A 49,332-nucleotide genomic window follows, 5' to 3' on the forward strand; every position below is an offset into this window, starting at 1 on the left:
CATTAGGTAAGGCTACACAAACAGTTACGAAACGGACGAGCCCTCCCTCGGGCTCGCCGGTGCGAGCCCGAGGGAGGCCGGGTGAGTCAGTGCGGGGCGGGCGCGTCCTCCAGCACCAGCACGGGAATCGTGCGGTCGGTCTTGCGCTGGTACTCGGCGTACTGGGGGAAGGCCTCGACCGCGAGGTCCCACCACCGCTGCCGCTCCTCGCCGGTGACCTCCCTGGCGACCATGTCGCGCACCTCGGTGCCGTCGCGCAGCTCGACCCGGGGGTCGGCCAGCGCGTTGTGGTACCAGAGCGGGTTCTTCGGCGCGCCGCCGAGCGACGCCACCGCGGCGTAGACGCCGTCGCGCTCCACCTTCATCAGCGGCGATTTGCGCAGCTTGCCCGACTTCTTGCCCACGGTGGTCAGGACGATGACCGGTAACCCGTTCTGAGTGACGCCCTTCGTCCCGCCGGAGTTCTCGTAGACGGCCACCTGGTCGGCGGCGAACGCCAGCGAGCCCGGTTCGTAGACACCCTCGAGCGGCATGGAACGGTTCCTTTCGTCACGGCCGGTGTTGCTGTGGAGTACCAACCCGCGACGGCCTCCGGTGATTCCCGCCCGGCTCAGTCCCCGGTGAACGGGCGCGTCGGCTCGCCGGTGTAGCCGGCCAGCAGCGGCGGCGGCAACGGGCCCTTCACTCTGCGGCCCGAGCGGCTCTCCTCCCAGGCGTGGGCGAGGATGCCCACCGAGCGGGCCAGCACGAAGAAGCCGCGTGCCAGCTCCGGCTCCACGCCCAGCTCGCCGTAGACGATGGCGGTGACGCCGTCGATGTTCATCGGCACCGCCCGCCTGCCCTTCGCGAGCGCGCTCTCGACGGCGAGTCCCGCGCGCAGGTAGTCGCCGGAGACCTCACCGGCTTCGACGGCCTCCTCCACGAGCCCCAGCAGCACGTCGCGCCGCGGGTCGCGCGGGTGGAAGCGGTGTCCGAACCCGGGAACGAAGGCCTTGCGGGCGCGGTAGCCGGCCACGGCCTCGTCGGCCACCTCACCGAGGTCGCGCCCCTGCGCGGCCGTCGCGACGAGCTCGGAGAGCAGGGTGACGCACTGCTGTCCCGCTCCGCCGTGGGTGTCGCCGAGGACGTTGACCCCGTTGGCGACGGCCGAGTTGAGCCCCACCCCGCAGGTGGCGGCCATCCGCGCGCTGGCGATGGACGGTGCCTGCGGGCCGTGGTCGACGCTGGCGACCAGCGCGGCCTCCAGCAGCCGCGACTGCGTGGCCGTGGGCAGCCCGCCCGTGGTCAGCAGCCACACGGTGCTCACGAAGTCGAGCTTGCCGATGAGCTGCTCGATCGGGTAGCCGCGCAGCTCGATCTCGCCCGGCGCGATACGGGTGATCGCGGTGGACCACCACGCGGTGGTGTCGTCGACGGTGGGACCCTCGCTCATACGGCCTTCTCCTCGTGCAGTCGGGCGATCTCGTCGGCGCCGTAGCCGAGCTCGGCGAGCACGTCGTCGGTGTGCTGGCCCAGGATCGGTGGTGACAGCCGCGGCCTGCTCGGCTCGCCGTCGAGGCGGATGCCGTTGCCGAGCACCCGCAGCGGCTCCGCGTCCTCGTGTCCGGGGAAGGGCAGCTCGTGCACCAGCTCGCGGGCGCGGATCTGAGCGCTCGCCAGCATCTCCGGCACGCTGAGCACCGCCGCGGCTGGTACGCCCGCGCTGCTCAGCTCCTCTTCCCAGTGCGCCGCGTCGCGCGTGGTGAGCGCGACCTCGAGCTCCGCGGTGAGCTGCGCGCGATGCGTCTTGCGTGCCTCGCGCTCGGCGAAGCGCGGGTCGCTCACCAGCTCGGGACGGCCGATGATCCGGCACAGCAGCTCGAACTGCTCCTGTTTGTTGGCGGCGATGTTGAGCTCGCCGTCAGCGGTGCGGAAGGTACCCGACGGTGCCGCGGTGCCGTTGTCGTTGCCGAGCGCGCGTGGCTGCTGGCCCGCGATGAGGTGGTTGGAGACCACCCAGCCCATCGCGGTCACCGCCGTCTCCAGCATGGAGACGTCGATCATGCTGCCCTCGCCCGAACGTTCCCTGCCGAGCAACGCCGACGAGATCGCGAACGCCGCCGCGAGCCCGCCGAGCGTGTCCGCGATGGGGTAGCCGGCCCGCAACGGCGCCGTCTCCGCCGTGCCGGTCACGCTCATCATCCCCGAGCTGCCCTGGATGATCTGGTCGTAGGCGGGTTTCGCGCGCAGTGGGCCGGTCTGCCCGAAGCCCGAGATCGCGCAGTAGACCAGGCGCGGGTTGAGGCGCTTGAGCTCGTCCCAGCCGAAACCGAGCCGCTCGAGCACCCCGGGCCGGAAGTTCTCGCACAGGACGTCCGCGCTCGCGACCAGCCTGCGCAGCACCTCCTTGCCCTGATCGGACTTGAGGTTGAGCGTGAGCGAGCGCTTCTGCGCGTTCTGCGCCAGGAACGACGCGCCCAGCTCCCGCCGGTTCAGCTCGGCCGAGGAGCCCAGCTTGCGGGCGAGGTCGCCGCCGTGCGGGACCTCGACCTTGATGACGTCCGCGCCGAGCAGCGCCAGCTGGTAGCCGGCGTAGGGCCCGGCGAGGACGTTGGTCAGGTCGAGCACCCGGACCCCCGCGAGGGGGCCCGGGGTGGCCGAGTTCGCTGTCATACCAACGCTTTCTGTCGACGACGGGTGCGCACGCGCTGGAAGAGCAGTCCGGCGACGGTGAGCAGGAGCACGCTGTAGAGCGTGATCGAGATCGGGCTGGACACGAGTGCGGAGGGGTCGCCCTCGCTGACGGCCATGGCGCGGCGGTACTCGGTCTCGGCGAGCGGGCCGAGGATGACGGCGATGAGCACGGGCGCGACGGGGATGCCGTAGCGGCGCATGCCGAAGCCGAGCAGGCCGATGGCCAGCACCAGCACGAGGTCGAGGATCTTGGAGCTGGTGGCGTAGACGCCGAGCATCGCGAAGACGGTGATGCCGGCGTAGAGGTAGTGCCGGGGGACCTTGAGCAGCTTGGCCCACAGGGGCGCGAAAGGCAGGTTCAGGATCAGTAGCACGACCATGCCGATGAAGAAGCTGGCCAGCAGCGCCCACACGAGCTCGCTGGCGCGTTCGAACAGCAGCGGTCCGGGTTGCAGGCCGTACTGGCGGAAGGCCGCCAGCAGGATCGCGGCGGTGGCCGAGGTGGGCAGGCCCAGTGCCAGCAGGGCGCCCATGGCGGTGCCGGCGGTGGCGTTGCCGGAGGCCTCGGGACCCGCGACACCCTGGATGGCGCCCTTGCCGAACATCGGCTTGCGCCTGCGGGCGTCGAGCCTGCGCTCGGTGCCGTAGGCCAGGAACGTGGGGACCTCGGAGCCGCCGACGGGGATGATGCCGAACGGGACACCGATGGCGGTGCCGCGCAGCCAGGCGGGCAGCGCGAGACGGAACTCCGTGCGCGACAACCACAAGCGGCCGGTGGAGGGGAGAATGCCGGTGTCCTCGGGGGTGCCGCGGCGGGCGGCGATGGCCAGTACCTCGCCCAGCGCCAGCAGGCCGACGGTGATCACGACGATGTCGACGCCGTCGAACAGTTCGGGCAGCCCGCCGGTGAAGCGTGCCGCGCCGGAGGCGCCGTCGATGCCGACGAGCGAGATCGCGAGACCGATCACCAGCGCGGCGAGCCCGCGGATGACGGAGTCGCTGACCACCGCCGAGATCGCGACGAACGCGAAGATGGCCAGCGCCAGGTACTCGGCGGGGCCGAATAGGGTGGCCAGCTCCGCCAGTGACGGCGCGAAGAACACCACGAGGGTGGCGGCGATGATGCCACCGATGAACGCGCCGATGGCCGAGGTCGCCAGTGCTTGGGCGGCGCGTCCGCTCTTGGCCATGCGATGGCCCTCGATGGATCCGGCGATGGCGGTGCTGTTGCCGGGGGTGTTCATCAGGATGCCGGCGATCGAGTCACCGAAGAGGCCACCGAAGAGCACCCCGGCGAACATGATGAACGCGCCGATGGGGTCGAGCGAGAAGGTGACGGGCAGCAGCAGTGCCACCGCCATCGCCGAGCCGAGGCCGGGCAGCACGCCCACGGCGGTGCCGAGCAGGGCGCCGATGAACACCCAGAGCATGTTCATCGGGGTGAGGACGGTCGCGAAACCGTCCATGAGGTTGGACAGTGACTCCATCAGAACACTCCCGCCAGGATGCCGGGGGGCAGGTTGAGGCCCAGTCCCGCCGAGAAGGCCAGCTGCACGATCGAGGAGATCGCCACGGCCAGGAACAGGTCGAACACCACGCGACGGCTGCCGAGCGCGCGGGCGATGCCCCAGAACAGCCAGGCGCCGGAGATCAGCCAGCCCAGCGGGTTGAGCACCGCGATGAACACCACGATCGTGCCCACCACCCCGAACAACGCGCGGTAGTTGCTCCGCGGGCGCGTCGCAGGCGGTTCCTCGACGGGGGTGTCGTCGCTGTCCTCAGCGGTGGGGGTGTCGGTGTCGGTGGCGGTCGGCGTGGTGTCCGTTGTGGACCCCGGCGTCGCGACGAGCGCGGGTTCGGGGCGCCGCAGGACGTCCACGGCCAGCAGCACGGCGAACACCACGCACGCGATGGCGATGATCGTCGGGAACAGCTGCGGTCCCGGGGAGGCGGTGTTGTCGGGCACCTCCATGGTGAGGGTGCCGATGCCCAGCGCGATCCCGGTGATCAGCAGCAGCAGCGGGAACACGAGTCCCGTGCGGCGGCGCAGGAAACCGTCGGCGGTCGCGGTCCGCTCGGGCCTGGTGTCGGTGACGGTCACAGTCCCAGCTCCTCGATGATCGCGTCGACCCTGGCCTGGTCTTCCTTGATGAACCGGGTGAAGTCGTCTCCGGCGAGGAAGCTGTCGACCCACTTGTTGCGGTTCAGCGCGTCGGCCCACTCCGGGGTGCGCACCATCTCGCCGACGATGTCGATCAGCTCCTGGCGCTGTCCGTCGCTGATGCCCGGCGGGGCGACCACGCCACGCCAGTTCGGCAGCGCGACGTCGACGCCCTGCTCGATCAGCGTCGGGGTGTCGATGCCCGGCACCGGCTCCTCGGCCGACACCGCCAGCGCGCGGAGATTGCCGGCCTCGATCTGGTCGCGGAAGTCGTTGTAGCCGCTGACGCCCACCTCGACCGTCCTCGACAGCAGCGACGTGAGCACCTCACCGCCGCCGGCGAAGGAGACGTAGTTGAGCTGGCCGAGGTCGATCCCGGCCTCACGGGCGACCAGCCCGGTCAGCAGGTGGTCGGTGCCACCGAGCGCACCGCCGCCGATGGCGTGGCCGTGCGGGTTCTCCCGCCACACCTCGAGGAAGTCCTCGAGCGTCTTGTACGGCGAGTCGGCGGGGACGATCAGCACCTCGTAGTCGTCGGCCAGGCGCGCGATCGGCGTGGTGTCGAGCAGATCCACCGGCGAGCGGTTCGCCGTGATCGCACCCTCCATCACGGTGCCGGTCGTCATCAGCTGCGTCGGGTCGGCGCCGATCTCGGTGAACTGCCCGAGACCGATCGTGCCTCCCGCGCCAGGCACGTTGACCACCTGGACGTTGTTGACGATCGACGCACTGCGCAGCGCCTGCTGGGACTCGCGTGACGCGAGGTCCCAGCCGCCGCCGGGCGCGGCGGGCGCCATGATCGTGAGTTTCGATCTCGGCGTAGCACCCGAGGTCGACTCGCTCGCGTCGACGGCGGCGAACCCCGCGAGCACCAGTGTGCTCACGGCCCCGAGGACCCCGAGAGCGACACGTTTTCTCTGCACGATCACTCCCTTGTGACCAGGTTGAACAATCGGTGACTGTCCATCTAGCGGACATGAATGACCGCCTGATGGTATAGTTACCGTAGGCGGGACGCAAACATCGCGCTTCGACGAGGAGGGCCGGGGATGAAGTCCACCGCCGCGGACGGTGACAGCGGGGGAATCCGCGCCGTCAGTCGCGCTTTCCGGGTGCTGCAGGCGTTCTCGCCCGAACGCATGTCGCTCGGTGTGGCCGAGCTCGTGCGCGAGACGGGCCTGCCGAGGACGACCGTACTTCGGCTGGTCGAGACACTCGCCGCCGAGGGCGTCCTGGAGTCCGGCCCCGACGGGCAGGTCCGGGTCGGCACCCGGCTCATCGGCCTGGCGGCCTTCTCGGCGGCGGCGTGGACGGTTCCCGAGCCGTCGCTGGCCCGGATGCGGGCGCTCGCCGCCGAGACCGGCGAGACCGTGAGCCTGTACGTGCGCAAGGGACTCTGCCGTGTCGTGGTGGGTCAGGCGCCCAGCCCCAACACGCTGCGCCACGTGGTGCGCCCCGGCGACGAACTGCCCCTGTCGGTCGGTTCCGCGGCCTACGTGCTGCTCGGCCTCGAGGCCCCCGACGAGCGCGACGTCCTGATCGACCGGGTCGCCGCCCACTCGGGTACGCCCGGCGCCGCCGCGCCGCTGCGCCGCGGGGTCGCCGCCGCCATCGCCGACGGCTGGGCCATCTCCCACGGGCAGCGCGAACCCGGCAACACCGGCCTGGCGGTGCCCATCCGGCCGGACGACAGCGACGGCACCCGCGTGCCCGCCCGCCCCGTGGTGCTCGCGATCGGCGGGCCCACCGTGCGCTTCACCGACGACAAGATCCCCGGATTCGTCACCGCCGTGCGCCGCTGTGCCGAGGACATCGCGCGCACCGGCCTGCCGCCCGCTCTCTACTGACGCACCATCCACCGCACGACAACCGAGGAGAATCGTGGATTCGCTCACCGGCTATCCGCCCCCGGCGGCGCTGCCCGTCGCGACCGTGTCCGACGCCATGGACCGGTTCGGCGTCGCCGACGGCATCCGTCCACTGTGGCCTGGCGCCGTCCTGTCGGGACCCGCGTTCACCGTGTGGACGAGGCCCGGCGACAACAAGGGCCTGCACGCGGCGTTCGAGACCATCCGGCGCGGTGAGGTGCTCGTCGTCAACGGTGGCGGGGACGAGACCCGCGCGCTGATCGGCGAGCTGGTGGTGCAGAAGGCCCGTGCGCTGGAGATCGGCGGCATCGTGCTCGACGGCGCGGCGAGGGACGTGACCGAGCTGGCCGGGCTCGGCGTGCCGGTGTTCGCCCGCGCGGTCACCCCCGCGGGACCGTGGAAGACGGGGCCCTACCGTATCGGCGGCACCATCGCCGTCGGTGGCGTCCCCGTGAACCAGGGCGACTGGGTGCTCGGTGACGACGACGGCGTCGCGATCGTGCCCGCAGACCAGGTCGACCACGTGGTGCAGACCGCGAACGAGCTCATCGAGGGTGAGGCGCAGCGCCGCGCCGCCAACCAGAAGCTCGTGCCCCGTGGCTGAGCCGCCCGTCGTCTGGATCCCCAGGCCCGTCCACGACGACGCGCTGGTGCTGCTGCGCGAGCACGCCGACGTCCGGCTCGGCTACGGCGACGAGGCCGTCGACTTCGACGCCGTGGCACCCGAGGTCGCCGCGATCCTGCTGCGCACCGCGAGGGTCGACGGCGACATGATGCGCCGCGCGACCGCACTGCGCATCGTCGCCCGGCACGGCGTCGGCCTCGACACCGTCGATCTGGACACCGCGCGCGAGCGCGGGATCGCCGTCACCACCACGCCCACGGCCAACACCCAGTCCGTCGCCGAGCACACGATCGCGCTGCTGCTCGCCGTGCGCCGAGGGCTCGGCATCGCCGCGCGCGACGGCGGCGAGGACGGTGCCGCCACCCGGGCGGCGATCCGCGGCCGCGAGCTGTCGGGTTCGACGCTCGGGCTCATCGGGTTCGGCCGCATCGCCTCGCGGGTCGCGCACATCGCGACGCACGGCTTCGGCATGCGCGTGCTCGCCCACGACCCGCTGCTCTCCGGCGCGGAGATCACCGAGCGCGGTGCCGAGGCGGCGCCATTGGACCGGCTGCTGGCGAGCTCCGACGCGGTGAGCCTGCACGTGCCCCTCGTGCCGCAGACGCGCGACCTGCTCGGCCTGGCCGAGTTGCTGTCGATGCCGGAGGGCGGCGTGGTGCTCAACACCGCGCGCGGCGGGACGCTCGACGAGGACGCACTGCTGACCGCGCTGCGGCGCGGCCACCTGGCGGGCGCGGGTCTCGACGTGACGGTGGTGGAGCCACTGCCCGCCGACCATCCACTGCGGAACGAGCCGTCGGTGCTCATCACCCCGCACATCGGGGCACAGACCGCCGAGGCGATGCGCCGCATGGCCACCGACGCCGCGACGAGCATCCTGGAACACCTGCGCTGACCGCGTGACCGGCCGGTCACCCCGTGCTGAGAACCGGGGGCCGGAAAGCCCCGTCACCGCACGGTGATTGGGGACTTCCGGCCCGCGTCCCGGCGCGACCCGATGGGCTAGCTTCGGGTTGCGGACGGGGGTGGAGCCATGGACGCGGTCCCCAGCGGAGCGGGCAGGGCGGCGCGCCTTCCCGGCGGCAGGCGGTTCAAGTGGGTCGTGCTCGTGCTCTGGCTCGGCGCACTCGTGGTGCTCGGCCCGCTGGCGGGCAAGCTCTCCAGCGTCCAGGACAACCAGGCCTCCTCGTGGCTGCCCGCGAGCGCCGAGTCCACCGAGGTCCTGCGCATCACCCAGGGTTTCCGCTCCAGCAACGAGTTGCCCGCCATCGTGGTCTACGACCGGCCCGGCGGGCTGCGGCCCGCCGACCTCGCGCGGATCACCGAGGACGCGAGGCGCTTCAACACGCTGGACACCGTCGACCGCCGCGTCGTCGGCCCGATCCCGTCGGCGGAGCGGCCCCCGCAGGCGGCGCAGGTGGTGGTGCCGCTCAACATCGGCGAGGACGGCTGGAACCAGCTGCCCGGGCTCACCGACCAGATCCGCGGCATCGCCGAGAACGGCGCGAACGGCGTGTCGGTGCACGTCACCGGACCCGCGGGGGTGGGAGCCGACAGCGCGGAGGCGTTCTCCGGCATCGACTCCACGTTGCTCTACGCCGCGGTGTCGGTGGTGGTCGTGATCCTGCTGCTGACCTACCGCAGCCCGTCGCTGTGGGTGCTGCCCGTGCTGGCCTCGGGCTCGGCGCTGGCCGCCGCGCAGGGCGTGGTGTACCTGCTCGCCCGCTACGCGAACCTCACCGTCAACGGCCAGAGCGCCGGGATCCTGCTCGTGCTCGTGTTCGGCGCGGGCACCGACTACGCGCTGCTGCTCGTCGCGCGCTACCGGGAGGAGCTGCGCAGGCATTCCGACCGGCACGAGGCGATGGCGTTCGCGCTGCACCGCGCCGGACCCGCGATCTGGGCCAGCGGCGGCACCGTCGCGATCGGGATGCTGTGCCTGCTCTTCGCCGACCTCAACTCCACGGCGGGGCTCGGCCCGGTGGCCGCCATCGGCATCGGCATCGCGCTGCTGGCGATGATCACGCTGCTGCCCGCGTTGCTGACGATCACAGGCCGCTGGGTGTTCTGGCCGGTGAGGCCGGTGTTCGGCTCCGCCGACCCGGTCGAGCGCGGTCTGTGGGCCCGGGTCGGCACGAAGGTCGGGCGGGCGCCGAGGCTGGCGTGGGCCGTCACGGCCGTCGTGCTGGGTGTGCTCGCGCTCAACACCCTGACGCTCAAGGCCGACGGGCTCACCAACGCACAGTCGTTCACGCACACCCCGGACTCGGTCGTGGGGGAGCGGGTGCTGGCCGAGCACTTCCCCGCCGGCGCGGGCCAGCCCATCCAGGTCGTGGCCAACGCCGGGCAGGCGCAGCAGGTGCGCACCGTGTTCGAAGGCGTGCCGGGGGTGAGCGCGGTCAGCAGGCCCGTGGTGCGCGGCGACATCGCGTACCTGGAGGGCACCGAGGACGCCGCGCCCGACAGCGAGCAGGGGCAGGCGACGCTGGTGCGGGTGCGCGACGCCATCCACGCCGTGCCCGACGCCGACGCGCTCGCCGGGGGCCAGGCCGCGATCCTGCACGACACGGCGGTGGCCAACACTCACGACCGCGACCTGGTCATCCCGCTCGTGCTGGTGGTGGTGTTCTGCATCCTGGCCGTGCTGTTGCGCTCGCTGCTGGCGCCGCTGATGCTCATCGCGACGGTGGTGCTCTCGTTCCTCGCGACACTGGGCATCAGCGCGTTCTTCTTCAACCACGTCTTCGGCTACGACGCGGCGGACGCGTCGTTCCCGCTGTTCGTGTTCGTGTTCCTGGTGGCGCTCGGGATCGACTACAACATCTTCCTGATGACGCGCGTGCGGGAGGAGGCGCAGCGGTGGGGGACCCGGCGCGGCATGCTCACGGGCCTGGCCACCACCGGCGGGGTGATCACCTCGGCCGGCCTGGTGCTCGCCGGGACGTTCGCCGTGCTGGGCACGCTTCCGCTCACGTTCCTCGCCGAACTCGGCTTCGCGGTGGCGGTGGGCGTGCTGATCGACACCATCATCGTGCGCGGTGTGCTGGTGACCGCGCTGACCCTCGACATCGGCCGGTGGATCTGGTGGCCGGACAAGCTCATGGACAAGCGCGACACCGGAACCCGGCCCGAGAGCCGGGCCCCGGCACCGAGTGCTCAGTCACCCCAGGGCGAGCCGTAGCGCTCGGCGAGGCGCAGGGCGTCGCTTTCGCCCAGTGTCCTGATCGGACGGTCACCGAGCAGTAGCAGCAGCTTGCACGCCTCTTCGAGCTCGATCGCGGCGTCCAGCGCCTCCGCCACCGTGCGGCCCGCGACCACGAGACCGTGATTGGCCAGTAGCGCGGCGCGAAACGGCAACGCGAGCGCTTCGAGCTGGCCGGCCTGTGCCGGGTCGCCCGGGTCGGCGTAGGGCACGAGCGGCGTCTGGCCCACGCGCATCACGAAGTACGGCGTGATCGGTGGCAGTGCGCTGCGCGGCGACCACGCCTCGAGGCACGACACGGCAGAGGCGTGCGCCGAGTGCAGGTGGACGATCGCGGCGAACTCCGGGTCGCGCCGGTAGAACGCCCGGTGCAGCGGGAACTCCTTCGACGCACGGGGTCCGTCGAGCAGCGTGCCGTCGTCGTCGAGCACGGACAGCCGCGCGGGATCGAGCGCGGCGAGATCGGCTCCGGTGGGGGACATGGCGATCGTGTCGCCCTCGCGCAGGCTCACGTTGCCGGACGAGCCGGGACTCAGGCCCAGCGCGGCCAGCCGGGCGGCGGCCTCGACGAGCTCGGTGCGGGTCGCGGTCATCGGGCGGTCTCCTCGAGGGCGGCGAGCGTGTCCCAGGCGCGGGTGAACATGTCGGTGCCGCCGAAGTTCCCTGACTTCAGCGCGAGGTTGAGCGGCGTTCCGGCGGCGGTCTCGCCGTCGCTCCACGCGACCCCGGGCGCGACCTCGGGACCGATGCGCAGTGCCCGGATGCCGAGCTCGGCCAGGACCCGGCCCGAGCTCTCGCCGCCCGCCACCACGAGCTGACGCGCGCCGAGGCCGACGAGACCGCCCGCGATCGCGGCGAGCGCGCGTTCCACCAGCTCGCTCGCCGACTCGGCGCCGTCGGCGCTGTCGGCGCTGTCTGCGCCGTCGCTACTGTCGGAACCCAGGTCGGCCAGCGAGTCCACGGAGTACACCAGCGGCCGTGCACCGGCGTCGGCGGCGTACACCTGCCGGGCCCACGTGACGATGCCGTCGACGTGGCCGTCGAAGTCCGAGCGCAGCGCGGCGAGGTCCAGCTTGCGCCAGGGCACGTGGTTCTTGGCGTGCGCGACCTGTGCCCGGGTGGTCTCCGAGGCGCTACCGCACAGCGACGCGCGCAGTCCCTCACGCACGGGAATTCCGCGCGCCACCGCGGTCTCGCCCGCGCGGGGCAGCCCGAGCGCGAGGCCCGAGCCGCCGGTCACCACGGCGAGGTCCAGGGTGGCCTCGGCGATCACGGCCAGGTCCTCGACGGTGAGCGCGTCCACGACGGTCTGCACGCGCCGTCCCGGGATCCGGGCCCGCTCGAGCGCGGCACGCAGGGCGGCCGCGCCCTCGCGCACGACCGGCAGGGAGACCTGCGCGACGGCGCTCGTCGTCTGCGGCGCGAGCAGCCTCGGCACGCTGGAGTCCAGCATCGGCGTGAGCGGGTGGTGGCGCATCGAGCTCTCGCTCAGCAGCTGGTCGCCGACGAACAGGTGCCCGCGGTAGACGGTGCGCCCGGTGGCCGGGAACGAGGGCACCACCACCGTGAGCTCGCTGTCCCGCGCGTCGAGCACGGCGTCGACCACGGGCCCGATGTTGCCCCGCGCCGTCGAGTCGAAGGTGGAGCAGTACTTGACGTAGGTCCGTTCGGTGCCCGCGGCCACCAGCAGGCGCAGCGCGGCGAGACTCTCGGCCACGGCCTCGCCGACGGGCGCGGTGCGGGTCTTGAGCGCCACGACCACGGCGTCGACGTCGGCGAAGACCTCGGCGGCACCGGCGATCGCGGACTCGTCCGGTGCGCCGAGGACGACCGTCGTGCGCAGGCCGCGCGAGACCAGGTTGGTCGCCAGGTCGGTCGCGCCGGTCACGTCGTCGGCGATACAGCCCCACTGCGGCATGGGCCGTCCTCTCCTCGTCCTCACAGTCCTGTGATTATCTGTGAAAGGATGTTATCAGAGTGGACGCCGCGCCGGGCTGGGCTAGTCGCGCCGAGCGTGCACCAGCGACCTGGTGATCTCGGCGAGCCGATCGGCGTCGCCGGGGTCGAGTGTGGCCAGGGTGAGCGGGAGTTGCTTGCCGCGGTCGATCGCGGTGAGCGGCGCGCCGGGCGGCTGGTCGATGAAATCGTGGATGGGCGCGACGGCCTGCTCGATGGGCCGGGCGGCCAGTCGAGCGGCCGCCCGCAGCAGCACGCGGGTCGGCGCGGACAACGGGCTCAGATCGCCACTCCTGGTGAAGCCGGGGTGGTAGAGCACGTAGCGGATCGGGTTGTCGGGCTGCGCCGCGAACGCGACGCCGAGCAGATCGTTGGCGCGGCCTGCCTGGAGCTGGGCCGCGATCGTGCTGTACCGGCGCCGCAGGGTCGGGTCGTCCCAGCGGATGCCGCCCTTGGTGGTGCCCGTGCCCGCGACATTGATGATCACCGGCGTGGCGCTGCGGCGCAGCAGCGGCGCGAGGCCGTGCCCGAGCAGGTAGCGGCTGACGTAGTACAGCGCGAAGGTCTTCTCGAGCCCGTCCTCGGTCACGACGCGCTGGGGCGACTGCCGGTTGGCGAACAGGCCCAGCGCGTCGACGACCTCGTGGCGCTCGGTGATCTCCTCGATCGCGGCGCGGGTCTCGCGGATGCTGGACAGGTCGGCGCGGATGAAGCCGACCCGGCCCTCGGTCTCGGTAACGAGCCGTCGTCCCTTGGTCTCGTTGCTGCCGAGCACGACGACGGTGTCGCCGCGGTCGGCGCGGGCCAGGGCCACGGCTCGGCCCATGCCGTCGGTGCCGCCGCTGAGGACGACGACTCGTGGGTGTGCGGGGTGTGGGGGCATGTCCGTCCTTGGTGGTTACTGTCAGTACGCATTAGCATCATCGGTAACCACCCGGCCTCGCGGAAGAAGGCAGTTCCATGTCCGGTACGCACACGGATGTGCCCTCCATGATCAGCGCGCCGCTGCCGAGCCCGGTGCCCGCGGACGAGCACGAGCGCTGCCCGGTCACCGACGTGCTGCGCAGGGTCGGGGACAAGTGGTCGATCCTGGTGATCGTGCTGCTCGGCAGGCGTCCGTACCGGTTCAACGAGCTGCACCGCGGGATCGAGGCCATCAGTCAGCGGATGCTGACCAGGACCCTGCGCGCGCTGGAGACCGACGGGCTGGTGCACCGCGAGGTCTTTCCCACCGTGCCACCGAGTGTCGAGTACAGCCTCACGCCGCTGGGCCGCTCACTGCTGGTGCCGCTCTCGGCGCTGGCCGACTGGGCGGTGGAGCACCGGGGTGACATCGCTGCGGCGCGGCAGGCGTCCACATCGGACACATGAGTCGCTAGCCCCACGTCAGCGGATCCAGGTGGAGGTAGAACCGGAGCCGCCCGGGATCGGGGACTCCGTCGTAGTGGGCGGCGAAACGGTGCTGTTCGACGTCGGCGCGGTCCTCGGGCCACGTCTCGCGCGCCGTCGCGAACAGCAGGGCGAGGTCGGCGTGCCGGTCTGCGCGGCCCAGCCTGCCGAGGTCGATCACCCCCGTGACGTCGAGGGTGTCCGGGTCGAGCAGGATGTTGGGCAGGCACAGATCGCCGTGGCACACCACGGTGTCCGCGCGTTCGTCGGCGAGCCGGCGGTCCCGCTGTGGCTCCAGCCGTGCGAGCAGCTCGGCCGGCGGCGTGCCCTGCTGGTCCACGGGCAGGAAGGCGGGTTCCACCGCGTCGCGCGCCACGACGTCGGCCGCCATGGCCAGCATGCGGGTCAGGTCGCGGTCGAACGGGCAATCCGGGGCGGGCAGCGCGTGCAGCGCTCGCACGATGTCCGCGATGGACGGCCACGCCCGCGCGAGGTCGGCCGCGGGCACGGTGTCGGCGGGCACGCCGGGCACCGCCGTGGTGATCAGGTAGGCGCCGTCAGGTCCGGTATCCCAGTCCAGCACCCGCGGTCCCGCGATCCCGGTGCCGGACAGCCACGCCACGCGGTCGCGTTCCTGGGACAGCTGCCCGTGCTGCCGCGAGCTGACACATTTCGCGTACGTGGTGCCGTCGGCACTGCGCAGGACGGTGGCGCCGGACTCGCCGCCCCGCACCGGCTCCCACGAACCGGGGGGCTCGAGCATCCGGTGATCGTACTTGCCGGGTCGGTGAAACGGCCCCACGGCACGGATGTCGCTGGTGACTGTCGCGCACCAGGCATCAGCGGTCCCCGCCACGTCGACGGGGCTCACGGCCGGTCCGGCTTGCCGCCGAGCAGGTCCAGGAACCGGTTGTGCCGGCGCTGGTACGCGGCGTCGAACCGGCGGCCCGCGCGTGCGAGCTTCGCGGCACGGTACCGGCGGCGCGCCCAGATCGACGTCGGCTTGGCCAGCCGGATCGCGCCCACGGTGGCCACGATGGGCACCACCACGCCGATGATGCCCGTGGCGAGTTTGCCCTTGAGCACACAGATCCCCGCGGTGACGAAGTGCAGCACCACCGTCCCGGCGTAGGCCAGTGCGGTGCTGCTGTCGGCGGGATCGTCGCCGATGGGGGAGGCCTGCAACAGCAGGGCCACCCCGACGGCGCCGCCGACGAGGATCGCGTCGAGCGACGTGCGGCCCTCCGCCGACCAGTAGACGTCGTTGAGGTAGAACCACAACGCGAACTCGTCGAGCGTAAGGGCCGCTCCCGCGCCGAACACCGCCGCGAGCAGTTCGGCCCACGGTGGCTGCGGGTCGTAGCGGAACGCGAGCATTCCGCTGGCGAGGATCAACAGGATTCCCCACACCTGGTGGTGGATGTGCACGCCGCCGATGTGGACGTCGCGCAAGACGCCCTGCTGCTGCTCGGGCTCCTGCTCCTTCGCGTGGATGCGCCGCGTGATCGTGCGGACGATCACGAAGGTGATCAGAAACCCCAGCAGCGCGCACAGCGCGGCGGAGCGGCCCGTGTCGATGAAGGTGCGCTGGTACCAGTCCACGTCACCCTCCCGGTCAGAGGCAGCGTGCGGACGGACTGCGAACGGCCCTCCATCATACGGCGCCGACCAGGGGCCCCGGGCGCGTCTGACAATTCCGCTCCCGGCCGCGCGGGGCCGGCGCGCCTCGGTGTCGGACAGTCCGAGTACGCCGCTCGCTCGGCAGGGAATCGGCGGACACGCCTAGCTCTCGGCGAGCCGGATTCCCTTCCAGCGGTCCTCGGTGGCCAGCCGCGTGGTGACCTCGACGATGCCCTGACGCACGGCGACCACCGCGTCTCGCGGCTCGTAGAACTCGGTGGCGGTACGGATGGCGACGTGGCGCGTCAGAACGGGATCGACGATCCGGCGGGTGCCGAGCCCGCGCGGGTCGCGGTGCGCGGCGAACACCGACAGCGGCAGGATCGTGCACGCCTCGCCACTCTCGGCGATCCGGATCATCGTGCCGAGCGACTCGACGTCGGCCACCACCGTCGGCACGAGGCCGTGCCCGGCGAACGCGCGGTCGACGAGTGTGCGCAGGTTGCTGCGCCCGCCGGGGATCACCAGCGGCACCTCACGCAGCTCCAGCAGGCCCACCTCGTGCTCCGAGGACGGCGCGGGCTCCGGCCTGCCGATGAGGTACAGGTCCTCCGAGTACAGCGGCACCTCGGCGGGCCGGGGCGCGTCGTCCTCGCGGTAGACGGCGGCGAGGTCGAGCCTGCCGCCCAGCAGGAGCTCGTGGATGTAGCCGCTCATCGACTCGAACAGCCGCAGATGCACGCCGGGGTAGTGCGTGTTGGTCCACGAGAACAACGCGGGGGCCAGATGCGCGGCGACCGTGGTGGGCAGGCCGATCGCCACCGGGCCGTGCACGCGGCCGCGGTCGTGGGTGATGTCGTCCGCGAGCCGGTCGAACCGACGCACCAGCTGCTGCGCGTCCCGGTACAGCGCCCGGCCCGCGGACGTGGGACGGACGCCGCGCGGCCCCCGCTCCAGCAGGCGCACCCCGAGCTGGTGTTCGAGCTGCGCCATGCGCTGGCTCAGCGCGGGCTGCGAGACGTGCAGTTCGGCCGCGGCCCTCGTGAGGCTGCCGGAGTCCAGCACGGCGATGAAGTCCCGCAGGTGTGCGATGTCCACCGGTGCGCCTTCCTCCCGTGCCTGCCGGAAGGCCGATTCTCCCATCCCGGCGCGGGATTCAGGCCACGCCCTCCGCGAGCAGCGCCTCCACGTCGCCCTGCGCCAGCCCGAGCTCGCCGAGGATCGCGCGGGTGTGCTCCCCGAGTGCCGGCACCGGGTCCATGCGCGGCTCGCCGGTGACCAGGCCGGGAAGCGCGGGCGAGGGCACCGGGCCCGCCGGGGTGGCCACCTCGTGCCAGCGCCCGCGTGCCGCGAGCTGCGGGTGCCGCCACACCTCGGCCAGCGTGTTGACTCTCGCGTGCGCGACGGGAACCGAGGCCAGTAGCTCCATCGCCGCGTCGCTGGTCAGCTCCGCGAAGCGAGCTCGCAGGATGGCGCCGAGCGCCTCCCGGTTGCGGTTGCGGTCGGCGTTGGCCGCGTAGTCGGGATCGGTGGCGAGCTCGGGCCGGGCCAGGAACCGCTCGCAGAACGCGCGCCACTCGCGCTCGTTCTGGATGGCCATCATCACCACCTTGCCGTCGCCCGCGGTGTACGGGCCGTACGGGTAGATCGTGGCGTGCGCGGCGCCCGCCCTCGGCGGTGGCTCCGCGCCGTCGTAGGCGTAGTAGAGCGGGAAGCCCATCCACTCCACCGTCGCCTCGAGCATCGAGACGTCCACATGCGACCCCTCGCCGGTGCGGCCGCGCTCCAGCAGCGCGGCCAGGATCGAGCTGTAGGCGTACATCCCGGCCGCGATGTCGGAGACGGAGATGCCGACCTTCGCCAGCTCCTCGTCCGAGCCGGTGACCGACAGCAGCCCCGCCTCGCTCTGCACCATCAGGTCGTAGGCCTTCATCGACTCGTACGGCCCCGGCGAGCCGTACCCCGAGATGTCGCAGACGATCAGCCGCGGGTTGGCCGCGCGCAGTTCGTCGGCGCCCAGCCCGGCTCGGGATGCCGCGCCGGGCGCCAGGTTCTGGATGAACACGTCGGCCTCGGCCAGCAGCGTCCGCAGCACCTCGCGGCCACGCGGGTCCTTGAAGTCGAGCGTCAGCGACTCCTTGTTGCGGTTGACCCACACGAAGTGCGAGCTCAGCCCCCGCACGCGCGTGTCGTAGGCGCGGGCGAAGTCGCCGGTGCCGGGACGCTCGACCTTGATGACGCGCGCGCCGAGGTCGGCGAGGTGCCTGCTCGCGTACGGCGCCGCGATGGCCTGCTCGAGCGACACGACGGTCACTCCACGAAGGGGCTGCATGGTCTTCTTTCTCTCCCGGTGGGCTACAACACGACACTGACCGCCGCGACGATCACCAGCGAGACCACCGAGGCGAGGGCGGTCACGAACGTGAGCGCCTTGAGCGCGCCCCGGGTGGTGACGCCGAGCAGCGTCTGGAACATCCAGAAGAAGTTGCTGTTGACGTGCAGGGCGAACAGGGCGCCGGAGCCGATCGCGAGCCCGAGCACCTCGGCGGGGATGTCGAGCCCGCCCATGATCGGTGCCAGGATGCCCGCCGCGGTGATGGCGGCGACCGAGATCGACCCGATGGCCAGGTGCAGCACGGCCGCCACGAGCCACGCCAGCAGCACCGTCACCACCGCGGGCACGCCCGCCTCGGCCGAGAAGAACCCGCCGAGCACGTTCTCCAGGTCGGTCTCGCCGATGACGGCGCCCAGCGACCCGCCGATACCGGTGATCAGCAGGATCTGACCGGTGGCGTTGAAGCCCTTGGTCATCGCCTCGCCCAGTTGCTCGCCGCCCAGCGTCCGCTTGGCCAGCGCATAGGCGCCCAGCAGGCCGACGAACAACGCGAACACCGGGTCTCCGAGGAACGCGAGCACGCTCGACTCGACACCGGCGGCCTCGGTGATGGCGCCGGTCGCGATGAGCAGCAGCGGCACGATGATCGGCAGCAGCGAGATCGCCAGCGGGGGAGTGCGCACGGCCGTCCGCTCGGACACCGCGACTCCGCCGTCCGGATCGTGCGGTGCGGGGCCGGTGGCCGCGGGGTCGGCGCCGCCGGAGGTGTTCTCGGTGTCTCCCGCGTCCTCGGCGATCTCGTCCTTGTCCTTGTTCCAGAACCCCCGCTTCACGAGCGCGCTGTAGAGCAGGACCGTGAGCGCCGCGGTGGCCGGGCCGATGAGGAAGCCGTAGATCAGCATCGTCCCGAGTGGAACGTCGAGCAGGCCGGCGATCGCGATGGTGCCGAGTCCCGGCACGACGAACACGTAACCCACGAGGATGCCCGCGGTGAGCGCGCCGCCCATCGTCGCGAGGCCGTAGCGGCCCATCCGCGGTGCCGCGGACTTGGCCAGTGGTGCGGCGAGGACGAGCTGAACGTCCACATAGATCGACGGGAACACCGTGCTGAGCGCGACCGCGAGCGCGTAGGGGAGCCGGCGCGGCCCGAGGGCGCGCAGCAGCTTCTCGACGAGCTTTTGCAGTGCTCCCATGGAGAACAGCAGTGAACCCAGTAGTACGCCGAAGCCGATCAGCAACCCGACCTCGGCCATGATCGAACCGAAGCCCTCGGCGATCGCCGTGATGGTGCCGTCGAAACCGAGTCCCGCCGTCAGCCCCAGGTAGATCGAGCCGATGACCAACGCGATCACGGGGTCCACGCGGATCACCAGGATGAGCAGGACGACCGCGAGAATCGCGATCGTCGTGTGCAGCACAACCATTGTGCCAAGTCCTTCCAGCCGAACCCGAAGCTCCGCCCGTTACGGGCCGTGCGATCGAAACACACGGGTGGCGGGCTCGGTAGGCGGCAATCCCGAAGATCACCATAAGGAAGGCTTATAGCGGCCGAGGCTCACACGAACGCGGCGGGCGCGGTGCCGGACGTGGGTGTGCCCGGCCGCCGCACCGTGAGGCGCTGAGCGCTCAGACGGGCGCGTTCAGCTGCCACGACACCCCGAAGCGGTCGTTGACCCAGGCGAAGGGCCCGAAGCCGTAGTCGTCGAGCGGCATGAGGGCCTGGCCGCCCTCGCCGAGCGCGGCGTAGACCCGCTTGAGGTCGTCGGTCGAGTCGCACGTGACGAAGGTGGACATCGACGGCGTGAAGTCGAACTCGTGGCGGACGTGGCTGTCGCTGCACCGGAACTTCTGGCCCGCCAGCGTGAACTCGGCCATCACGATGGTGCCGTCCTTGCCGGGGCCGTCGGGTCCGTACCGCTGCTCGGAGAGCACGGCGCTGTCGGGGAAGAGTGAGAGGTAGAAGCTCATCGCCTCGGCGGCGTCGTCGTTCTGGAACATCAGGAAGGGAACGAGCTCGGGCATGGTCGGGTGCCTTTCCGGTCGAGTCGCACGGCGCTGTGCCGTGCCTGTGCGCCCACCGTCTCACCGAAAATAGTAGTTGTCAAGAAAGCTAAGTTTGTCGGTGCGGCGTGTCCGTGGCGCGGCCCCGGTACCCATGCCCTACCGTCGAGGAGTCAGACGAGTGGGGGATTCATGAACGACACCAAGGAAACCGCAATCGACGTCGGCTGGCTCGACGAGTACGCGGGGGAGGCGCTGGCGGTCATCGCGGCGCTGCACGAGGATGCGACCAAGGCGTTGCAGGACGACGAACGGGCCGATGGAGAACCGCCGGCCCGCTCAGTGTCCGAATAGGAGTGGTGTCCCGCTGCCGCCGTCAGCCGGCGGCGGCAGCGGCAGGGCGCGCGGTCCGCGCGAGCCGGACGAGCAGCGCGCCCACCAGCACCGCGGCGGCGAGACCGCCGACCACCGACACCGCCGCGGCCGGTGTCGCGACGGCGATCCACGCGATCGCCCAGGCCACGGCGAGCGTGAACCCGGCCACGGCCCGCGCCTGACCGCGCAGGATCACCCAGAGCGTGGCGGCCGTCGTCGCGGCCACGGCCAGCGCCGCGAGCACCGTCGCGACCTGGCCGGAGGGGGCCAGTCCCTCGGCGGCGGCGGTGGTGGCCGCGCCCGCCACCGCGGCGGCGAGCACCCAGCCCGTGTAGATCGTCACCGGGGTGTACACGAACAGCCGGTCGGCCCAGCCCTGCGCCGGAATCCGGCTCAGCCTGGTCCAGGTAAGGGCGAGCACCGCGAGCAGCGCCACGATCACGACCTCGGCCGCGAGGTACTGCCGTTGGGTGAACAGTGCGATCCAGCCCGCGTTCAGCAGACCCGCGACCGCCAGCGGCCAGCCGCTGGCGCGATGCAGGTCGCGGCCCCGCTGCGCGGGCAGCACCTGCCGCACGGCGAGCGCGAACGTGGCGACGTAGATCAACGACCAGATGAGAAACGCCGTGCCCGCGGGCAGCAGCAGAGTCGGGTAGGCGCGGGCGACCTCGCCGACGGGCTCGCCGAGCGCACCGCTGCCGCCGAGGGCTCCCGCCACGATCTGGAGCAGCATCGCGAGCAGGACGGCGCCGGACCTGACGAGGTCCGACCTCGTGCCGACGGGGCGCGAGAGCCCACGGGGGTGGTCGTGCACTGCGGTCTTTTCCGGGACGCGGGCACCCGCCAGCGGGCGCCCGCGAGGATCGTGCTGACGAACGGGATCGCTCACGATGGGGAAGGCGGGGCCGCCGCCCTCGGCCGGGGCGGGGCGGCCTCGCGGGGGTGTGCCCCCTGGACCACGGTGACGTCGGCCCACAGGGTCACGCACTCCCGACGTTCGATGCCCCAGGCCCGGGCGACCTTGTCGAGCAACTCTCCGGCTCGGCCGAGGTCAGTGGTGGGGAACGAGGCGGTTTCCACCTCGGTGCGCAACGTGTGGCCGTCGGGACTGATCAGGCGAACCATGAACGGCTGACCCGCCTGCAGCCAGGCGATCGTGGCGAGTTCGTTGGACACCAGCAGCGCATCGATCACCTGCGCTTCCGGGGTGTCGGTCAGCATCGCGCGGACCCGTCGCCGCAGTGTGGCGAGGTCTTTGGGGCCGTCGATGACTCTGATCGGTGCCTGGTCGGGAATTCCGGCTCCGGGCATGGTCACGCTCCCTCCGCTGGTGGCTCAACGTCGGACACGCGGTCAAATACCCGGAACGACCGGTTGTGAAACGTGTTTCCGGTTTTTGTTGACGGCGCGTCAGGAAGACGCGGGCGCGGCGCCGACCGACGCGAGGGCGGCCGCACGGCTGGTGAAGGTCGGGAAGTGGCCGGCGAGGCCGAGGATGGCCAGCGGGCGCAGCACCGGCGCCGAGTCGGCGACCAGTGCCAGTGGCGCGCCGCGGCTGTTGGTGAGCTCGAGCAGGTCGAGCAGGGTCGAGACACCCGCGGCCGCGCAGAACCCCACGCGGGTCAGGTCGAGGACGAGGGCGGAGGTGGTCTCGTCCGGCAGCGCGCGGATCTCGGCGTCGAGCGCGGGCGCCGTCGCGGCGTCGAGTTCGCCCACGACGGTGGCGAGCAGACAGCCGTTGCCGCTGCTGGTGATCGTCACGGAGAGCAGACCGGGATCGCGCGGCGGTCCCAGCGACGATCTACGGGGTATCTGTTTCACGTGCGCTCCCGTCCGGTACCGCTCATCCGGGTCGCCATGCACAAAGCGCGCCGCCGAATGAGCGGCAGTGAGTCGAGGTCGACCGGCGAAAACGGTCGGTGCACCGCAGAGAACAGCCGGTGCTCGTCCGACGGTACGCGCCACCCCCCGCCCAAGGTCAACCCCGGCCGCTGCCGCACGATCACGCCCGTCGGCGTTAGAGTCGGCAGGTCACCCGCATCGTCACGAGGAGTGCGCCATGGACGCGGCGCTCGATCGCCAGCCAGGGGACTCGTCGGCGCAGGCCAGGGCGTCCGCGGACGTCGCGTGGCGGCATGTCGCGTTCCTGTTGGAGGCCTCGCGTCAGCTGGCCGGGTCACTCAACGTGCGCAGGACGGTTCTGCGCTCGCTGCGCCTGGCCGTGCCGTATCTCGGCGAATGGGTGATGCTCGCGATCTTCGAGGGCAGAGGGGCCACGTTCTACGCCTGCGGTGGAGACGGCGTGATGTCCGAGCCGGTGACCGTCGACCGCGTCCCCGAGGACTCCGCGCTCTGGCGCATCGGCAGGGTGGGCAGGACCGAACTGCTGCACGTCGCGCTCGAGCGCGACCCCGAGGACGGGCTCGGCAGCCTCATCCCGGACGAGGGCCTGCGTGCCGCCGCGGCGACGCTGCGCCCCGCCGACGTACTGGGTGTCGGACTCAACGCGCGGGGCTCCACGGCGGGCGCGCTGGTCGCGGTCCGCGCCGCCGGAGCGGGCTACGACGAGCCCGACGTGGAGATCGCGGAGGAGTTCGCCCGCCACGCGGCGATGGCGCTCGACAGCGCCCGGCTCTACGAGGAGCGCGTGCACACGTCGGCGACCCTGCAGGCGAGCCTGCGCCCGCCCGAGCTGCCCGTGGTGCCGGGTGCACGGATCGCGGCCCGGTATCGCGCCGCGCACGCACAGCTGGACATCGGTGGCGACTTCTACGACGTCCACGGCGAGCCCGGGGACACCTCGGTGGTGGTCGGCGACGTCTGCGGCAAGGGCGTCGAGGCCGCCGTGCTCACCGGCAAGGCCCGCCAGACCATCAAGACCGCCGCGCGGTTCGACCGCTCGCCCGCCTCGATCCTGGCCGCGCTCAACGATGTGCTTTACGCCGATCACTCCGACCGCTTCGTCACGGTCGCGTGCGTGCGCGTGCGACCCGGCTCCGGGGGCGCGGGAGCGGTCGCGACGGTCGCCGTGGCCGGGCACCCGCCGCCGCTCGTGCTGCGGCGCGACGGAACGGTCGAGGAACCCGACGTCAGCGGCACGCTCTCGGGCGTGCTGCCCGACCTGAGCTATCGCGAGACCGAGGTGTGGCTCGCGCCCGGCGACGCGATGCTGCTCTACACCGACGGTGTGTACGAGGCGCGCGGCCGCGACGACTTCTTCGGACAGGAACGGTTGCGCGAGCTGCTGCCCGGCTATGCGGGCGCGAACCCCGAGACGCTGTGCGAGGTGGTCGAGCAGCGCGTGGTCGAGCACCTCGACGGCGCCGAGCACGACGACATCGCCCTGCTGGCACTGAGGATCGGAGACTGACACCCATGCCGACCACGACGGAGCCGGTCGTCCGGCAGCTGCCCCAGTTCGAGCGTGCGCTCGCCGAGGGCGATGCCGGGACGGCCGTCGGCATCGTGGACGAGCTGCTCGACAGCGGCGTCGAGCCGGCGATGGTCATGATCGAGTTGATCAGCGAGGCGCAGCGGCGCATCGGCGACCGCTGGCAGCGTGGCGAGTGGTCGGTGGCGCAGGAGCACACGGCGACCGGCGTCTCGGTGGCGGCGACCGAGGCGATCGCCCGCCGGGTGCGCGCGACGCCGGTGAGCCGCGGCCGGATCGTGATCGGCTGCGCCGAGCGCGAGTGGCACGCGCTGCCCGCGCTCGTGATCGCCACCGGGCTGCGCGAACGGGGCTGGAACGTCACCTTCCTCGGCGCGTCCACACCCGCGGACCGGCTCTCGGCCTACCTGCACGACCTCGGTCCCGATGCCGCCGCGGTCAGCTGCTCCATCGTGGGCGCGCTGCCGAGCACGCGACAGTTCATCGAGGCGAGCACCGGCGCGGGGATCCCCGTCGTCGCGGGCGGCGCGGCGTTCGGGCCCGACGACCGCAGGGCACGGGCACTCGGCGCCACGGCGTGGGCGCCGGGGCTGCGGGAGGCCGTCGAGATCGTCGACACCCTGCCCGCCGTGGTGGCGCCCGCCGAACCGCTGCCCGCCGCGGCGCTGGCCGAGCAGCAGGGCCTGGAGCTGGCCCACCGCACGGTGGGAGAGACCTTGCGCGAGCGCTGGCGCCCGCAGGACGCGTTCGCGCCGGGCACGGCGAAGCACGCGGACCTGGTGACGGTGGCGCGCGACTGCGTCGACCAGTCGCTCTACACCCTGCAGGGGGCGTTGCTGACCGGTGACGGCCGGATCGTGCGCGACACTGCCGGCTGGGTGGCGGCGCTGCTCGCGGCCAGGGCCGTGCCCGGTGACTCGGCGCCGGAGCTGGCCGGTGAGCTCGCGCGTGTGCTGCGCGACTACCCGCGCGCGGTCGAGCTGCTGCGCGCGCACTGGCCGGAGCGGTCATGACCCTGCGGGTCACGGTCAGCGAGACGGTGGAGGGCCCCGAGGTCGCGCTCGCGGGCGACCTTGCGCTGGACACCGTCGGCCGGCTGCGCGGCGAGCTGATCAAACTGGTGGGCTCCGCGGAGCCCGGCACCAGGGTGCGGGTGGATCTCTCGGGGCTCACGCTGCTGGACTCCAGCGGACTGAGCGTGCTGATCACCGCCCACAAGATCGCGGTGGAGCGCGGCGCTTCAGTGGTGCTGGCCAGCCCTCCGGATCACGTCGAGCGCACCCTGCGGATCACCGGCCTGCACGAGGTCCTCGACATCGCCGTGTCGTGATCCACGCCACTTTCAGGTGTAGTCCTCGATGTGCGGGGTAGTTGATCTCCGGCCCGTGTCGGGGCGGGCCCTTCGACCGCTCGCACAGAGAGGCGCCGGTGATCTCAGAGGTCACCGGCGCTTCGGTCGTTCAGGGGCAGGACGTCCAGCGCCGAGTCCAGGTCGTTGACCACCGTGAGCTCCGTGGTGGCGGGGTTCCAGCCGGGCCCGGCGAGATACACGGTCCGCCCGCGCGCGGCGAGTGTCCCGGCGAGGCCGGTGTCGGCGGTCGCGGTCGTCATCGCCCACAGCAGCACCGCGGCAGGGTCCAGCCGGTCCGCCAGGTCCAGCGTCATCACCCGGCCGGCGGGCGCACCGGTGAAGACGGCGGCCACGCCCCGTTCGGCCAGCGCCGCCCTGAGCACCTCCAGCGGTAGCACGTGGTGCTCGCCGGGGCACGGGGCGAGCAGCACGGACCCGACCGTGCGCGCGGGTCCGCGGGCATACGTGTGGCGGTTGAGCGCGGCCGAAATCTCGGCGGCGAGGCCCCATTCGATGGCGAAGCACTCCTCGCCGCGCTCCCAGCGCGTGCCGAGGCTGCGCAGTACCGGCGCCGCCACGTTCTGCCAGGTGCTCGCGGCGCCTTCGGCGGCCAGCGACTCGTCGAGGGCGGTCGCCATCGTGGCCAGCCGCAGTTCCTCCGTGGCCTCCTCGAGTTCGAGCCCAGAGCCGGGGGCGAGCGCGCCGCCGGCGCTGCCGCGCACGGCCAGCGCCGCCTCCCGGGTGCGCACGCCCTCGTCGATGAGCTGGCGCATGCGCCGCAGCCGGGCGACGTCGGAGTCGGAGTAGCGCCGCTGCCTGCCCTGCACCCGCACCGACGGCCCGATGCCGTAGCGCGCGTCCCAGCTGCGAAGGGTGATCGGCGAGACACCGAGAAGTCGTGCGACCCGGCCCGGCGTCCACAACGCCGGCTGCCGCGTCTCCGTGCCGCCTGCCCCGGAGTTCATCGCCCACCACCATCTCACAGCGAGGATGCGACGGCTGTGCTCGTACTGCAACGGTTTCGTCCGTCTACTACGGTTGAAAGTGCATCGTTTGAGTATCGATTCACCGACCTTCACGGGAGCTGGCATGCGTGTTCTGGTCGCCGGTGCGTCCGGATTCGTCGGCAGCCGGGTGTGCCCGGCGCTGGTGCGGGCGGGACACGATGTCGCCGCCATGACCCGCAAGCCGGGTGACTACGCGGGCGCGGGAGACGCCGTCTATGGCGACGTGGCCGACGAGGCCTCGCTCGACGACGCGCTCGAGGGCGCCGAGGCCGCCTACTACCTGGTGCATTCGCTGCAGGACAACGACTTCGAGCAGCGCGACGCCGACGCGGCCCGCGCGTTCGGTGCGGCGGCCGCACGCGCCGGGGTGGGCCGCATCGTCTACCTCGGCGGGCTCGGTGACGACAACGACGAGCTCTCGGCCCACCTGCGCAGCAGGCGCGAGGTGGAGAGCCTGCTCGGTGAGGCGGGCGTGCCGGTCACGGCGTTGCGCGCCGGGATCGTCGTCGGCCACGGCGGCATCTCGTGGGAGATCACCCGGCAGCTCGTGGAACATCTGCCCGCGATGGTGACGCCCCGGTGGGCGCAGACCAGGACCCAGCCCATCGCCGTCTCCGACGTGGTGCGGTACCTCGTCGGGGTGCTGGAGTCGCCGGAGACGACGGGGCGCGCGTTCGAACTGGGCGGCGCCGACGTGCTCACCTACGTCGAGATGATGCGCGGGCTCGCGCGGATCGAGGGCCGCAGCCCGGTGATCGTGCCGGTGCCGCTGCTCACGGCCCGGCTGTCGTCGCTGTGGCTCTCACTGGTCACCGACGTGGACGTGGCGACGGGGCGCACGCTCATCGACTCGATGGCCAACGAGGTGGTGGTGCGCGACGACGCCATCACCACGCTCGTCCCGTTCGAGCCGCTGGGCTACGACGACGCCGTGCTGGAGGCGCTGGGGGACCGGGCCAGGGCGGGCCGCCGGTCCGGGGCGGTCGCGTGAGGGCGCTGCGCCGCGGGCTCGCGACAGCGGGCGCCGCTGGAGCCGGGCTGCTCGGCCGCTCGTTCGCGGAGAAGCCCGGTTCGCGCCGGTTCTACGGACTCACCGGTGGCTCCGCCGTCGTGCTGCTGACGGCGGGAGTGCTCGGCCGGGACCGGACCGTGACCGCCTCGCGAGCGTCGTCTCCCGTGGCCGCCGTCGCGCTCGGCGCCGCCGCCTTCGGCGTCTTCCGCGTCGCGTTGCCGCTCGCGGAGCGGGTGCCCGGTTTTTCAGGCCCGCTGGCGAGGATCCGGTCCTACGCCACCGAGGGCCCGGCGAGCGCCACCGTGGTGACGACGCTGGCCAACGGGGTGGCCGAGGAGGTGTTCTTCCGGGGCGCGGTGTTCGCCGCAGCCGGGCGGACACCGGTGGTCACCAGCACGCTGCTCTACATGCTGTCCACGTCGGCGACGCGCAATCCCGCGCTCGTCGGCGCCTCCGCCGTGATGGGTGTCCTTTTCGGACTGCAGCGGCAGAGTACCGGGGGAGTGCGGGAACCGGTGCTGACGCACCTGGTGTGGTCCGCGCTGATGTTGCGTCATCTGACTCGCGTGAAGGAGTGATCACCATGGTCGACGTCCGGCGCACGTTCACCGTGCGCGCCCCGCTCGACACCGTCGTGGACTACCTGTCCGACTTCGCCAACGCCGAGAGCTGGGACCCCGGCACGGTGTCGTGCGCCCGCCTCGGCACCGGCCCGGTCGAGGTCGGGTCCCGCTGGCGCAACGTCTCCGAGTTCCGGGGCAAGGAGACCGAACTGGTGTACCGCCTCACCCGCAGGGAACGGGAGCGGCTGACGTTCGTGGGCGAGAACAAGACCGCGACGTCCACCGACGACGTGGCCTTCGCCGAGGTGGACGGGGGAACGCGCATCGACTACCGGGCGAGCATCCGGTTTCACGGTCTGGCGAAGCTCGCGGACCCCTTCCTGCGCCGCGAGTTCGAACGGCTCGGTGACGAACTGGTCCCCACGATGACGGCCGCGGTCGAGCGGCTCGGTAGCTGAGCGCGCCCGGCCGACGGGGTCACGGACATGCCACACGAACATCGTCTTGGCGTCGGGCAGAATGCACCTATGGTCAGTGAGCAGGAATGGGTGAAGGAGCGGCAGCTCTTCGCCGGTGTCGCGCCGTCGGCCGACCAGGCCGCGGCGGAACCGTGGACGGGCCCGCTGGCCCACGAGTTCGCGAAGGTGGCGCATCTGCTCCTCGACAGTCCCACCGTGGCGGGTGTGCTCGACCGGGTCGTGGGGGCGGTGAAGGCGCTGGTCCCGGAGGCCGACTTCGTCAGCATCACCTTGCGCACCAAGGAGGGCCGCTACACCACGCCGGTGCGCACCGACGAGCTGGCCGACCGGCTCGACGAGCTGCAGTACACCTTCGACGAGGGTCCGTGCGTGCACGCCACCCGAACGTCGGGTGAGGGCATCGTCGACGTGCCCGACGTGTCGGCGGGCCCGTGGCCGCGCTGGGCGAGTGAGGCGGCCGCGCTCGGGGTCGGCAGCGTGTTCGCGGTGGGCCTCGTGCCCGCCGACGACCCGCCGCGCCTCGGTGCACTGAACCTGTACTCCCGCCAGTCCCACGCGCTGGACAAGGTCGACCGCGATCTGTCGATCGTGCTCGCCAGCCACGCGACGGTGGCACTGGCGGCGACCACGGCGATGACGTCGGCCGAGTTCGAGCACGCCCAGCTGCGTGCCGCGCTGGAGAGCAGGGACGTGATCGGTCAGGCGAAGGGCATCCTGATGCAGCGGCGCGGGCTCTCCGCCGAGGGGGCGTTCGACCTGCTGCGCCGCACGTCGCAAGACCTCAACATCAAGCTCGCGAAGGTCGCGGAGCTGTTCGTGAACAGCAGGCACGACATCTGAGCCCTCGGCGCCCGCCGGCCCCGCTCAGGCGCGTAGCGACAGCGACATGAGCGGGTCGGTGGTCGGCTGCGGCGAGCCGCCGTCGGGTTCCACGGTGACGCCGAGCACGTCGGTGCCGTCGGGCAGGGCGGCGACCAGCGGCTGGCGGTCACCTCCGCCGGCGTCGGGCATCAGCGCCATGGACCTGGCGCCGCCGGGCCCGATCGCCCACAGCTGGTGCACGTGACCCGACGGTGCCTCGGGCATCCGCTCGGGCATGAGCACCGCCCTGCCCTCGCTGCGCGACACCACGGCGGTCATCGCCGCGCCGTCCGCGGAGCCGTGCACGACGTGCGCGTCGGGGGCGTAGAGCACGCTCGCCATGGCGGCGCCGCGCTCACTCGCCTGCTCGAGCCGCTGTTCGGCCTGGTCCAGCTGCTGGTTCGTCCGTACCGTCACCACACCGAGGCCGGTCGCGAGAGCGAGCGCCGCCACCGCGGCCGCCACGGCGATCCGGGTGACGAGGCGGCTCCGGTCCCGGCGCGCGGGGAACGGCACGACGGTCGTCTCGGGCGGATCCTGCCGGGTGCGCGCGATCTCGTCGAGCACCCGCTGCCGCAACGCCGGAGGCGGTTCCGCCGCGGCGGCCTCGCCGAGCCGGGCCGCGGTCGCGGTGAGCTCGCGCACCTCCTGAGCGCACGCCTCGCAGCCGGCGAGGTGCTCCTCGAAGGCGGTGCGTTCGGCCTCGCCGAGCGCGTGCACCGCGTACGCGCCGGTCAGCGTCGCCATCTCGCCGTCGGCACCGTCCATGCCTTCCACGCCGTCCACGTCACTCATCAGCTCGTCCCCAGGCAGTCGCGGAGCCGGATCAGCCCGTCCCGCAGCCGCGTCTTCACCGTCGAGGCGGGAGAGCTCAGCAGCTCGGCCGCCTCCTGGTACGTGTGGCCCCGGTAGTAGGTCAGCAGGACCGACTCCCGTTGCAACTCGGTCAGCGTGCTCAGGCAGCGGCGGACCGCCCGCTGCTCGAGCCTGCCCAGCACCGACTCGGACACCTCGTCGAACGCACGGCCCGGCGCGCGAGCGCCCACCTTGGCCTCACGATCGGCGGCGGCCTGCTCGGCGCGCACCCGGTCCACCGCGCGCCGGTGCGCGAACGTCAGCACCCACGTGAGCACGCTGCCCTTGTCGGCGCGGTACCGGCCGGCGTTACGCCACACCTCGACCAGCACCTCTTGCGTGACCTCCTCGGACTGCGCCGGGTCGCGCAGCACGCGCTGCACGAGCCCGAACACGGGCCGCACCACCAGCTCGTACAGCCGGGCGAACGCGGCCTCGTCGCCCTTGACGACCTCCGCCAGCAGCGCCCGCGGATCCGGCTCCACGCCGTGCGCGGGGTCCGGCGATGGTTCCGCCGGACTCGTGTGCTCCTCCAACCCCGACCTTCCCCTCGCTCGCGGGACGCGGGAGCGTCCGGGGCACAGTGTTCATCGCGCGCCGCCCTTGCGCATCGCGAACTGCACCACGTCGAGATAGCCGGAGCGGAACCCGGCCTCACAGTAGGCGAGGTAGTACTCCCACGTGCGGTGGGGCAGGCCCGCGAAGCCGAGCGCGGTGAGGCTCTCGGCGCGCTCGTCGAGCCGGTGCCGCCAGCTGCGCAGCGTCTCCGCGTAGCCGACGCCGAACGTCCGCCGCTCGTCTACGGTCATCGCCGTGTCCCGCGCGACGTTGCCCTCGATCGCCTCGACCGAGAGGACCCGGCCGCCGGGGAAGACGTACTTGTGGATCCACGTGTAGGAGTCGAGGGTGGCCAGCAGCCGGTCGTGCGGCATGGTGATGGCCTGCAGGCCGGCCCTGCCGCCGTCGACGAGCAGCCGGTCGAGCGTGCGGAAGTAGGTCGACCAGTACTCGGGGCCGACGGCCTCGATCATCTCGATGCTCACCACGGCGTCGTAGCGGCCCTCGGCGTCGCGGTAGTCGCACAGCCGCACGTCGACGCGGTCGGCGAGGCCCGCCGCCGTGATGCGGTCGCACGCGAGCCGCTGCTGCTCCGCCGACAGCGTCAGGCTGGTCACGTGGGCGCCGCGCTGGGCGGCCCTGATCGCGAGCGAGCCCCAGCCCGTGCCGATCTCGAGCAGCCGCGTGCCCTCGCGCACGTCCGCCATGTCCAGCATCGAGTCGAGCTTGGCGAGCTGTGCCGCCGCCAGGTCGCCGCCGGGGCGCAGCGGAGCGCCCGAGTAGGTCATCGTCTCGTCGAGGAACGTCGCGAAGAAGTCGTTGGACAGGTCGTAGTGCCGGTGGATGTTGCTGCGCGCGCCCGTCGCGGTGTTGCGCTCGGCGGTGGGCTGACGCGGCTCCACCGCGCGGCGCAGCGTCTGCAGCGGGGCGGGGATCAGCGTGGCCATCCTGGCCGCGAACGGCATGAGCAGGTCGGCGGGCTCGGGGCTGGTCCAGTCGCCCACCACGTAGGCCTCGCCGAAGCCGATGTTGCCGTCGGCGCCGAGCCGGTGGAAGAACTCCCTCGGCCGCTCGATGCGCATCAGCGGCGATCCCGGGCCTCCGCCGCCGAGCCGTTCGCCCCCGGCGAGCGCGATCCGCACCGGCAGGTCGCGCACCGCGTGCCGGAAGAGGCGCTCGGCGATCCGGGCCCGAAAGGGCGAGTACGGCGCTGGCGGCAGCTGCTCCCACGGCCCCGGCACGGTGACGGGGCGGGCCGGGCGGCCGGACTGGGGGTGGACCTCGGTGATACTGATGGCGCTAACGTCCTTTCGCACGGGGGGTTCCGGAAGTGGCGGGCCTGCGGGGCACGATCGGCACCCGGCGCAGCCAGAGCGCGATGCCGTGCTTGCGGATGAGCAGCGACACCCGCTGGGGCACCAGCGGTCTGCGCAGCAGCAGCCGCACGAGCTCGCGACGGGTCGCGGGGCGGCGCCTGCCGCTCATGGTGGCGGTCAGCAGCCTGCCGTTCTCGCCCCGCAGTTCGATGTGCACGGTCAGCCGTTCGCCGGGCCGGGGCAGGCGCATCCGGTAGCGCCCGTGGTCGGGCAGGAACGGCGAGACGTAGAACCGCTTGTCCGTGCTGTCGCTGTCGTCGTCACCGGGCCGCAGCAGGTAGCGGTGTGCCTCGCCGTAGGTGTTGTGCACCTCGGCGACCACGCACGCCTGCTCGCCGTCGGGCCCCTCGCACCAGTACACGGTGAGCGGGTTGAACACGTAGCCCAGTACGCGCGCGTGGGCGAGCATGAGCACGCGCCCGCCCTCGAGGTTCACGCCCTGGCTCGCGAGCCAGCGATCGAGCTCGGCGCGCAGCGGCTCGCCGTCGTGGCCCAGGTGGTCGCGGGCGTCGAAGCGGGCGAACGGGCGGAGCCAGCGCGGCAGTGCCGGCAGGTGATCGGCGTCGACGAGCCACGTGTAGAGCCGGTGCTGGAACGTCCGCGGCTCGTCGTCGTGGCGCGTGTGCGTCACGACGGTGTCGTAGAGCGCGGGAACGCTCACCAGCCGCCCCCGAGTGCCTGCGCGGCGCGGACACCGGACGCGCAGCCGTCCTCGTGGAAGCCCCAGCCGTGGTAGGAGCCCGCGAAGCGCACCCGCGCGTCGCCGAGGCCGGGCAGCTCGCGCTGCGCCGCCACGGACTCCGGGGTGTAGACGGGGTGGCGGTAGGTCATGCGCGCCAGCACGCGCTCGGGCGCGAGGTGGCCCGCGCCGAGGCTCACGACGTAGTCCTGGGGTTCGGCCAACCGCATCAGCCGGTTCATGTCGTAGCTGACCCGCACGGCGCCGGGGCCGGGCGAGCAGGCGGGCTTGTGGTAGTTCCACGACGCCCGCGCGCCCCGTGCCGCCGGCAGCACCGACGGGTCGGTGTGCAGCAGTGTTTCGTTGTGGGAGTAGCGGAACGCCCCGAGCACCTTGCGTTCGTCGGCGGTCGGTTCGGCGAGCAGCGCCAGCGCGTCGTCGGCGTGGGTGGCGATCACCGCGTGCCCGGCCCGGTGCACCGTGTCGGCGTCGTCGCGGATCTCCACACCGTCGGCGGTGCGGTGCACCGAGCGCACCGGGGTGGCCTCGTGGATCACGGGCAGCTGCTTGGCCACGCGCCGCACGTACTCCCGCGAACCCCCGGTGACCGTGCGCCACGTGGGCGAACCGGTGACGGAGAGCAGGCCGTGGTGGTGCAGGAACTCGAACAGATAGCGCGCCGGGTAGCGCGCGCTGTCACCCGCTCCCGACGACCACACGGCCGCCACGAGCGGGATCGCGAAGTGCTCGACGAAGTAGCGCGAGTAGCGGCCCGTCGCCAGGAAGTCCCCGAAGGTCGTCAGGTCCTCGAGCCCGCGCGTGCCCGCGTCGAGCAGGGCGCGCGCCTGCCGGTGGAAGCGCGGCACCTCGGCGAGCATCCGCAGGTACGACGGCCGGAGCACGTTGCCGCGCTGCGCGAACAGGCCATTGAGCCTGCGCGCGCCCGCGTACTCGAGGCCGCAGCCGCCGCAGCTGACGCTCATCGACATCTCGGTGTCCTGCGTCTCGACGCCGAGCTCGGCGAACAGGCGCAGTAGCTGTGGGTAGGTGCGGTCGTTGTGCACGATGAAGCCGCTGTCGACGCCGATCGTCCTGCCGTCCTCGGTCACCACGTCGTGGGTGTGCGCGTGCCCGCCGAGCCGGTCGTCGGCGTCGAACAGCAGCACGCGGTAGCGGCTGCGCAGCAGGTAGGCGGCGGTCAGCCCCGAGACGCCTCCGCCGATCACGGCGACGGTCGGCTCGGTGCCCGGCGGGGACTGGAGGCTCGGCATGCCCGGCATTCGGAGCCGGGGGCCCCTGCGATTGGTGCGTGTGACAACGGGCACGATTCGCGCGCGCGGGCAAGCGCCCGCGCGCGCGGCGCCGAACAACCGGCATGCGCATGGCGACCAGGATCGAGCAACTCGTAGACCGGCTGCTGGGGGTGCCGCTGCCCGTCGGGGTACGCGCCTGGGACGGCAGCCGAGCGGGACCCGGCGGTCCCCAGGTGGTGCTGGCGCGGCGCAGAGCGCTGCGGCACCTCGTGTGGAGCCCGGGCGAGCTCGGACTGGCGCGGGCTTACGTGACCGGCGACCTCGACGTCGAGGGAGACCTCACCGACGCGTTGCGGCGGTGCTGGGTGCTCGCCAGTGACCACGACCTCGGCTCGCTGCGGTTCGGCCCCCGCGAGGTGGGCGCGCTGCTGTCGCTGGCAGTGCGCGCGGGCGCCGTCGGGCCGCGGCCCGCGCGGCCCGCGGGGGAGGCCCGGCTGCGCGGCAGGCTGCACTCCCGGCGTCGCGACCGTGGCGCGATCGCCCACCACTACGACGCGGGCAACGAGTTCTACCGGCTGCTGCTCGACCCGAACATGGCCTACTCGTGCGCCTATCCGGCCGACGAGGACGCGACGCTCGAGCAGGCGCAGACCGACAAACTGGAGCTGATCTGCCGCAAGCTCGGCCTCGAACCCGGCATGCGGCTGCTCGACGTCGGCTGTGGCTGGGGTTCGCTGCTCGTGCACGCCGCCCGCGAGCACGGGGTGCACGCCACCGGCATCACGCTCTCGGCGGCGCAGCACGACCACGTGCGCCGCCGCATCGCCGAGGAGGGTCTCGACGGCAGGGCCGAGGTGCTGCTGCGCGACTACCGGGAGCTGGGCAGCGGCGGCTACGACGCCATCGCGACGGTGGAGATGGGCGAGCACGTGGGCGACGACCAGTACGCGGGCTACGCGGCGACGCTGTACCGCAACCTCAGGCCGGGCGGCAGGCTGCTGCTGCAGCAGATGTCGCGGGGCGGCAACGCGCCGGGTGGCGGCCCGTTCATCGAGTCCTACATCGCGCCGGACATGAGCATGGTGCCGCTGAGCCGCACGCTGCGCTACCTGGAAGACGCCGGGTTCGAAACCCGTGGCGTGGAGGCGATGCGCGAACACTACGCGTGGACGGTGCGCGCGTGGACCCGCACGCTGGAGCAGCGCGCGGACGAGGCCACCGCGCTGCTGGGCGCCGAGGGCCTGCGCGTGTGGCGGCTCTACCTCGCGGGGGCGGCGCTCGCGTTCGAGCAGAACCGGATGGGCGTGCAGCAGATCCTGGCCGTGCGGCCGGGTGCACGCGGTGAGGGGCTGCTGCCCGGGCTGGCGGAGGCGGCGTGAGCGAGTACCTCGTGGCGGCGGCGGTCGCGCTGGCCGTCGCCATCCTGGTCGTCACCGTCACGTTCGGCATCGCCCGGCTGCGGGGCCGCTACGACACGATCGACAGTGCGTGGGGCGCCGGGTTCGCGGTGATCGCGCTCGCTGGCTTCGCGGTGGAGCCGCGCGGGTTCGGTGGTGCGCTCGTCGCGACCGTGCTCACCGTCGTGTGGGGCGTGCGCCTGTCGGTGCACATCCACCGGCGCAACCACGGCGGCGGCGAGGACCGCCGCTACACCGAGATGATGGCGCGCGCCAGGTCCCGGCCGCTGGCGCGGATGTACTTCCGCGTCTACCTCACGCAGGCGGCGGTGATGTGGTTCGTGTCGCTGCCGGTGGTGCTCGCCCAGCGCCAGGCCGACGACCTCGGCGTGCTCGCGGTGCTGGGCATCGTGGTGTGGTGCGTCGGCTTCGCGTTCGAGGTCGTCGGCGACGAGCAGTTGCGGCGGTTCAAAGCCGACCCGGGCAACCGGGGCCGGGTGCTCCAGCACGGGCTGTGGCGCTACACGCGGCATCCGAACTACTTCGGTGACGCGTGCGTGTGGTGGGGCCTCTACCTCGTCGCGGCGCAGCACCTGCCGGGCGCGGCGACGGTGCTCTCGGCCGTGCTCATGACGTGGCTGCTCGCCAGGGGCTCGGGCAAGCCGATCCTCGAGCGGCACCTGAGCGAGTCGCGGCCCGGCTACCGGGACTACGTCGCGCGTACCAGCGGGTTCGTACCGCTGCCGCCGAAGAAGTCCGTGGCCTGACCGCGACTTCGCGAGGCTCACCAGGCGCTGGAGCGAGCCCAGAGGTTGATGCCGGACTCGGTGGCATGCGTGTCGATCTCGGCCAGTTCCTCGTCGGTGAAGCTCAGGTTGTCCAGTGCGGCGACGTTGTCCTCGAGCTGCGCGACGCTGCTGGCGCCGAGCACGGTCGAGGTCATCCGCTCGTCGCGCAGGGTCCACGCGATCGCGAGCTGCGCGAGGGTCTGCCCGCGCCGCTGCGCGATCTCGTTCAGCGCGCGGACCTTGCCGAGGTTCTCCTCGGTGAGGAGATCGGTGGACAGCGAGCCCTCGCGGCTGGCCCGCGAGCCGTCCGGGACACCGCCGAGGTAGCGGCCGGTCAGCATGCCCTGCGCGAGGGGTGAGAAGCCGATGCAGCCCGCACCCTCTCGTTCCAGCGTGTCGAGCAGCCCGCCCTCGATCCAGCGGTTGAGCATCGAGTACGACGGCTGGTGGATGAGCAGCGGCGTGCCGAGGTCGCGCAGGATCGCGGCCGCCTCGGCGGTCTTCTCCGCGGAGTAGGACGAGATGCCGGCGTAGAGCGCCTTGCCCTGCCGCACGGCGGTGTCCAGCGCGCCCATCGTCTCCTCCAGCGGAGTGTCCGGGTCGACGCGGTGGGAATAGTAGATGTCGACGTAGTCCACGCCCATCCGGCGCAGGCTCTGGTCGAGGCTCGCGAGCAGGTACTTGCGGGAGCCCCGGTCGCCGTACGGGCCGGGCCACATGTCGTAGCCCGCCTTGGTGGAGATCACCAGCTCGTCGCGGTAGGGCCGGAAGTCCGTGGCCAGCACGCGGCCGAAGTTCTCCTCCGCCGAGCCGTACGGCGGGCCGTAGTTGTTCGCCAGGTCGAAGTGCGTGATGCCCAGGTCGAACGCGCGGCGCAGGATCGCGCGCTGAGTCTCGAGTGGACGGTCGTCACCGAAGTTCTGCCAGAGCCCGAGTGACACCGCGGGCAGCTGCAGTCCGGAGCGGCCGGTGCGCCGGTAGGGCATGCCGTCGTAGCGCGTGGATGCGGGGACGTAGGTCATGGTCCCGATCTTCGCACGGTGCCCGGCGCCGTGGGGGCCGAGCGAGCGGAAGCGGCCCGTCAGCCCACCCGCTCTCGCAGGCGGCGGGCGACCACCGCGGCGTCGGCGGCGACGCCGCGGATGGAGGCCGACAGCACCGTCCGCTGGCCCTCCAGCCCCACGAAGCCGATGCCGGGGTGCAGCGACGCGATTCCCCGGTGCTGCAGGGGCCTGCCGGTCAGGCTCAGCGCCCCGAGCGGGCGGAGATAGTCCAGCGAGGGCCGGTAGCCGGTGGCGAGGATGACGGTGTCGACGTGCTCGCGGGTGCCGTCGCGCCAGGTCAGCTCGTGGCCCTCGGCACCGGTGAACAGGTCCCGGCGGTCGGGGTCGCCGCTCGTGAGCGCGCGGCGGTAGCCGCCCGTGTCGAGCACGGGGACGCCGCCTGACCCGTCGCCGAACAACGGGGCCACCGGCAGGGTGCCGAACGCCGCCAGCACGCGCCAGAACACGGCGTTGCCCCGGCCCTCGGCGGTGAGGAACTCGACCGGCTTGCGTGTGGCGAGGCTGACCCTGGCGTGCGCGGCCAGCTCCACCGCGATCTGCACGGCGGAGTTTCCTCCACCGACGACGACCACCCGCTTGCCCGCGAACGGGCCGGGGTGGCGGTAGTCTGCCGAGTGCAGCACCGTGCCCGCGAAGCGCTCGAGGCCGGGCAGCTCCGGCCGGTGTGGACGGTCGAAGGTACCGGTCGCGGCCACCACGGCCCGGGCGGTGAACGTGGAGCCGTCCTCGGTCTCGGCCACGTAGCCGTCGCCGCCGGTGCGCACAGCGCGCACTCGCCGTCCCGTGTGGACCTCGCAGTCCAGGCGCCCGGCGTAGGCGCGCAGGTAGTCGGCCACCTCGTCCCGGTGCGGGTAGCGCTGCGGATCCCCGGGCAGGGCCATGCCGGGCAGCTGGTTGAACCAGGCCGGGGTGAACAGCGTGAGGCTGTCGTAGTAGCGCGGCCACGAGCCGGCGGGGTCGGGTCCGGCCTCCAGGACGACGGGACGGAACCCCTGCTCGCGCAGTGCGCCCGCGGCGGCGAGTCCCGACTGGCCGCCGCCGATGATCAGTGCCGTGCTCACCGGGGGCATTCTGTGCCGACTCCGGTGCCGCGCGCAACGGAAATATCGGGCACCTCACCGGGAGTCCGGCGGGGGCCGGCAGGCGCGGCCGTAGCCGGATGTGTTGACGCGCCGGGAAAATAGCGGGATGCGGGTAGACGAGGCACTCGCCGCCGCCGCGCAACGGCAACAGGTGTTCGCCGACGCGGTCATCGCCATCGCCGTCACGCTGCTCGCCCTGGGCCTGCCGGTGCCGCGGGGCGACACCAACGCCGAGCTGCTGGCCTCGGCGGGTGAGCACCTGGACGACTACTCGATGTTCTGCATCAGTTTCGTCGTGATCTTCCTGCGGTGGTCGAGCCATCACCGTGTGTTCCGCTACGTGGTGGGCACCGACCGCACGGTCGGCCTGCTGTCGGGCGTCTGGCTCTTCCTGCTGGTGCTGACGCCGTTCACGACCGAGGTGCTCAGCGGCGACGGTGCGTTCCAGGTGCGGTTCGGCCTCTACGCGACCGTGCAGGGTCTGGTGAGCGTCACGTTCCTGTTCATGACTCGTCACGTGGTGCGTACCGGGCTGGCGCGTGACGTGGCTCCCTCCGCGGTGTTCAGCCACGCCATCGGCGGGTCGGCGACCTCGGCCGCGGGCTTCTTCGTCTCCATCCCGGTGTCGTTCGTGACGCCGTGGGCCTACGCGTTGTGGGCCGCGGTTCCCGTCCTCGCCGGCGTGCTCGCCCGTGCCCGCAGGCGCGCGGCGGGGCTGGCGTGAGTGCTATCGTCGAGACCGGTTGTTCACGAGACGCGAGTCTGTCAGGGAGTTTTTCGCCGTGGTGGCTGAGGACGACATCTCCGGGTGATACCCCGAGCACGACCAGCGGTGGCCGGTGGTTCCGGTGTCACCGCGATGGGTCGTGTCGTCGTTTCCTGACCCTGTTCCTTTTCCGGGTGCCTTTGTGCTGCCCGGCTTCGCGCGTGAGGACTGTCCGTGTCCAAGACCTTCATCGGGTGTGCCAACCTGTCGTTCTCCTGGCCCGACGGCACTGCCGTTTTCGAGAACCTGAGCTTCACCGTCGGTGCCGGGCGCACCGGCCTCGTCGCCCCCAACGGTGCGGGCAAGACCACACTGCTGCGCCTGATCGCGGGCGTCCACGAGCCCGCGAGCGGTTCGGTGACGGTCGACGGCGTACTCGGCTACCTGCCCCAGAACCTCCCGCTGGACGGCGATCGCACCGTCGCCGAGGTGCTGGAGATCGCGCCCGTCGTGCGCGCGCTCGCCGCCATCGAGGCGGGGGACGCGAGCGAGGAGCACTTCACCGCGGTGGGCTCCGACTGGGACATCGAGGAGCGGGCCCGCGGTGAACTGGACCGGCTGGGGCTCGGCGACGTCGCCCTCGACCGGCGCCTCGCCACGCTCAGTGGCGGGCAGATCGTCTCGCTCGGGCTGGCGGCGCAGCTGGTGAAGCAGCCCGACGTCCTGGTGCTCGACGAGCCCACCAACAACCTCGACCGGCAGTCGCGGGAACGGCTCTACGGCCTGCTCGGCGACTGGAAGGGCTGCCTGCTGCTGGTCAGTCACGACCGCGAGCTGCTGGACCGGATGGACCGGATCGCCGAGCTGGAACCGGACACCTGGCGGCTGTTCGGTGGCGGCTTCACCGAGTACGAGGCCGCGAAGGAGGCCGCCAGGGACGTGGCGGAGAAGAACCTCCGCAACGCCGAGCAGGAGCTCAAACGCGAGAAGCGCGAGCTGCAGCAGGCCAGGGAGCGGGCGGCGCGCCGCGCGAGTGCGGGCGCGCGCTCCAACACCGACATCCCGAGGATCGTGCAGGGCGGGCTCAAACGGCGTGCGCAGGAGTCGGCGGGCAAGGCCAACGAACTGCACTCCCAGCGCGTCGAGGGCGCCAAGGCCAAAGTGGACGAAGCCGATCGCGCGCTGCGCGAGGACGAGACCATCGCGTTGTCGCTGCCGGACACCACGGTGCCCGCGGGGCGCACCGTGTTCCACGGCGAGCACCTGCGGGTGCACCACGACGGGCACGGGCTGTTCGCGGGCGACGGCGTCGACCTCGTCATCCGGGGGCCGGAGCGGATCGCGCTCACCGGAGCCAACGGCTCGGGCAAGTCCACCCTGCTGCGGCTCGTCGCGGGCCTGCGCGAACCGGACGCCGGGCTGTTGACCCGGGCAGACGGCCGCGTCGCCTACCTGTCGCAGCGGCTGGACCTGCTCGACCTCGAGCGCAGCACCGCCGAGAACCTGCGCGCGTTCGCGCCTGCCAGGTCCACCACGGACCGGATGCACCTGCTGGCGCGCTTCCTGTTCCGCGCCGAGCGGGCGGAGCTGCCGGTGGGCTGGCTCTCGGGTGGGGAACGGCTGCGCGCCACGTTGCTGTGCGTGCTGTCGGCCGAGCCCGCGCCGCACCTGCTGCTGCTCGACGAGCCGACCAACAACCTGGACCTGCGCAGCGCCGAGCAGTTGACGAGCGCGGTGAACTCCTACCGGGGCGCCTTCGTGGTCGTCAGCCACGACCACCGGTTCCTCGCCGACATCGGGGTGCGGCGCTGGCTGCGGCTGGCCGGGGGAGAGCTGACCGAGACGGGACCGCCGACGGACTAGGGAGCGTCACCGCCCGCCGCTTCGCGGGCCGCTCGCTCGACGCGGTCGCGGTGCTCGCGCCACTGGTCGCCGGGGGCGATGCTGCCGTCGCCGGGGTGCCTGCCGACGGCGCCGTCGAGGAGCTCGCGGACGATGTCGGCGTGCCCCGCGTGGCGGTGGGTCTCGGCGGTCATGTGGACGAGGATGTGGTGCAGGGTCGTGTTCGCGCGGTCGCTTGGCCAGTGCGGCACGAGGCCGGCGGAGTCCAGTGCGAGCTCGCGGATCGTGGTGTCCGCGTGCTCGCACACCTGCTGGTACCGGCCGACGATCTCGGCGCGCGACTCGTCGGCTCTGGCCCACATGTCGACGTTGGGGTCGGCGTCGGCGTTGTCAAGGTCGCGCAGCCAGGGCAGCGTGTCCAGCAACGGGCGCCCGAAGGTGTCGCCGAAGTAGCCCGCCTCGCACCCGGTGAGGTGCTTGACCAGCCCGAGCAGGTTGGTGCCTGTCGGCGTGAGCGGGCGGCGCGCGGCGTACTCCGAGAGCCCGTCGAGCTTCCACAGCATCGCCTCGCGGCCTGCCTGCAGGTAACGGTGGAGGGTGTCCTTGGGATCGGGTGCGGTCATGCGCCCACACTGTCACGGCGCGCGGGCCCTCGCGGTCCACAGTGGAACGGGTGTCCCGGAACGCGGCGAAGATCCGGTATTGACACTATCGGGTGATCTGCGCCACTCTTGCTGGGCGCTGCGCGACTGGTAGAGATTCACCACCCGCGTGAGATGAGGCAGCCGTATGACGCAGACCGGTGGCCCGAAGCGAGAACAGCCCACGCTCCCGAGCAAGCACCTGCCCCCGGTCGGCTTCCGTGACCTGCCGGAACCGGTGCGGCTACGCAAGATCACCGGTGCCAGCGTGATCATCCTGGCCACCGCCATCGGCTCGGGCGAGATGATCCTCTGGCCCTACATCACCACCCAGGTCGGCTTCACGTTCATGTGGGCCGCGCTGATCGGCTTCGGCATCCAGTTCTTCCTGAACATGGAGATCGAGCGCTACACGCTGGCCACGGGGGAGTCGGCGATCACCGGCTTCGCGCGGTTCTGGAAACCGTGGTGGTGGCTGTTCATCCTGTTCGCGCTGTTCCAGAACTTCTGGCCAGGCTGGGCGACGGGCGCCTCGACCGCGGTGTCGTTCATCTTCGACCTCGGGGACGGCGCGCCGATCGTGCCGATGACGATCGCGGCGCTCGTGGCCATCGGCATCACGCTCACGCTCTCGCCCGTTGTGTACCAGTGGGTCGAGAGGATCCAGGGCGTGCTGGTGGGGCTGATCCTGCTGTTCGTCGTCATCGCCGTTCCCGCCGCCACGACGAGCGAGGCCTGGGGTGCGCTGGTCACCGAGGGCATCGGCGACATCGGCTTCCCGATCGGGGAGAGCGGCCTGAGCATCGCGCTGCTGCTGGGCGCATTGGCCTTCGCCGGCGCGGGCGGCGCCAACAACCTGGTGCAGAGCAACTACATCCGCGACAAGGGCATGGGCATGGGCAAGCACATGCCGCGCATCGTGTCGCCGGTGACGGGGCACGAGGAGGCCCGCCCCTCGCTCGGCTACGTGTTCCCGACCGACGAGGAGAACATGCGCCGGTGGCGGGGCTGGTGGAAGGTCGCCAACTGGGAACAGTTCATCACGTTCTTCCTCATCGGCGTCCTCACGCTGGTGGTCCTGACCGTGCTGGCCTACTCCACGCTGCCCGCGGGCACGGTGCGCGAGGAGGATCTCGCGTTCCTGTTCATGGAGGGCGAGGTGCTCAAGGAGGTCGTGGCGCCGTGGTTCGGCACCGCCTTCTGGTGGGCCGCGGTCTTCGCCCTGTTCTCCACCAACCTCGGGATCATCGACTACACGTGCAGGCTCATCGCCGACCAGCTCAAGATCAACGCGCTGAAGGACAGCACGTACTGGAGCGAGAGCAAGCTCTACGCGGCGTTCGTGTGGCTGATGATCGTGCTCGGCTCGGTGATCCTGATGTCGGGCGTGAACCAGCCGTTCCTGCTCGTGGTGATCTCGTCGTCGATCGCGGGCGTGCAGATGTTCATCTACTCGGGACTGCTGATGATGCTCAACCGCAGGGCGCTGCCGGAGGGCGTGCGGATCACGTGGCCGCGCATGGCGGTGCTGGGCGTGTCGTTCGTGTTCTTCGGGTTCCTGTCGGTGCTGCTCGTCCTCGATGCGCTGGGGCTGTGACCGGTGCTGAAGCGACTGTGGCTGCGCGTGCTCGTGGCGATGACGATCTGGATGGCGCTGCTCGGCGTGATGTGGGTGGCGGGCATTCTCGGCTGAGCCCGCTCAGGGCAGCGACGGGGGCAGGCCGAACGCGGCGAGGTGCTCGGCGCCGATGAAGGTGGTGAGCTCGGCGATCCGGTCGCCGCGCAGGGTCAGCGCCGTGATCGACCAGCCCGCGTGCACGCCCTGGGCCTCGTTCCACAGGTAGGCCCCGACGGCGGGCTGGCCGTTGGCGGTGGTGGGCAGGTGCCGCCAGCTGCCGCAGCTGCCCAGCGGCACCGCCACCGCGAAGTCGGTGACGGCGTCGAGGCCCTGGTACCAGTGCGGCAGCGGTGGCATGGACCAGGTGACGTCCTCGGTGAGCAGTGCGAGCAACGCGTCGGCGTCGGCGCGCTCGAGCGCGGAGGTGTAGCCGGCGACGATGTCGCGCACGCGCGCGTCGTCCAGCGCGCGCAGTGTCTGCTGCTGCGTGGCGTCGGGGATGCGCTCGGCGACGATGCGGCGCGCCCGTTGCAGCGCGCTGTTCACCGACGCGGTCGTGGTGTCCATCGCCTCGGCGATCTCGGCCGCCGAGAACCCGAGCACCTCGAACAGCAGCAACGCGGCGCGCTGGTTTCCCGGCAGGTGCTGGCAGGCCGCGACGAAGGCGATCTCGACGGCCTCGCGCTGTTCGTAGCGCGCGTGCGGGGCCAGCGGCCCGTCGCCGAGCGCGGTGTCCGGGTACGGGCCCAGCCACGGCACGTCGTCGCGGGCGGTGTCTCCCACCACGGCGCGCTCGCTGGCCGGACCGAGGTCGACGGGCAGCGCGCGCCTGCCCCTGCTGGTCACCGTGTCGAGGCAGGTGCGGGTGGCGACCGTGTAGAGCCACGACCGCAGCGAGCTGCGGCCCTCGAACTTCGCGAGCCCCCGCCACGCCCGCAGCAGTGCGTCCTGCAACGCGTCCTCGGCGTCGTGGACCGAGCCCAGCATGCGATAGCAGTGCGCGTGCAGCTCCGTCCGCATTGGGCTCACGAGGCGCGTGAACGCGGCGTCGTCGCCGGCGCGGGCGCGGGCGAGATCGGCGTCTCGCGAGGCCGTCGCGGAAATCTCGGTCATGGCGATGATTCTGCCCCACCCGGGCAGTCACCTTCCCGGAATCGACAGTTCCCACCGCATCCGGCAGCACTGCCAGGAGGAATCCCATGAACCAGCCCACCGCATCCGTCACCGCCGGTGTCCTGCGCGTCCGGGACGCGCGCCTGTACTACGAGGTCCGTGGGCAGGGGCCCGTGGTCCTGCTCGTCGGCGCCCCGATGGACGCCCGGTCGTTCGAGCCGCTGGCCGAGCTGCTCGCCACCGACCACACCGTGCTCACCACCGACCCGCGCGGCATCAACCGCAGCGAGGTCGACGACCGCGACCAGGACTCGACGGCGGAGCTGCGCGCGAGCGACCTCTCCGCGCTGCTGGCCCACCTCGACGCGGGGCCGGCGGCGGTGCTGGGCTCCAGCGGCGGCGCGGTGAGCGTGCTGGCGCTGGCCCAGGCGCATCCGGACCAGGTGCACACCGTGATCGCGCACGAGCCGCCGCTGGACGAGCTGCTCGATGACCGAGACGAGCTGCGCGAGCGCACCGAGGACATCATCGCCACACACCTGTCGGGCGACGTGCTGGGTGCGGCGCGCAAGTTCCTCGCCGTGGCCAACATTGAGCTGCCCGACGAGGTCGTCGAGCAGATCTGGGGTGGGCAGCACAGTGAGCAGGACATCGCCGACGCCGACTACCAGCACGCCCGCATGATGCGGCCCACCACCCGGTGGATCCCCGACGTCGAGCGGCTGCGCTCGGTGTCCTCGCGCATCGTCGTGGGGATCGGCGAGGCGTCGGGAGGCCAGCTGTGCGAACGGACCTCGCTCGCGCTCGCGGCCTCGCTCGGCATCGAGGCCACCCGGTTCCCCGGCGACCACGTCGGCTTCGCGGAGGACCCCGTCGCGTTCGCCGGGCGGTTGCGCGCGGTGCTCGGCGAGCGCTGAGCGAGGGCCCGCGCCGGAGGCAGGGGCGAAGGCCCCGCGGGCAGGGGACCTTCGCTTCTGCCGGTACCGGCGGTCGCGGGGCATCGTTGGTGGTGGCTGCGAGGTTCGGAGGCACGCGATGAAGGCGCTCGTGGTGTTCGAGTCCATGTTCGGCAACACCGAGGCGGTCGCGAGGGAGGTGGCAACCGGTCTCGCTCCGTACTGCACGGTGGAGGTCCGCAACGTCGACGACGCGGATCCCGTGGTCGCCGACGACGTGGGGCTCGTGGTCGCGGGCGGTCCGACGCACGCGTTCGGGCTCAGCAGGCCCCGCACCCGGAAGGCCGCGGCCGATCAGGCCGTCGGACCGCTGGTGTCGCGGCGCACCGGGCTGCGCGAATGGCTCACCGGGCTGGCTCCCGCGCCGCACGCCCTGTCCGCGACCTTCGGCACGCGCACGGCCACCCCACGGTGGTTGCCGGGCTCGGCGGCCAGGGGTGCGGCCAAGCGGCTGCGCGCGCGGGGCTACCGGATGCTCGCCGAGCCGGAGAACTTCACCGTGCACGGCACGCCCGGGCCATTGACCGCGGGCGAGCTGGAGCGCGCACGTCGCTGGGGTGAGCGACTCGGGGTGGTGTGGGCCGCGCAGGTGGGTACCCGGAGGTGACCTGGAGACGAGCGCGGAGGGGGAGACGTGGCCATCGGCGGTAGTGGCGGTATCGACGACGTGTCGCGCGGTCCGATCGTGGTCGGCACCGACGGCTCCGAGTCGGCGACGGCAGCGGTGCGCTGGGCGGCTCGGGTGGCCGAGCGGCGCGACCGCACGCTGCGGATCGTGCACGGCTTCGCCTACGTCCACGCGTTCTACGGCGGCGATCTGCCGGCGAGCGACGAGTTCGCCGAGGTGCTCACCGCCGAGGCGCGGCGCATCCTCGCCGACGCCAGGGACGTGGTGAAGTCCGTCGCGCCGGAAGTGGTGGTGGAGTCCCAGGCCATCGACAACGAACCGATCCCGACACTGGTCGGGGAGTCGCGCACGGCGGACATGGTGGTGCTCGGGTCGTCGGGCAAGGGCGGCTTCACCGGCATGCTCGCGGGCTCCACGGCCGTGGCGCTCGCGAGCCACGCCGAGAGCCCGGTCGTGGTGGTGCGCGGCCGTGCCGACGCGACCGGGCCCGTGGTGGTGGGCGTCGACGGCAGCCGGATCAGCGAGCGCGCGGTCCCGGCCGCGTTCCGGGAGGCGTCGTTGCGCGGCGTGCCGCTGGTCGCGGTCAACACGTGGCTGGACGTGGACTACGCGGGTGTCTTCTCCCGCGCCGTGCTGGACGACGAGCGCGACGCGCGGGAGCAGGAGCAGCTCCTGCTGCTCGCCGAGCGGCTCGCGGGCTGGCAGGAGCGCTACCCCGACGTGGCCGTGGAGCGCGTGGTCGCCGTGGACCGGCCACGGGACCAGTTGCTCGACCGCGCGCGTTCGGCCTCGCTGGTCGTGGTGGGCAGCCGGGGCCGGGGAGGGTTTCGCGGTCTGCTGCTGGGATCGACCAGCCAGGCGCTGATCCACTACGCGGAGTGCCCGGTGATGGTGGTGCGTCCTCGGCTCGGCGACGAGTGAGTTCTGGAGCACGCGTTCTGTTACTGTGGGCCGATGCCCCGCCCGCGCGTGCACGACCTCGACCGCCTGCTCGACACGGCGGAGCGGCTCGTCGCGCAGTCCGGTGCGGGCACCCTGACGGTGCGCGGGCTCGCGACGGCCGCCGGCGTGCCGAACGGCACGATCTATCACGCCTTCGGCTCCGTCGGTGCGCTGCTCGGCCAGGTCTGGCTGCGGGCGGCCCGCGACGTCCTCGACCTGCAGACCGAACTGGCCGACGCGGCCGCGCGGGAGGGCACTCCGGCGGACGCCGTGGTCGCCGCCGCCGACGCGCCCGCCGTGTTCGCGTGCCGGCGGCCCTCGGCCGCGCGGATGCTGCTCACGGTCAAGCGCGACGCGCTGCTGGGCCCGCAGCTGCCCACCGAGCTCGCCGACGACCTGCTGGCGCTGGACACGCGCGTGGTGGCGCTGCTCGTGCGGCTCGCTGAGCAGCTGTGGGGCCGCCGCGACGCCGCCGCTGTCGAGGTGCTCACCACGTGTGTCGTGGACCTGCCGACGGCGCTGCTGCGCAGGCCGCTCACCGCCGACCCGCCGCAGGCCGATCCCGACGTCCGCGCGCGCCTGGCCGTGGCCGTGCGCGCGGTGCTCTCGCTCGCTCCACCCTCCGCCCGGACCCGACCCTCGACCCCCAAGGACTGACCGTGCCCGTACTGCACCGCGAGGATCCCGTTTTCGTGCTCGACCTCGGCGACGACGAGAACCGCTTCTCCCCGGACTGGCTCCAGACCGTCCATTCGGCACTCGACACCGTCGCCGGTGGCACCGATCCGGCCGCGTTGGTCACCGTCGGGCACGGCAAGTTCTACTCGAACGGGCTCGACCTGGAGTGGCTGTCGCGCCACGGCGACCAGGCCCAGGGCTACGTCGGTGACGTGCACGAGCTGCTGGCGCGCGTGCTCACCTTCCCGGTGCCGACGGTCGCCGCCGTCAACGGGCACGCGTTCGGCGCGGGCGCCATGCTCGCCATGGCCCACGACTTCCGCGTGATGCGCACCGACCGCGGCTATTTCTGCTTCCCCGAGGCCGACATCAACATCCCGTTCACGCCGGGCATGGCGGCGCTCATCCAGAGCAAGCTGACGCCGTCGGCCGCCATCGCGACCATGACCACCGGGCGCCGGTTCGGCGGCCCGCAGGCGCGGGAGGTCGGTCTGGTCGACGACGTCGCCGACGAGTCGGCGTTGCTCGAGCAGGCCAGGAGTGTCGTGGTGTCGCTGGCTGGCAAGGATCGCGGCACGCTCGGCGCGATCAAGGCCACCATGTTCGCGGGTGCGGTGAGTGCCCTGCGCTCGACGTGACCGTCAGCGGCCGAGTGCCGCTGGAGCTGCTTGTTCGTCATGGTGGAGCGCCCCGTGATGTTGCGCTGTCTCGCCTCGGTGTAGAGCTGCTCGCGCGTCGGGCCGCCGGGCCCTCCCGGTGGCCCGGCCGCATTCCGCCGCGGCGTTGCGGCGAGGAGTCCTGTGTGGACGTCCTGCTCGCGCGCCGCGACTCGCCCGCCCGCGCCCGGTTCTTGGTGACCGCGAGGGCGGTGATCTCCTCGGCCCGCTCCTCACTCGCGCCGCGCTGCTCCTGCGAGGACGTGATGTGCTCGTACTGGCGCTCGCGCTTGTCGTTGCAGGCTTGCCGTTGCACGGATCCGCACCTTCCTGAGCTGCGATGTCTCCGTCCCAGGTTTCCCGGGGCCGCTGCCAGGCGCACAGCGGCTCCGGGCGCACCCAAAAGATGTATAACGACCTATACGGCTCGGCCCTGGCGCGTCACGTCAGCAGCGTCGCGGCGTGATCGGGAACGTAGTTCTGCAGCTCCCGGTCGGACCGTTCGTACCCGCCGTCGGCCGGGCGATCCGGCAACGTGAGCACCGGCCGGTGCACGTCCTGGTAGTCGATGGTCGACAGCAGATGCGCGATCATGTTGATGCGCCCGCTCCGCTTCTCCTCGCTCTCCACCACGTACCAGGGCGCCTCGGCGGTGTCGGTGTGCACGAACATCTCGTCCTTGGCACGCGAGTAGTCGTCCCAGCGCGACATCGACTCCAGGTCGATGGGGGAGAGCTTCCAGCGCCGCAGTGGGTCGTCCAGCCGGGACCGGAACCGCCGCTCCTGCTCGTCCGCGCTCACCGAGAACCAGTACTTGCGCAGGATGATCCCGTCGTCCACGAGCAGCCGCTCGAAGATCGGGCACTGCTGCAGGAACCGGCGGTGCTGCTCCGGCGTGCAGAAACCCATCACCCGCTCGACCCCGGCGCGGTTGTACCAGCTGCGGTCCATCAGCACGATCTCGCCCGCCGCGGGCAGGTGCTCGATGTAGCGCTGGAAGTACCACTGCGTCTGCTCGCGCTCGGTCGGCGCGGGCAGTGCCACGATCCGGGCCACGCGGGGGTTGAGCCGTTCGGTGAACCGCCGGATCGTGCCACCCTTGCCCGCCGCGTCGCGGCCCTCGAAGACGATCACCACCCGCTTGCCCTCACTGCGCACCCACTCCTGGAGCTTGTTCAGCTCCTGCTGCAGGCGGGTGAGCTCGCGCTGGTACACCTTGCCCGGCAGTTTCACCGGTGTCGCCCGCCGGTCCTCGGCCTCGCTCGCCATCCCGTTCGTCACCCCTCGTCTCGCGTTCGCTGTTGCCAGCATCCTGCCGGGTGGCGCGCCCGGCAATCCAGAGCCCTACGGCCTCCCGTCGAGGTGGCTGAGCTGCGCTGACAACGCGTGGTTGTCGGCGGTCCGGTGTGTCGGTTGTTGGACGCCGCGCCCGCCCCCGGGATCGAATGCCGCCGTCACCCGTCCCGCGCTTCCCGAGGAGCACGCCGTGTCCGCTTTCGTCCATCTGCATGTGCACACCGAGTATTCGATGCTCGATGGTGCGGCGAAGATCGCTCCGTTGTTCGCGGAGGCGTCGCGGTTGGGGATGCCGGCGGTGGGGATGACCGACCACGGCAACATGTACGGGGCGG

At 72.1% G+C, this 49,332-nt stretch carries 54 protein-coding genes (1 of these 54 cut by a window edge); 24 read left to right on the forward strand and 30 right to left on the reverse strand.

What is annotated here, in order from left to right:
- The 7 genes from JHE00_RS25625 to JHE00_RS25655 all read right to left on the reverse strand — a co-directional run.
- Nucleotides 1-3, reverse strand: partial view of a (2Fe-2S)-binding protein gene (locus tag JHE00_RS25625; protein WP_200322647.1) — the 5' portion only. Its footprint begins 831 nt before the window's first position; only the first 3 of its 834 coding nucleotides appear in the window; it begins with the start codon at nucleotides 1-3; its stop codon lies beyond the left edge, outside the window.
- Between the two features lie 83 nt (nucleotides 4-86).
- A complete protein-coding gene (locus tag JHE00_RS25630; protein WP_200322649.1) occupies nucleotides 87-533 on the reverse strand; it encodes a nitroreductase family deazaflavin-dependent oxidoreductase in 447 nt (148 codons plus the stop codon).
- 77 nt (nucleotides 534-610) lie between these two features.
- Nucleotides 611-1,432 (reverse strand): citryl-CoA lyase, encoded by an 822-nt coding sequence (locus JHE00_RS25635; protein ID WP_200322651.1) that lies wholly within the window; start codon nucleotides 1,430-1,432, stop codon nucleotides 611-613.
- Nucleotides 1,429-2,652: a CaiB/BaiF CoA transferase family protein gene (locus JHE00_RS25640; protein ID WP_200322653.1), complete on the reverse strand. Its 1,224-nt coding sequence runs from the start codon at nucleotides 2,650-2,652 to the stop codon at nucleotides 1,429-1,431. The genes JHE00_RS25635 and JHE00_RS25640 overlap by 4 nt, the downstream gene beginning before the upstream one ends.
- Complete coding sequence (locus JHE00_RS25645) at nucleotides 2,649-4,160, reverse strand: tripartite tricarboxylate transporter permease (RefSeq protein ID WP_200322655.1); 1,512 nt, start codon at nucleotides 4,158-4,160, stop codon at nucleotides 2,649-2,651. The genes JHE00_RS25640 and JHE00_RS25645 overlap by 4 nt, the downstream gene beginning before the upstream one ends.
- Entirely contained in the window at nucleotides 4,160-4,774 is a 615-nt protein-coding gene (locus JHE00_RS25650; protein WP_200322657.1) for a tripartite tricarboxylate transporter TctB family protein, read from the reverse strand. The genes JHE00_RS25645 and JHE00_RS25650 overlap by 1 nt, the downstream gene beginning before the upstream one ends.
- On the reverse strand, nucleotides 4,771-5,757 hold the full coding sequence (locus JHE00_RS25655; RefSeq protein WP_200322659.1) for a Bug family tripartite tricarboxylate transporter substrate binding protein: 987 nt from the start codon (nucleotides 5,755-5,757) through the stop codon (nucleotides 4,771-4,773). Before JHE00_RS25655 ends, JHE00_RS25650 begins: the two co-directional genes overlap by 4 nt.
- 126 nt (nucleotides 5,758-5,883) lie before the next feature.
- On the opposite strand from JHE00_RS25655, the gene JHE00_RS25660 reads away from it, so the two are divergent.
- The 4 genes from JHE00_RS25660 (at nucleotide 5,884) to JHE00_RS25675 (ending at nucleotide 10,508) form a co-directional block, all read left to right on the forward strand.
- Nucleotides 5,884-6,681: an IclR family transcriptional regulator gene (locus JHE00_RS25660; RefSeq protein WP_200322661.1), complete on the forward strand. Its 798-nt coding sequence runs from the start codon at nucleotides 5,884-5,886 to the stop codon at nucleotides 6,679-6,681.
- 34 nt (nucleotides 6,682-6,715) lie between these two features.
- On the forward strand, nucleotides 6,716-7,306 hold the full coding sequence (locus tag JHE00_RS25665; protein WP_307832101.1) for an RraA family protein: 591 nt from the start codon (nucleotides 6,716-6,718) through the stop codon (nucleotides 7,304-7,306).
- Nucleotides 7,299-8,222 carry a hydroxyacid dehydrogenase gene (locus JHE00_RS25670; protein ID WP_200322669.1) on the forward strand — a complete coding sequence of 308 codons (924 nt, stop codon included), beginning with the start codon at nucleotides 7,299-7,301 and terminating at the stop codon, nucleotides 8,220-8,222. The genes JHE00_RS25665 and JHE00_RS25670 overlap by 8 nt, the downstream gene beginning before the upstream one ends.
- Nucleotides 8,223-8,360: 138 nt before the next feature.
- Nucleotides 8,361-10,508 (forward strand): MMPL family transporter, encoded by a 2,148-nt coding sequence (locus JHE00_RS25675; RefSeq protein ID WP_200322672.1) that lies wholly within the window; start codon nucleotides 8,361-8,363, stop codon nucleotides 10,506-10,508.
- On the opposite strand, the gene JHE00_RS25680 is transcribed toward JHE00_RS25675, so the two are convergent.
- From JHE00_RS25680 to JHE00_RS25690, 3 genes are all read right to left on the reverse strand, one after another.
- The gene (locus JHE00_RS25680) at nucleotides 10,484-11,122 is read right to left on the reverse strand and encodes a class II aldolase/adducin family protein (RefSeq protein WP_200322674.1); all 639 of its coding nucleotides are present in this window, start codon (nucleotides 11,120-11,122) and stop codon (nucleotides 10,484-10,486) included. The two genes, JHE00_RS25675 and JHE00_RS25680, sit on opposite strands and share 25 nt — an antisense overlap.
- A complete protein-coding gene (gene otnK, locus JHE00_RS25685; RefSeq protein WP_200322676.1) occupies nucleotides 11,119-12,447 on the reverse strand; it encodes a 3-oxo-tetronate kinase in 1,329 nt (442 codons plus the stop codon). The genes JHE00_RS25680 and otnK overlap by 4 nt, the downstream gene beginning before the upstream one ends.
- Before the next feature lie 81 nt (nucleotides 12,448-12,528).
- Complete coding sequence (locus JHE00_RS25690; RefSeq protein ID WP_200322678.1) at nucleotides 12,529-13,368, reverse strand: SDR family NAD(P)-dependent oxidoreductase; 840 nt, start codon at nucleotides 13,366-13,368, stop codon at nucleotides 12,529-12,531.
- Nucleotides 13,369-13,445: 77 nt separating this feature from the next.
- Here JHE00_RS25690 and JHE00_RS25695 point away from each other — a divergent pair, with 77 nt between their 5' ends.
- Nucleotides 13,446-13,856, forward strand: a complete 411-nt coding sequence (locus JHE00_RS25695) for a winged helix-turn-helix transcriptional regulator (RefSeq protein WP_200322680.1) — start codon at nucleotides 13,446-13,448, stop codon at nucleotides 13,854-13,856.
- Nucleotides 13,857-13,860: 4 nt separating this feature from the next.
- Here the strand turns inward: JHE00_RS25695 and JHE00_RS25700 are convergent, their stop codons facing one another.
- The 6 genes from JHE00_RS25700 to JHE00_RS25725 form a co-directional block, all read right to left on the reverse strand.
- Nucleotides 13,861-14,637 carry an APH(3'') family aminoglycoside O-phosphotransferase gene (locus JHE00_RS25700; RefSeq protein WP_200322682.1) on the reverse strand — a complete coding sequence of 259 codons (777 nt, stop codon included), beginning with the start codon at nucleotides 14,635-14,637 and terminating at the stop codon, nucleotides 13,861-13,863.
- Between the two features lie 104 nt (nucleotides 14,638-14,741).
- The gene (locus JHE00_RS25705; protein WP_200322684.1) at nucleotides 14,742-15,476 is read right to left on the reverse strand and encodes a hypothetical protein; all 735 of its coding nucleotides are present in this window, start codon (nucleotides 15,474-15,476) and stop codon (nucleotides 14,742-14,744) included.
- Between the two features lie 180 nt (nucleotides 15,477-15,656).
- Complete coding sequence (locus JHE00_RS25710; protein ID WP_307832102.1) at nucleotides 15,657-16,592, reverse strand: LysR substrate-binding domain-containing protein; 936 nt, start codon at nucleotides 16,590-16,592, stop codon at nucleotides 15,657-15,659.
- A gap of 58 nt (nucleotides 16,593-16,650) precedes the next feature.
- Nucleotides 16,651-17,826, reverse strand: coding sequence for a CaiB/BaiF CoA transferase family protein (locus JHE00_RS25715; RefSeq protein WP_200322688.1), 1,176 nt, complete (start codon nucleotides 17,824-17,826; stop codon nucleotides 16,651-16,653).
- A gap of 23 nt (nucleotides 17,827-17,849) precedes the next feature.
- The gene (locus tag JHE00_RS25720) at nucleotides 17,850-19,253 is read right to left on the reverse strand and encodes a GntP family permease (protein ID WP_200322691.1); all 1,404 of its coding nucleotides are present in this window, start codon (nucleotides 19,251-19,253) and stop codon (nucleotides 17,850-17,852) included.
- A gap of 202 nt (nucleotides 19,254-19,455) precedes the next feature.
- The gene (locus JHE00_RS25725; protein WP_200322693.1) at nucleotides 19,456-19,851 is read right to left on the reverse strand and encodes a VOC family protein; all 396 of its coding nucleotides are present in this window, start codon (nucleotides 19,849-19,851) and stop codon (nucleotides 19,456-19,458) included.
- A gap of 171 nt (nucleotides 19,852-20,022) precedes the next feature.
- Here JHE00_RS25725 and JHE00_RS25730 point away from each other — a divergent pair, with 171 nt between their 5' ends.
- Nucleotides 20,023-20,184: a hypothetical protein gene (locus JHE00_RS25730; RefSeq protein ID WP_200322695.1), complete on the forward strand. Its 162-nt coding sequence runs from the start codon at nucleotides 20,023-20,025 to the stop codon at nucleotides 20,182-20,184.
- Nucleotides 20,185-20,206: 22 nt separating this feature from the next.
- Here JHE00_RS25730 and JHE00_RS25735 read toward each other — a convergent pair whose 3' ends face one another.
- From JHE00_RS25735 to JHE00_RS25745, 3 genes are all read right to left on the reverse strand, one after another.
- On the reverse strand, nucleotides 20,207-21,094 hold the full coding sequence (locus JHE00_RS25735) for a TspO-related membrane protein (RefSeq protein WP_307832103.1): 888 nt from the start codon (nucleotides 21,092-21,094) through the stop codon (nucleotides 20,207-20,209).
- On the reverse strand, nucleotides 21,091-21,522 hold the full coding sequence (locus JHE00_RS25740; RefSeq protein WP_200322696.1) for a hypothetical protein: 432 nt from the start codon (nucleotides 21,520-21,522) through the stop codon (nucleotides 21,091-21,093). The genes JHE00_RS25735 and JHE00_RS25740 overlap by 4 nt, the downstream gene beginning before the upstream one ends.
- Before the next feature lie 93 nt (nucleotides 21,523-21,615).
- On the reverse strand, nucleotides 21,616-22,026 hold the full coding sequence (locus JHE00_RS25745; RefSeq protein WP_200322697.1) for an STAS domain-containing protein: 411 nt from the start codon (nucleotides 22,024-22,026) through the stop codon (nucleotides 21,616-21,618).
- Between the two features lie 238 nt (nucleotides 22,027-22,264).
- On the opposite strand from JHE00_RS25745, the gene JHE00_RS25750 reads away from it, so the two are divergent.
- The 3 genes from JHE00_RS25750 to JHE00_RS25760 are packed head-to-tail and all read left to right on the forward strand — an operon-like array spanning nucleotide 22,265 to nucleotide 24,926.
- Entirely contained in the window at nucleotides 22,265-23,575 is a 1,311-nt protein-coding gene (locus JHE00_RS25750; RefSeq protein WP_200322698.1) for a PP2C family protein-serine/threonine phosphatase, read from the forward strand.
- A 5-nt stretch (nucleotides 23,576-23,580) separates the two neighbouring features.
- Nucleotides 23,581-24,609, forward strand: coding sequence for a cobalamin B12-binding domain-containing protein (locus tag JHE00_RS25755; RefSeq protein ID WP_200322699.1), 1,029 nt, complete (start codon nucleotides 23,581-23,583; stop codon nucleotides 24,607-24,609).
- Nucleotides 24,606-24,926: an STAS domain-containing protein gene (locus JHE00_RS25760; RefSeq protein WP_200322700.1), complete on the forward strand. Its 321-nt coding sequence runs from the start codon at nucleotides 24,606-24,608 to the stop codon at nucleotides 24,924-24,926. The genes JHE00_RS25755 and JHE00_RS25760 overlap by 4 nt, the downstream gene beginning before the upstream one ends.
- 104 nt (nucleotides 24,927-25,030) lie before the next feature.
- On the opposite strand, the gene JHE00_RS25765 is transcribed toward JHE00_RS25760, so the two are convergent.
- Nucleotides 25,031-25,912, reverse strand: a complete 882-nt coding sequence (locus tag JHE00_RS25765; protein WP_200322701.1) for a MerR family transcriptional regulator — start codon at nucleotides 25,910-25,912, stop codon at nucleotides 25,031-25,033.
- A gap of 124 nt (nucleotides 25,913-26,036) precedes the next feature.
- Here JHE00_RS25765 and JHE00_RS25770 point away from each other — a divergent pair, with 124 nt between their 5' ends.
- The 4 genes from JHE00_RS25770 to JHE00_RS25785 all read left to right on the forward strand — a co-directional run bounded on the left by JHE00_RS25770 (nucleotide 26,037) and on the right by JHE00_RS25785 (nucleotide 28,848).
- The gene (locus JHE00_RS25770) at nucleotides 26,037-26,945 is read left to right on the forward strand and encodes an NAD(P)H-binding protein (RefSeq protein WP_200322703.1); all 909 of its coding nucleotides are present in this window, start codon (nucleotides 26,037-26,039) and stop codon (nucleotides 26,943-26,945) included.
- Complete coding sequence (locus JHE00_RS25775; RefSeq protein ID WP_307832104.1) at nucleotides 26,942-27,544, forward strand: CPBP family glutamic-type intramembrane protease; 603 nt, start codon at nucleotides 26,942-26,944, stop codon at nucleotides 27,542-27,544. The genes JHE00_RS25770 and JHE00_RS25775 overlap by 4 nt, the downstream gene beginning before the upstream one ends.
- 5 nt (nucleotides 27,545-27,549) lie before the next feature.
- Nucleotides 27,550-27,987 carry an SRPBCC family protein gene (locus tag JHE00_RS25780; RefSeq protein WP_200322705.1) on the forward strand — a complete coding sequence of 146 codons (438 nt, stop codon included), beginning with the start codon at nucleotides 27,550-27,552 and terminating at the stop codon, nucleotides 27,985-27,987.
- A 69-nt stretch (nucleotides 27,988-28,056) separates the two neighbouring features.
- Nucleotides 28,057-28,848, forward strand: coding sequence for an ANTAR domain-containing protein (locus tag JHE00_RS25785; RefSeq protein ID WP_200322707.1), 792 nt, complete (start codon nucleotides 28,057-28,059; stop codon nucleotides 28,846-28,848).
- Between the two features lie 24 nt (nucleotides 28,849-28,872).
- On the opposite strand, the gene JHE00_RS25790 is transcribed toward JHE00_RS25785, so the two are convergent.
- Genes JHE00_RS25790 through JHE00_RS25810 form a run of 5 tightly spaced genes read right to left on the reverse strand, consistent with a single transcriptional unit; the run spans nucleotide 28,873 to nucleotide 33,608 of the window.
- Nucleotides 28,873-29,664, reverse strand: coding sequence for an anti-sigma factor (locus JHE00_RS25790; RefSeq protein ID WP_230424928.1), 792 nt, complete (start codon nucleotides 29,662-29,664; stop codon nucleotides 28,873-28,875).
- Nucleotides 29,664-30,260 carry an ECF RNA polymerase sigma factor SigK gene (gene sigK, locus JHE00_RS25795; RefSeq protein WP_200322709.1) on the reverse strand — a complete coding sequence of 199 codons (597 nt, stop codon included), beginning with the start codon at nucleotides 30,258-30,260 and terminating at the stop codon, nucleotides 29,664-29,666. Before sigK ends, JHE00_RS25790 begins: the two co-directional genes overlap by 1 nt.
- Nucleotides 30,261-30,311: 51 nt before the next feature.
- The gene (locus tag JHE00_RS25800; protein WP_443678463.1) at nucleotides 30,312-31,577 is read right to left on the reverse strand and encodes a class I SAM-dependent methyltransferase; all 1,266 of its coding nucleotides are present in this window, start codon (nucleotides 31,575-31,577) and stop codon (nucleotides 30,312-30,314) included.
- A 4-nt stretch (nucleotides 31,578-31,581) separates the two neighbouring features.
- A complete protein-coding gene (locus JHE00_RS25805) occupies nucleotides 31,582-32,319 on the reverse strand; it encodes a DUF1365 domain-containing protein (protein ID WP_200322717.1) in 738 nt (245 codons plus the stop codon).
- Nucleotides 32,316-33,608, reverse strand: coding sequence for an NAD(P)/FAD-dependent oxidoreductase (locus tag JHE00_RS25810; RefSeq protein WP_200322724.1), 1,293 nt, complete (start codon nucleotides 33,606-33,608; stop codon nucleotides 32,316-32,318). The genes JHE00_RS25805 and JHE00_RS25810 overlap by 4 nt, the downstream gene beginning before the upstream one ends.
- 110 nt (nucleotides 33,609-33,718) lie before the next feature.
- On the opposite strand from JHE00_RS25810, the gene JHE00_RS25815 reads away from it, so the two are divergent.
- A complete protein-coding gene (locus JHE00_RS25815) occupies nucleotides 33,719-34,969 on the forward strand; it encodes a class I SAM-dependent methyltransferase (protein WP_200322726.1) in 1,251 nt (416 codons plus the stop codon).
- Nucleotides 34,966-35,754, forward strand: coding sequence for a DUF1295 domain-containing protein (locus JHE00_RS25820; protein WP_307832105.1), 789 nt, complete (start codon nucleotides 34,966-34,968; stop codon nucleotides 35,752-35,754). The genes JHE00_RS25815 and JHE00_RS25820 overlap by 4 nt, the downstream gene beginning before the upstream one ends.
- Before the next feature lie 17 nt (nucleotides 35,755-35,771).
- On the opposite strand, the gene mgrA is transcribed toward JHE00_RS25820, so the two are convergent.
- Together mgrA and JHE00_RS25830 are read right to left on the reverse strand one after the other, a co-directional pair.
- Nucleotides 35,772-36,797: an L-glyceraldehyde 3-phosphate reductase gene (gene mgrA, locus JHE00_RS25825; RefSeq protein WP_200322728.1), complete on the reverse strand. Its 1,026-nt coding sequence runs from the start codon at nucleotides 36,795-36,797 to the stop codon at nucleotides 35,772-35,774.
- Between the two features lie 59 nt (nucleotides 36,798-36,856).
- Nucleotides 36,857-37,900, reverse strand: coding sequence for a flavin-containing monooxygenase (locus tag JHE00_RS25830; protein ID WP_200322730.1), 1,044 nt, complete (start codon nucleotides 37,898-37,900; stop codon nucleotides 36,857-36,859).
- A gap of 127 nt (nucleotides 37,901-38,027) precedes the next feature.
- Here JHE00_RS25830 and JHE00_RS25835 point away from each other — a divergent pair, with 127 nt between their 5' ends.
- Both JHE00_RS25835 and JHE00_RS25840 read left to right on the forward strand, forming a co-directional pair.
- Entirely contained in the window at nucleotides 38,028-38,645 is a 618-nt protein-coding gene (locus JHE00_RS25835) for a TMEM175 family protein (protein WP_200322732.1), read from the forward strand.
- 216 nt (nucleotides 38,646-38,861) lie between these two features.
- On the forward strand, nucleotides 38,862-40,490 hold the full coding sequence (locus JHE00_RS25840; protein ID WP_200322734.1) for an ABC-F family ATP-binding cassette domain-containing protein: 1,629 nt from the start codon (nucleotides 38,862-38,864) through the stop codon (nucleotides 40,488-40,490).
- Here JHE00_RS25840 and JHE00_RS25845 read toward each other — a convergent pair.
- Complete coding sequence (locus JHE00_RS25845) at nucleotides 40,487-41,092, reverse strand: DinB family protein (protein ID WP_200322736.1); 606 nt, start codon at nucleotides 41,090-41,092, stop codon at nucleotides 40,487-40,489. The genes JHE00_RS25840 and JHE00_RS25845 overlap by 4 nt on opposite strands.
- 166 nt (nucleotides 41,093-41,258) lie before the next feature.
- Here JHE00_RS25845 and JHE00_RS25850 point away from each other — a divergent pair, with 166 nt between their 5' ends.
- Nucleotides 41,259-42,707, forward strand: a complete 1,449-nt coding sequence (locus JHE00_RS25850; protein WP_200322738.1) for an Nramp family divalent metal transporter — start codon at nucleotides 41,259-41,261, stop codon at nucleotides 42,705-42,707.
- Nucleotides 42,708-42,809: 102 nt separating this feature from the next.
- Here JHE00_RS25850 and JHE00_RS25855 read toward each other — a convergent pair whose 3' ends face one another.
- The gene (locus JHE00_RS25855; protein WP_200322740.1) at nucleotides 42,810-43,841 is read right to left on the reverse strand and encodes a sigma-70 family RNA polymerase sigma factor; all 1,032 of its coding nucleotides are present in this window, start codon (nucleotides 43,839-43,841) and stop codon (nucleotides 42,810-42,812) included.
- Between the two features lie 86 nt (nucleotides 43,842-43,927).
- Between JHE00_RS25855 and JHE00_RS25860 the strand changes: the two genes are divergently transcribed.
- The 5 genes from JHE00_RS25860 to JHE00_RS25880 all read left to right on the forward strand — a co-directional run bounded on the left by JHE00_RS25860 (nucleotide 43,928) and on the right by JHE00_RS25880 (nucleotide 47,683).
- Nucleotides 43,928-44,758: an alpha/beta fold hydrolase gene (locus JHE00_RS25860; protein WP_200322741.1), complete on the forward strand. Its 831-nt coding sequence runs from the start codon at nucleotides 43,928-43,930 to the stop codon at nucleotides 44,756-44,758.
- A gap of 118 nt (nucleotides 44,759-44,876) precedes the next feature.
- Complete coding sequence (locus JHE00_RS25865; protein ID WP_200322743.1) at nucleotides 44,877-45,404, forward strand: flavodoxin family protein; 528 nt, start codon at nucleotides 44,877-44,879, stop codon at nucleotides 45,402-45,404.
- 27 nt (nucleotides 45,405-45,431) lie between these two features.
- Nucleotides 45,432-46,346, forward strand: a complete 915-nt coding sequence (locus tag JHE00_RS25870; RefSeq protein WP_307832106.1) for a universal stress protein — start codon at nucleotides 45,432-45,434, stop codon at nucleotides 46,344-46,346.
- A 33-nt stretch (nucleotides 46,347-46,379) separates the two neighbouring features.
- Entirely contained in the window at nucleotides 46,380-47,024 is a 645-nt protein-coding gene (locus JHE00_RS25875) for a TetR/AcrR family transcriptional regulator (RefSeq protein WP_200322745.1), read from the forward strand.
- A 2-nt stretch (nucleotides 47,025-47,026) separates the two neighbouring features.
- Entirely contained in the window at nucleotides 47,027-47,683 is a 657-nt protein-coding gene (locus tag JHE00_RS25880; RefSeq protein ID WP_200322747.1) for an enoyl-CoA hydratase/isomerase family protein, read from the forward strand.
- Nucleotides 47,684-48,142: 459 nt separating this feature from the next.
- Here JHE00_RS25880 and ppk2 read toward each other — a convergent pair whose 3' ends face one another.
- Nucleotides 48,143-48,970 carry a polyphosphate kinase 2 gene (gene ppk2, locus JHE00_RS25885; RefSeq protein WP_200322749.1) on the reverse strand — a complete coding sequence of 276 codons (828 nt, stop codon included), beginning with the start codon at nucleotides 48,968-48,970 and terminating at the stop codon, nucleotides 48,143-48,145.
- Between the two features lie 217 nt (nucleotides 48,971-49,187).
- On the opposite strand from ppk2, the gene JHE00_RS36150 reads away from it, so the two are divergent.
- Nucleotides 49,188-49,332 (forward strand): PHP domain-containing protein (locus tag JHE00_RS36150; protein ID WP_200322751.1); only part of this gene is annotated, 145 nt, incomplete at its 3' end.

Origin of the sequence: Prauserella cavernicola (assembly GCF_016595675.1) — a bacterium.
Taxonomy (GTDB): Bacteria; Actinomycetota; Actinomycetes; order Mycobacteriales; family Pseudonocardiaceae; genus Prauserella_A; species Prauserella_A cavernicola.

Bases quoted from the DNA above. Each gene is read 5' to 3' on its own strand.
- JHE00_RS25750 (WP_200322698.1), top strand. From the start codon at position 22,265: ATGGACGCGGCGCTCGATCGCCAGCCAGGGGACTCGTCGGCGCAGGCC.
- JHE00_RS25645 (WP_200322655.1), bottom strand. From the start codon at position 4,160: ATGGAGTCACTGTCCAACCTCATGGACGGTTTCGCGACCGTCCTCACC.
- JHE00_RS25700 (WP_200322682.1), bottom strand. From the start codon at position 14,637: ATGCTCGAGCCCCCCGGTTCGTGGGAGCCGGTGCGGGGCGGCGAGTCC.
- JHE00_RS25760 (WP_200322700.1), top strand. From the start codon at position 24,606: ATGACCCTGCGGGTCACGGTCAGCGAGACGGTGGAGGGCCCCGAGGTC.
- JHE00_RS25640 (WP_200322653.1), bottom strand. From the start codon at position 2,652: ATGACAGCGAACTCGGCCACCCCGGGCCCCCTCGCGGGGGTCCGGGTG.
- JHE00_RS25790 (WP_230424928.1), bottom strand. From the start codon at position 29,664: ATGAGTGACGTGGACGGCGTGGAAGGCATGGACGGTGCCGACGGCGAG.
- JHE00_RS25875 (WP_200322745.1), top strand. From the start codon at position 46,380: ATGCCCCGCCCGCGCGTGCACGACCTCGACCGCCTGCTCGACACGGCG.
- JHE00_RS25860 (WP_200322741.1), top strand. From the start codon at position 43,928: ATGAACCAGCCCACCGCATCCGTCACCGCCGGTGTCCTGCGCGTCCGG.
- JHE00_RS25730 (WP_200322695.1), top strand. From the start codon at position 20,023: ATGAACGACACCAAGGAAACCGCAATCGACGTCGGCTGGCTCGACGAG.
- JHE00_RS25675 (WP_200322672.1), top strand. From the start codon at position 8,361: ATGGACGCGGTCCCCAGCGGAGCGGGCAGGGCGGCGCGCCTTCCCGGC.
- JHE00_RS25845 (WP_200322736.1), bottom strand. From the start codon at position 41,092: ATGACCGCACCCGATCCCAAGGACACCCTCCACCGTTACCTGCAGGCA.
- otnK (WP_200322676.1), bottom strand. From the start codon at position 12,447: ATGCCGCAGTGGGGCTGTATCGCCGACGACGTGACCGGCGCGACCGAC.
- mgrA (WP_200322728.1), bottom strand. From the start codon at position 36,797: ATGACCTACGTCCCCGCATCCACGCGCTACGACGGCATGCCCTACCGG.
- JHE00_RS25725 (WP_200322693.1), bottom strand. From the start codon at position 19,851: ATGCCCGAGCTCGTTCCCTTCCTGATGTTCCAGAACGACGACGCCGCC.
- JHE00_RS25815 (WP_200322726.1), top strand. From the start codon at position 33,719: ATGGCGACCAGGATCGAGCAACTCGTAGACCGGCTGCTGGGGGTGCCG.
- JHE00_RS25660 (WP_200322661.1), top strand. From the start codon at position 5,884: ATGAAGTCCACCGCCGCGGACGGTGACAGCGGGGGAATCCGCGCCGTC.
- JHE00_RS25695 (WP_200322680.1), top strand. From the start codon at position 13,446: ATGTCCGGTACGCACACGGATGTGCCCTCCATGATCAGCGCGCCGCTG.
- JHE00_RS25715 (WP_200322688.1), bottom strand. From the start codon at position 17,826: ATGCAGCCCCTTCGTGGAGTGACCGTCGTGTCGCTCGAGCAGGCCATC.
- JHE00_RS25855 (WP_200322740.1), bottom strand. From the start codon at position 43,841: ATGACCGAGATTTCCGCGACGGCCTCGCGAGACGCCGATCTCGCCCGC.
- JHE00_RS25810 (WP_200322724.1), bottom strand. From the start codon at position 33,608: ATGCCGAGCCTCCAGTCCCCGCCGGGCACCGAGCCGACCGTCGCCGTG.
- JHE00_RS25780 (WP_200322705.1), top strand. From the start codon at position 27,550: ATGGTCGACGTCCGGCGCACGTTCACCGTGCGCGCCCCGCTCGACACC.
- JHE00_RS25755 (WP_200322699.1), top strand. From the start codon at position 23,581: ATGCCGACCACGACGGAGCCGGTCGTCCGGCAGCTGCCCCAGTTCGAG.
- JHE00_RS25835 (WP_200322732.1), top strand. From the start codon at position 38,028: ATGCGGGTAGACGAGGCACTCGCCGCCGCCGCGCAACGGCAACAGGTG.
- JHE00_RS25865 (WP_200322743.1), top strand. From the start codon at position 44,877: ATGAAGGCGCTCGTGGTGTTCGAGTCCATGTTCGGCAACACCGAGGCG.
- JHE00_RS25770 (WP_200322703.1), top strand. From the start codon at position 26,037: ATGCGTGTTCTGGTCGCCGGTGCGTCCGGATTCGTCGGCAGCCGGGTG.
- JHE00_RS25765 (WP_200322701.1), bottom strand. From the start codon at position 25,912: ATGAACTCCGGGGCAGGCGGCACGGAGACGCGGCAGCCGGCGTTGTGG.
- JHE00_RS25785 (WP_200322707.1), top strand. From the start codon at position 28,057: ATGGTCAGTGAGCAGGAATGGGTGAAGGAGCGGCAGCTCTTCGCCGGT.
- JHE00_RS25680 (WP_200322674.1), bottom strand. From the start codon at position 11,122: ATGACCGCGACCCGCACCGAGCTCGTCGAGGCCGCCGCCCGGCTGGCC.
- JHE00_RS25630 (WP_200322649.1), bottom strand. From the start codon at position 533: ATGCCGCTCGAGGGTGTCTACGAACCGGGCTCGCTGGCGTTCGCCGCC.
- JHE00_RS25720 (WP_200322691.1), bottom strand. From the start codon at position 19,253: ATGGTTGTGCTGCACACGACGATCGCGATTCTCGCGGTCGTCCTGCTC.
- JHE00_RS25850 (WP_200322738.1), top strand. From the start codon at position 41,259: ATGACGCAGACCGGTGGCCCGAAGCGAGAACAGCCCACGCTCCCGAGC.
- JHE00_RS25635 (WP_200322651.1), bottom strand. From the start codon at position 1,432: ATGAGCGAGGGTCCCACCGTCGACGACACCACCGCGTGGTGGTCCACC.
- JHE00_RS25690 (WP_200322678.1), bottom strand. From the start codon at position 13,368: ATGCCCCCACACCCCGCACACCCACGAGTCGTCGTCCTCAGCGGCGGC.
- ppk2 (WP_200322749.1), bottom strand. From the start codon at position 48,970: ATGGCGAGCGAGGCCGAGGACCGGCGGGCGACACCGGTGAAACTGCCG.